52 protein-coding genes are annotated in these 41884 nt (G+C 59.8%); 43 read left to right on the plus strand and 9 right to left on the minus strand.

What is annotated here, in order from left to right; genetic code table 11:
- Positions 1-222: 222 nt before the first annotated feature.
- Positions 223-930, minus strand: a complete 708-nt coding sequence (locus D1646_RS13815) for a response regulator transcription factor (protein ID WP_160637019.1) — start codon at positions 928-930, stop codon at positions 223-225.
- A complete protein-coding gene (locus tag D1646_RS13820) occupies positions 927-2090 on the minus strand; it encodes a DUF4118 domain-containing protein (protein ID WP_160637020.1) in 1164 nt (387 codons plus the stop codon). Before D1646_RS13820 ends, D1646_RS13815 begins: the two co-directional genes overlap by 4 nt.
- 235 nt (positions 2091-2325) lie before the next feature.
- On the opposite strand from D1646_RS13820, the gene pyrE reads away from it, so the two are divergent.
- The 4 genes from pyrE (at position 2326) to uvrB (ending at position 6337) form a co-directional block, all read left to right on the plus strand.
- Complete coding sequence (pyrE, locus tag D1646_RS13825; protein ID WP_160637021.1) at positions 2326-2997, plus strand: orotate phosphoribosyltransferase; 672 nt, start codon at positions 2326-2328, stop codon at positions 2995-2997.
- A gap of 13 nt (positions 2998-3010) precedes the next feature.
- Positions 3011-3484, plus strand: a complete 474-nt coding sequence (locus D1646_RS13830; RefSeq protein WP_160637022.1) for a hypothetical protein — start codon at positions 3011-3013, stop codon at positions 3482-3484.
- A gap of 29 nt (positions 3485-3513) precedes the next feature.
- Positions 3514-4242, plus strand: coding sequence for a JAB domain-containing protein (locus tag D1646_RS13835; protein WP_243154179.1), 729 nt, complete (start codon positions 3514-3516; stop codon positions 4240-4242).
- Between the two features lie 124 nt (positions 4243-4366).
- On the plus strand, positions 4367-6337 hold the full coding sequence (gene uvrB / locus D1646_RS13840; protein WP_160637023.1) for an excinuclease ABC subunit UvrB: 1971 nt from the start codon (positions 4367-4369) through the stop codon (positions 6335-6337).
- On the opposite strand, the gene D1646_RS13845 is transcribed toward uvrB, so the two are convergent.
- Positions 6315-6584 carry a hypothetical protein gene (locus D1646_RS13845; protein WP_160637024.1) on the minus strand — a complete coding sequence of 90 codons (270 nt, stop codon included), beginning with the start codon at positions 6582-6584 and terminating at the stop codon, positions 6315-6317. The genes uvrB and D1646_RS13845 overlap by 23 nt on opposite strands.
- Before the next feature lie 49 nt (positions 6585-6633).
- Between D1646_RS13845 and D1646_RS13850 the strand changes: the two genes are divergently transcribed.
- From D1646_RS13850 to ybaK, 4 genes are read left to right on the plus strand one after another with little or no spacing between them, the layout of a single operon-like run.
- Positions 6634-6864: a helix-turn-helix transcriptional regulator gene (locus D1646_RS13850; RefSeq protein WP_160637025.1), complete on the plus strand. Its 231-nt coding sequence runs from the start codon at positions 6634-6636 to the stop codon at positions 6862-6864.
- A gap of 27 nt (positions 6865-6891) precedes the next feature.
- Complete coding sequence (locus D1646_RS13855) at positions 6892-7134, plus strand: helix-turn-helix transcriptional regulator (protein ID WP_160637026.1); 243 nt, start codon at positions 6892-6894, stop codon at positions 7132-7134.
- Positions 7135-7175: 41 nt separating this feature from the next.
- Entirely contained in the window at positions 7176-7502 is a 327-nt protein-coding gene (locus D1646_RS13860; RefSeq protein ID WP_160637027.1) for a hypothetical protein, read from the plus strand.
- Positions 7503-7517: 15 nt separating this feature from the next.
- Positions 7518-7997 carry a Cys-tRNA(Pro) deacylase gene (gene ybaK, locus D1646_RS13865; protein WP_160637028.1) on the plus strand — a complete coding sequence of 160 codons (480 nt, stop codon included), beginning with the start codon at positions 7518-7520 and terminating at the stop codon, positions 7995-7997.
- On the opposite strand, the gene D1646_RS13870 is transcribed toward ybaK, so the two are convergent.
- On the minus strand, positions 7925-8152 hold the full coding sequence (locus D1646_RS13870) for a hypothetical protein (RefSeq protein ID WP_160637029.1): 228 nt from the start codon (positions 8150-8152) through the stop codon (positions 7925-7927). The genes ybaK and D1646_RS13870 overlap by 73 nt on opposite strands.
- A gap of 84 nt (positions 8153-8236) precedes the next feature.
- Between D1646_RS13870 and D1646_RS13875 the strand changes: the two genes are divergently transcribed.
- The 5 genes from D1646_RS13875 (at position 8237) to uvrA (ending at position 13552) form a co-directional block, all read left to right on the plus strand.
- Entirely contained in the window at positions 8237-8470 is a 234-nt protein-coding gene (locus tag D1646_RS13875) for a helix-turn-helix transcriptional regulator (protein WP_243154180.1), read from the plus strand.
- Complete coding sequence (locus tag D1646_RS13880) at positions 8467-9012, plus strand: N-acetyltransferase (RefSeq protein WP_160637030.1); 546 nt, start codon at positions 8467-8469, stop codon at positions 9010-9012. Before D1646_RS13875 ends, D1646_RS13880 begins: the two co-directional genes overlap by 4 nt.
- Before the next feature lie 11 nt (positions 9013-9023).
- Entirely contained in the window at positions 9024-9800 is a 777-nt protein-coding gene (locus tag D1646_RS13885) for a DUF3788 family protein (RefSeq protein WP_160637031.1), read from the plus strand.
- Between the two features lie 51 nt (positions 9801-9851).
- The gene (locus D1646_RS13890) at positions 9852-10640 is read left to right on the plus strand and encodes a hypothetical protein (RefSeq protein WP_160637032.1); all 789 of its coding nucleotides are present in this window, start codon (positions 9852-9854) and stop codon (positions 10638-10640) included.
- A gap of 86 nt (positions 10641-10726) precedes the next feature.
- The gene (gene uvrA, locus D1646_RS13895; protein WP_160637033.1) at positions 10727-13552 is read left to right on the plus strand and encodes an excinuclease ABC subunit UvrA; all 2826 of its coding nucleotides are present in this window, start codon (positions 10727-10729) and stop codon (positions 13550-13552) included.
- A gap of 4 nt (positions 13553-13556) precedes the next feature.
- On the opposite strand, the gene D1646_RS13900 is transcribed toward uvrA, so the two are convergent.
- Both D1646_RS13900 and D1646_RS13905 read right to left on the minus strand, forming a co-directional pair.
- On the minus strand, positions 13557-13901 hold the full coding sequence (locus tag D1646_RS13900) for a HepT-like ribonuclease domain-containing protein (protein WP_160637034.1): 345 nt from the start codon (positions 13899-13901) through the stop codon (positions 13557-13559).
- Positions 13891-14190, minus strand: a complete 300-nt coding sequence (locus tag D1646_RS13905; protein ID WP_160637035.1) for a nucleotidyltransferase domain-containing protein — start codon at positions 14188-14190, stop codon at positions 13891-13893. Before D1646_RS13905 ends, D1646_RS13900 begins: the two co-directional genes overlap by 11 nt.
- Positions 14191-14270: 80 nt before the next feature.
- Here D1646_RS13905 and D1646_RS13910 point away from each other — a divergent pair, with 80 nt between their 5' ends.
- From D1646_RS13910 to D1646_RS13920, 3 genes are read left to right on the plus strand one after another with little or no spacing between them, the layout of a single operon-like run.
- Positions 14271-14768 carry a small multi-drug export protein gene (locus D1646_RS13910; RefSeq protein ID WP_160637036.1) on the plus strand — a complete coding sequence of 166 codons (498 nt, stop codon included), beginning with the start codon at positions 14271-14273 and terminating at the stop codon, positions 14766-14768.
- Between the two features lie 59 nt (positions 14769-14827).
- The gene (locus D1646_RS13915; RefSeq protein WP_160637037.1) at positions 14828-15157 is read left to right on the plus strand and encodes a hypothetical protein; all 330 of its coding nucleotides are present in this window, start codon (positions 14828-14830) and stop codon (positions 15155-15157) included.
- Positions 15158-15191: 34 nt separating this feature from the next.
- The gene (locus tag D1646_RS13920; RefSeq protein WP_160637038.1) at positions 15192-17390 is read left to right on the plus strand and encodes an ATP-dependent RecD-like DNA helicase; all 2199 of its coding nucleotides are present in this window, start codon (positions 15192-15194) and stop codon (positions 17388-17390) included.
- Positions 17391-17420: 30 nt separating this feature from the next.
- Here the strand turns inward: D1646_RS13920 and D1646_RS13925 are convergent, their stop codons facing one another.
- Both D1646_RS13925 and D1646_RS13930 read right to left on the minus strand, forming a co-directional pair.
- A complete protein-coding gene (locus D1646_RS13925) occupies positions 17421-18011 on the minus strand; it encodes a hypothetical protein (RefSeq protein WP_160637039.1) in 591 nt (196 codons plus the stop codon).
- A 4-nt stretch (positions 18012-18015) separates the two neighbouring features.
- Positions 18016-18675 carry an HAD family phosphatase gene (locus D1646_RS13930; RefSeq protein ID WP_160637040.1) on the minus strand — a complete coding sequence of 220 codons (660 nt, stop codon included), beginning with the start codon at positions 18673-18675 and terminating at the stop codon, positions 18016-18018.
- 106 nt (positions 18676-18781) lie between these two features.
- Here D1646_RS13930 and D1646_RS13935 point away from each other — a divergent pair, with 106 nt between their 5' ends.
- Together D1646_RS13935 and D1646_RS13940 are read left to right on the plus strand one after the other, a co-directional pair.
- Positions 18782-19180 (plus strand): cytidine deaminase, encoded by a 399-nt coding sequence (locus D1646_RS13935; protein ID WP_160637041.1) that lies wholly within the window; start codon positions 18782-18784, stop codon positions 19178-19180.
- A 74-nt stretch (positions 19181-19254) separates the two neighbouring features.
- On the plus strand, positions 19255-19467 hold the full coding sequence (locus tag D1646_RS13940) for a DUF378 domain-containing protein (protein WP_160637042.1): 213 nt from the start codon (positions 19255-19257) through the stop codon (positions 19465-19467).
- Between the two features lie 56 nt (positions 19468-19523).
- Here the strand turns inward: D1646_RS13940 and D1646_RS13945 are convergent, their stop codons facing one another.
- A complete protein-coding gene (locus tag D1646_RS13945) occupies positions 19524-20144 on the minus strand; it encodes a PilZ domain-containing protein (protein WP_160637043.1) in 621 nt (206 codons plus the stop codon).
- A gap of 267 nt (positions 20145-20411) precedes the next feature.
- Here D1646_RS13945 and D1646_RS13950 point away from each other — a divergent pair, with 267 nt between their 5' ends.
- The 25 genes from D1646_RS13950 to D1646_RS14070 all read left to right on the plus strand — a co-directional run.
- The gene (locus D1646_RS13950; RefSeq protein ID WP_160637044.1) at positions 20412-20708 is read left to right on the plus strand and encodes a flagellar biosynthesis anti-sigma factor FlgM; all 297 of its coding nucleotides are present in this window, start codon (positions 20412-20414) and stop codon (positions 20706-20708) included.
- Complete coding sequence (gene flgN / locus D1646_RS13955) at positions 20709-21158, plus strand: flagellar export chaperone FlgN (protein ID WP_160637045.1); 450 nt, start codon at positions 20709-20711, stop codon at positions 21156-21158.
- A 29-nt stretch (positions 21159-21187) separates the two neighbouring features.
- On the plus strand, positions 21188-23491 hold the full coding sequence (locus D1646_RS13960; RefSeq protein WP_160637069.1) for a flagellar basal body rod C-terminal domain-containing protein: 2304 nt from the start codon (positions 21188-21190) through the stop codon (positions 23489-23491).
- 16 nt (positions 23492-23507) lie between these two features.
- Positions 23508-24989, plus strand: coding sequence for a hypothetical protein (locus D1646_RS13965; protein WP_160637046.1), 1482 nt, complete (start codon positions 23508-23510; stop codon positions 24987-24989).
- 117 nt (positions 24990-25106) lie between these two features.
- Positions 25107-25715: a DUF6470 family protein gene (locus D1646_RS13970; RefSeq protein WP_160637047.1), complete on the plus strand. Its 609-nt coding sequence runs from the start codon at positions 25107-25109 to the stop codon at positions 25713-25715.
- A gap of 23 nt (positions 25716-25738) precedes the next feature.
- Positions 25739-26194, plus strand: a complete 456-nt coding sequence (fliW, locus tag D1646_RS13975) for a flagellar assembly protein FliW (protein ID WP_160637048.1) — start codon at positions 25739-25741, stop codon at positions 26192-26194.
- A complete protein-coding gene (locus tag D1646_RS13980; protein ID WP_160637049.1) occupies positions 26188-26415 on the plus strand; it encodes a carbon storage regulator in 228 nt (75 codons plus the stop codon). Before fliW ends, D1646_RS13980 begins: the two co-directional genes overlap by 7 nt.
- Positions 26416-26842: 427 nt before the next feature.
- The gene (locus D1646_RS13985; protein ID WP_160637050.1) at positions 26843-27235 is read left to right on the plus strand and encodes a flagellar biosynthesis protein FlgB; all 393 of its coding nucleotides are present in this window, start codon (positions 26843-26845) and stop codon (positions 27233-27235) included.
- 64 nt (positions 27236-27299) lie between these two features.
- On the plus strand, positions 27300-27764 hold the full coding sequence (gene flgC, locus D1646_RS13990; protein WP_160637051.1) for a flagellar basal body rod protein FlgC: 465 nt from the start codon (positions 27300-27302) through the stop codon (positions 27762-27764).
- Between the two features lie 125 nt (positions 27765-27889).
- Positions 27890-28198 carry a flagellar hook-basal body complex protein FliE gene (locus D1646_RS13995; RefSeq protein WP_160637052.1) on the plus strand — a complete coding sequence of 103 codons (309 nt, stop codon included), beginning with the start codon at positions 27890-27892 and terminating at the stop codon, positions 28196-28198.
- Positions 28199-28243: 45 nt separating this feature from the next.
- Positions 28244-29887: a flagellar M-ring protein FliF C-terminal domain-containing protein gene (locus D1646_RS14000; RefSeq protein ID WP_160637053.1), complete on the plus strand. Its 1644-nt coding sequence runs from the start codon at positions 28244-28246 to the stop codon at positions 29885-29887.
- Positions 29880-30896: a flagellar motor switch protein FliG gene (gene fliG, locus D1646_RS14005; RefSeq protein WP_201754688.1), complete on the plus strand. Its 1017-nt coding sequence runs from the start codon at positions 29880-29882 to the stop codon at positions 30894-30896. Before D1646_RS14000 ends, fliG begins: the two co-directional genes overlap by 8 nt.
- Complete coding sequence (locus D1646_RS14010) at positions 30889-31752, plus strand: FliH/SctL family protein (RefSeq protein WP_160637055.1); 864 nt, start codon at positions 30889-30891, stop codon at positions 31750-31752. The genes fliG and D1646_RS14010 overlap by 8 nt, the downstream gene beginning before the upstream one ends.
- 18 nt (positions 31753-31770) lie before the next feature.
- Positions 31771-33072: a flagellar protein export ATPase FliI gene (gene fliI / locus D1646_RS14015; protein WP_160637056.1), complete on the plus strand. Its 1302-nt coding sequence runs from the start codon at positions 31771-31773 to the stop codon at positions 33070-33072.
- Positions 33073-33097: 25 nt separating this feature from the next.
- Positions 33098-33547: a flagellar export protein FliJ gene (fliJ, locus tag D1646_RS14020; protein ID WP_160637057.1), complete on the plus strand. Its 450-nt coding sequence runs from the start codon at positions 33098-33100 to the stop codon at positions 33545-33547.
- Positions 33548-33607: 60 nt separating this feature from the next.
- Positions 33608-34126: a hypothetical protein gene (locus tag D1646_RS14025; RefSeq protein WP_160637058.1), complete on the plus strand. Its 519-nt coding sequence runs from the start codon at positions 33608-33610 to the stop codon at positions 34124-34126.
- Positions 34127-34139: 13 nt separating this feature from the next.
- Positions 34140-35351, plus strand: coding sequence for a flagellar hook-length control protein FliK (locus D1646_RS14030; protein ID WP_160637059.1), 1212 nt, complete (start codon positions 34140-34142; stop codon positions 35349-35351).
- 21 nt (positions 35352-35372) lie between these two features.
- A complete protein-coding gene (locus D1646_RS14035) occupies positions 35373-36062 on the plus strand; it encodes a flagellar hook capping FlgD N-terminal domain-containing protein (protein WP_160637060.1) in 690 nt (229 codons plus the stop codon).
- A 70-nt stretch (positions 36063-36132) separates the two neighbouring features.
- The gene (locus D1646_RS14040; protein ID WP_160637061.1) at positions 36133-36522 is read left to right on the plus strand and encodes a flagellar biosynthesis protein; all 390 of its coding nucleotides are present in this window, start codon (positions 36133-36135) and stop codon (positions 36520-36522) included.
- Between the two features lie 87 nt (positions 36523-36609).
- Complete coding sequence (locus D1646_RS14045) at positions 36610-37947, plus strand: flagellar hook-basal body complex protein (RefSeq protein WP_160637062.1); 1338 nt, start codon at positions 36610-36612, stop codon at positions 37945-37947.
- Between the two features lie 96 nt (positions 37948-38043).
- A complete protein-coding gene (locus tag D1646_RS14050) occupies positions 38044-38259 on the plus strand; it encodes a flagellar FlbD family protein (RefSeq protein WP_160637063.1) in 216 nt (71 codons plus the stop codon).
- A 139-nt stretch (positions 38260-38398) separates the two neighbouring features.
- Positions 38399-39217, plus strand: coding sequence for a motility protein A (locus D1646_RS14055; RefSeq protein ID WP_160637064.1), 819 nt, complete (start codon positions 38399-38401; stop codon positions 39215-39217).
- A 30-nt stretch (positions 39218-39247) separates the two neighbouring features.
- The gene (locus tag D1646_RS14060) at positions 39248-40051 is read left to right on the plus strand and encodes a flagellar motor protein MotB (RefSeq protein ID WP_160637065.1); all 804 of its coding nucleotides are present in this window, start codon (positions 39248-39250) and stop codon (positions 40049-40051) included.
- A gap of 48 nt (positions 40052-40099) precedes the next feature.
- Positions 40100-41089 (plus strand): FliM/FliN family flagellar motor switch protein, encoded by a 990-nt coding sequence (locus D1646_RS14065; protein ID WP_160637066.1) that lies wholly within the window; start codon positions 40100-40102, stop codon positions 41087-41089.
- A gap of 20 nt (positions 41090-41109) precedes the next feature.
- The coding region (locus D1646_RS14070) for a chemotaxis protein CheC (RefSeq protein ID WP_201754690.1) at positions 41110-41884 on the plus strand (775 nt) is incomplete at its 3' end.

The following is a 41884-nucleotide window of genomic DNA, read 5'->3' on the forward strand; positions in this document are numbered from 1 at the left end:
CAAGCGGCGCATCCGCTTGCCCCCTTTGGCAAAGGGGGTGAGCGAAGCGAAGGCGGGGGATTGTCTTAGGGAATCTGCTTCTATTTGAGTTTTTAATGTAGAAGCAGTGCCAGCAAGTCAATCCCCCCAGCTTTGCCGGGCCATAAAGCGGCAGGCTAGGGTCGTCCCATCCTACAAAAGATACTTTACGAATTAAAGAACCGAATTTTTTCCAGAAGCTGCCTAGTCGTCCAGCATCCGGTAGCCAATGCCCAGCTCGGTGTGGATGTACTTGGGCTCGGAGGGGTTTTCCTTCAGCTTCCGGCGGATATTGGCCATATTGACCCGGAGGATCTGGTTGCTGCCGCTGCCGCCATAGGGGCCCCAGATATGCTCCAGAATAAAGTCGTAGGTGAGCACCTTTCCCGCATGGATGGCCAGCAGCTCAATAATTTTAAACTCGTTCTGGGTGAAGTGGATTTCTTCGTCCTTCAGGAAAATCTGGTGGCGGGAGAGGTCGATGGTCAGGTCCTTGATCTGATAGATATCCCGCTGGATGCCCTGGCTCAGCTTCATCCGTTCCGCGCGGCGCAGGGCGGAGCGGATACGGGCCAGCAGCTCGGACACGCCGAAGGGTTTTACCACATAGTCGTCGGCCCCCATGTCCAGGGCCCGCACCTTCTCCGACTCCCGGTCCCGGGCGGAAATAATGATAACCGGGATCTCCCGGGGCAGATCCCGGAGCTGGGCAAGGATCTCCAGCCCGTCCATGTCGGGCAGCCCCAGGTCCAGCAGCACCAAGTCCGGGCCGTGGGAGAAAAACAGGGACAGGCCCTCTTTGCCGGTGAAGGCGGGGATGGTCCGGTAGTCGTTGGCGGCCAGGGCCCGGCTGATAAAGTTGCTGATGGCCCGGTCGTCCTCGATCATCAAGATAGTCTGTTTCTCGTTCATGGTGTTCCTCCTTCTGCGGGCAGGCCGAAGCGGAAGACGGCGCCTCCGCCGGGGCGGTTGCCGGCGGTGAAGCAGCCGCCGTGGGCCTTGATAATGCTCTGGCAGACGGACAGGCCGATGCCCATGCCCCGGGTCGCGTCCCCTGACAGGGGCATGGCCTGACCGGCCTGGATGGCCCGGAGCACCTCCTGACTCAGCCCCCGGCCTCGGTCGGCCACCTCAACCATCGCCCAGTCGTCCTGGCGGTACAGGCGCAGGGTAATGTGTTCCCGGTCGCCAGAGTGGCGGATGGCGTTCTCCAGCAGATTGACAATGACCTGACGGATGAGCAGGGGGTCCATGGGCAGGTAGAGGATGTCCTCCGACAGGTCCAGCTCCACCGGGCAGTTGTGGAAGCGCCGCCGGGTTGCCAGCAAGGCGTCTCCGGCCACCTCCTCCAGCATCTCCTCCCGGGTATTCAAGGGGATGGTGCCGTCCTGAATGCGGGTCACCGACAAGAGGTTTTCCACCATGGCGATGAGGCTGTCGGCGTCCTGCTTGATGTCATAGAGCATGGACAGATTTTTCTCCGAAATCTCCGGGGTTGACAGCAGCACCGACGCCGCCCCGGAGATGGAGGTGAGGGGGGTGCGCAGGTCGTGGGAGACCGCCCGCAGGATGCTCTCCCGAATGGAGATGCGCTCAGATTGGAGCTGGATGGCCGCCTTCTCCGCGTTGAGCCTTGCGTTTTGCTCATACAGCGCCTTGGCCTGCTTCTCCCGGCGGACGGCCTCGATGGCCTGCTTCTTCACCCGGGCGGTGAGAGCGCACACCACGCAGGAGATGGCGATCATGGACAGCATGGCCACCGGGTAGCCGGTGCGGCTGAGGGAGAAGACGGCGTAGGGCTCCATAAAGTACACGTTGATGCTGAGGGCCCCGATGATGGAGGCGGCAATGCCGTAGGCGTATCCGGAGGTGAGCAGAGAGATGAGTACTACCGCCAGCACAAAGACCAGGGCGGAGTTGTTCTCACCGCCGGTGTGGGTGATGAGGGCCCGGCTGGCGAAGTAGGCGGCGCACAGAAACAGGGCGGTGACCCCCGGATTTCGGAGGATGGGGGGAATGCGGTGAAACTGGCCGTCCAGCCAGTGATATAACTGTGTGAGACGTGAGGACACGGCGCGCCCCTCCTCCTTCTGTTCTGTGGTGATTATACCAAAAAAGCGGAGAAAGGTAAAGGGCGGGCCGGAGGGTTGAAAAATCTTAACGCGGTCGAAATATGCCGGCGTTTTTTGTCTCCTTACCTGGCGGCAAACCCTTGTACAGCCCGGAAAAGCGTGGTATAATACTCAATCAGAAATGAGATCATCCCACCGGCGGAGCCGGACACACAGAGGAAAAGGAGTTTTTCACATGAACTATCAGGAGGAATTTATCACCTTCATGGTGCGCTCCGGTGTGCTTACCTTTGGGGACTTCACCACTAAGTCAGGGCGGAAGACCCCCTACTTTGTGAACACCGGCAACTACAAAACGGGGGCTCAGGCGGCCCGGCTGGGGGACTACTACGCCGCCTGCATTCAGGAGCATATGCCCGAGGGCATCGACTGCCTCTTCGGCCCGGCCTACAAGGGTATTCCCCTGGCCGTGTCCGCCGCCGCCTCGCTGTACCGCAGTTACGACCGGGACCTGCCCTACTGCTTCAACCGCAAGGAGGTCAAGGACCACGGCGAGGGGGGCTCCATGGTGGGCTACAAGCCCAAGGCGGGGGACCGGGTGGCCATTATTGAGGACGTGGTCACCGCCGGCACCGCCGTGCGGGAGTCCATCCAGCTGTTCCAGCAGGTGGCCCCGGTGGAGATGAAGGCCCTCTTCGTCTCGGTGGACCGGATGGAGCGGGGGACCCGCAGCTGCTCCACTCTGGATGAGCTGCGCCAGGACTACGGGATCCAGGTGTACCCCATCGTCACCGTGCGGGAGATCATCGAATTTCTCCACAACAATCCGGTGGACGGCAGGGTCCACATCGACGATGACATGAGGGCCCGGATGGAGGCCTATCTGGCCGAATACGGCGCGAGATAAGGAGGATTGCCCAATGTGCTTTGACCGGGTTGATTATTATTGCGACAAGGCGCGGAAGGTCTACTGCCAAACCGAGGCCAAGGAGGAGAGCGCCCTCACAGAGGACGACGAGTATGAGATCACCCGCCGGGCGGGCAACCACATTGGCTTTTTCCTCACCTGGATTGTTCGGAGAAGGTTCAACGGGGAGCTCCACCGGGAGATTCCCGAAATTTTGGAGGCGGTGAAAGCCGGCAGGCTGCTGGGGGTTGACTTTTTCCTGCGCTACTGCGACGGCAAGTTTTGGGATGAGGACCTGTGTCCAGAGATTCTGCCCTTTGTGGAGGACTACTACGGCGGCGGACAGTACTGGACGGACTACGTAGGGTGGGTCCTGGACGACCTGTGCGACCTGCCCCTGGAGTTTGTGGGCAGCTGGGAGGACTACCTCCAGTTTGAGCCTCTGCTGGACCGGGCCTATGGGACATTTTGCGGGACCCATTCATAAGGAAGGGCTGACATGGGAGGGGAGCAGCGATGGCAGAGAAAAAGATGGCCGTCCACACCGGGCACCGGGGCCGGGTGAAGCAGGAGTTTTTGGCCCGGGGAATTGAGGGCTGGCCCGACCACAAGGTTCTGGAGCTGCTGCTGTTTTACGCCAACCCCCGCGGGGATGTGAATCCGCTGGCCCACACGCTGATGGACCGGTTCGGCTCGCTGGACCGGGTCCTGGACGCCCTGCCCGGGGAACTGATGCAGGTGTCCGGCCTGGGGGAGCACTCCATAACCCTGCTGAAACTGGTCCCCGCCATTCTGGGTCGCTATCTGAGCCAGCGCGCCAACCCGGGGCAGACCATCCACACCACCGAGGAGGCGGGGGCGGTGCTGTCCGGGCACTTTGCCGGTGCGCGGAACGAGAAGGTATATCTCCTGTGTCTGGACGCCAAGCGGAAGCTGATTGGGGTGTGCTTCATCTCCGAGGGCAACGTACACAACTCCGATGTGACCATCCGGCGGGTTGCGGAGGAGTGCCTGGCGCTGAAGGCCAGCTACTGCTATTTGGCGCACAACCATGTGAGCAACGTGGCCCTGCCCTCCGAGGAGGATATCAATAGCACCGACGTGGTGAGGAGCGCCCTGGAGCCCCTCCAGGTGCAGCTGGTGGACCACCTGATCTTCTCGGACGATGATATGGTGTCCGTTGAGGAGTCCCGGGCCCGGGGCTGGACGAGGGGCTTCCAGATGATCTCCCCCGGCTTCTGGTAAATAAAGAAAATGATTCTTCCCACCCCGTTTTGAGGTGGGAAGAATAAGTTGTAGAAAATTTGCGTTTTCCCTTGATATAGAACATTAGTTCTGCTATAATAGAGGCGGCAGAGAGGTGAAGGATATGCCTAAATTTGAAGTGGTATCAGAATATACCCCCAGCGGCGACCAGCCCGAGGCCATTGAGGCGCTGTCCAACGGCATCGAGATGGGGCTGGATGAACAGACCCTGCTGGGGGTCACCGGCTCCGGAAAGACCTTCACCATGGCTAAGATCATTGAGAAGGTCCAGCGGCCAACCCTGGTGCTGGCCCACAACAAGACGCTGGCTGCCCAGCTGTGCGCCGAGTTCAAGGAGTTTTTCCCAAACAACGCGGTGGAGTACTTCGTCAGCTACTACGACTACTACCAGCCCGAGGCCTATATTCCCCACACCGACACCTTCATTGAGAAGGATTCCTCCGTCAACGAGGAGATCGACCGGCTGCGGCTGTCCGCCACCGCGTCGCTGCTGGAGCGGCGGGATGTGATTGTGGTGTCCTCCGTGTCCTGCATCTACGGCCTGGGCGAGCCGGAGGACTACGGCAAGATGATGGTCTCCCTGCGTGTGGGGGCCGCGCTGGAGCGGGACGAGCTGTTGAAAAAGCTGGTGGCCATCCGCTACGAGCGCAACGACATCGCTTTCGAGCGCAATATGTTCCGGGTCCGGGGGGACACGGTGGAGGTGTGGCCCGCCTACTGGAAGGACACCGCCATCCGGGTTGAGTTCTTCGGGGACGAGATTGACCGCATTTCCGAGATCAACGTGGTCACCGGCGCCCCCATCCGGCGGCTGAACAACATCCCCATCTGGCCCGCGACCCACTATGTGACCCCCAAGGACAAGATGGACGCCGCCATTCAGGAGATCTACAAGGAGATGGAGGAGCGGGTTGCCTTCTTTGAAAGGGAAAACAAGCTGATTGAGGCCCAGCGCATCAAGCAGCGCACCCTCTACGACATTGAGATGATGCAGGAGTTGGGCTACTGCTCCGGCATTGAGAACTACTCCCGAGTCATTGAGGGCCGCCCGGTGGGGTCCCCCCCTCACACGCTCATGGACTACTTCCCAAAGGATTTTGTGCTGTTCATCGACGAGAGCCACGTCACCCTGCCCCAGGTGCGGGCCATGTACAACGGCGACCGGGCCCGAAAGACGACCCTGATCGAGTACGGCTTCCGCCTGCCCTGTGCCTTTGACAACCGGCCCCTGAAATTTGAGGAGTTTGAGAAGCGGGTCAACCAGATCGTCTATGTCTCCGCGACCCCGGGGGAGTACGAGCGGACCCGTTCGGGGCAGATTGTGGAGCAGGTCATCCGGCCCACCGGACTGCTGGACCCGGTGATTGAGGTCCGGCCGGTGGAGGGGCAGATTGACGACCTCATCGGGGAGATCAACACCCGCACCGCCCGGGACGAGCGGGTCCTGGTGACAACCCTCACCAAGCGGATGGCAGAGGATTTGACCACCTACCTCCAGGGGGCGGGCATCAAGGTGCGGTATATGCACCATGATATCGACGCCATGGAGCGCATGGAGATTATCCGGGACCTGCGCCTGGGTACCTTCCACGTGCTGGTGGGCATCAACCTGCTGAGAGAGGGCCTGGACCTGCCCGAGGTCTCCCTGGTGGCCATTCTGGACGCGGACAAGGAGGGCTTCCTGCGCTCTGAGACCTCCCTGGTCCAGACCATCGGCCGGGCTGCCCGGAACGCGGAGGGCATGGTGGTCATGTACGCCGACACCATAACCCCCTCCATGCGCCGGGCCATCGACGAGACGGAGCGCCGCCGGGAGAAGCAGGACGCCTTTAACAGGGCCCACGGCATCGTGCCCAAGACGGTGATTAAATCGGTGCGCAATCTGCTGGACTTGGACACCCAGGACGACGCCAACACCGCCGAGCGCCGGGGCGAGGTCCAGGGCCTGACCAAGCAGCAGAAGGCGGAGCGCATCGCCAGGCTGGAGAAGGAAATGCGAGAGGCCGCCAAAATGCTGGAGTTCGAGCTGGCCGCCGCCCTGCGGGACCAGATTATAGAGCTTCGAGGGAAATGAACCCGTCAGGCGGGATATCCAGCGCCAGAGACAGACCCGCCTGAACGCCATAGGCAAAGGACTGCGCCCCCCAGGAATGTTTCATGCTGTTCAGCAGGTCGAAGGACAGCAGGCGTTCATGGGTTGGCAGAGTCTTGGAAAACGCCAGCCATTCCGCCTTTTGGAGTTGGTAGGGCAGGGAAAAGGCTTCCTCATTAAATCGGGGCGCGGCGTAGTGGTCATAGAGCCATTGATAAAAATCGTTCATAAATATATCCTCCTTTAGCGCAATTTGGTGATGTGTCAAGAGGTGCAGGATGGAATTATTAAAAATGATGGGAGAAAGATTGAAGACCCTGCGTGAAGAGGAGCATTTGACGCAAAAAGATATGGCGGAGCTGCTGAATTGCACGCCCAGCCATTATCAAAAGATCGAATATGGAAAGGTAAATATTTCTGTTTCGATGCTGGCTCTGCTGTCAGATCATTTTCACGTCTCCACCGATTATATCCTGGGACGGGCGGAGAATCAGGACATCAACCGTTGATGCAGGACAATTTGGTGGCATATTAGTATGAAGAGTAAATTTGATAAATTAGAAGTATTTGCTGCACGTCTTCGGGAATTGCGGCAAGAAAAAAATTTGACCCAGAGGCAGATGGGAGACCTTATGGGAATCACAGAACGAAATTATCAGCGCTGGGAAAAGGGAGAGGTCAATGCGTCAGGGACCGCGTTGATTTTTCTGGGCGATTATTTTGGCGTCTCCGCTGATTATCTTCTAGGCCGGACAGAGAACCGGGAGATCAACCGCTGAAACATCGTCTTGGCTGAATATGCAGACAAAGGAGAGATTACATGGGTGGTCTTATTGTTGTTGTCATGCTGCCAATGCTGCTGCCGCTGGCCCTTTTGTACCTTCTCAGGGTTGCGCTGCCCCTGATTCTGCCTATTCTGCTGGTCTGGAATGTGCTGGTCCTGGGGGTGCTGGTTGTGGTCCGCTGGCTGTGGAAGCGCACCGGCACCATGGACCGGGAATATCTCAGCGCCCAGCCCGACTGGAAACGGATTTTGTTTACCGTGGTGAAGTACGGCCTGCTCCTGTTCATCCTCTGGGAGGTCCTGCTGGTGCTCCTGTGCGGGGCCTGGATGTTCTGGGGGCATGAACTGCTGTTTGGGATATAAAATAAGGGGAATCATATGGCAAAAGAGGAAAAAACCAACGTAATGCGGGTCCTGGAGCAGCACAGCATCCCCTACACCCCCCACACCTACGACCCGGGGGCGGGACTGGACGGGATCAGTGTGGCGAAGCAGCTGGGGCAGGACCCGGCCTGTGTGTTCAAGACTCTGGTGGCCCGGGGGGCGTCAAAGGGGATCTACGTCTTTGATATCCCGGTTGCGGAGACCCTGGACCTGAAAAAGGCGGCTAGGGCGGTGGGGGAAAAATCCATCGCCATGGTGCCCCAAAAGGAGCTGCTGCCCCTGACGGGCTATGTCCACGGCGGCTGCTCCCCGGTGGGGATGAAAAAGCAGTACCCCACCGTGTTTGACGAGACGGCGGAGCTGTTCGACACCATTATGGTCTCCGCGGGGAAAATCGGCTTTCAGGTGGAGCTCTCCCCCGCCGCCCTGCTGGAGCTGGTGGGGGCGTCCACGGCGGATTTGACATCGGGATAGGTGTCCATTTCCTGGAACTGACTTAATTCCCGGCCCAGGGACAGACCGAAATCAACCCCCATGGCGAAGGCTTGCAGAGCCTCCTCTTTCCGGCTTTCAGGGATAGTGTAGTCGCTTTTCAGGATTTGATAGAGAAAATAGATGGTGTTATCCATATTTATAGACCTCCGGCATATGTGATTTAATCTCCATGAATTATTATAACATGAGATAAAAGTTCCGTCAATAGGAGAATTAGAATGATGGAAATTAAGATGCCCCTTTTGAGTCAGCGATTAAAATTGCTGCGGAGCGAAAAAAATGTGACTCAGCAGAATATGGCTGAACTGTTGGGGAAGACCAGCCGTCATTATCAGGATATCGAATCTGGAAAGATCAATATTCCGAGCCTGACCCTAATCAAGTTAGCAGACTATTTTGGAGTTAGTCTTGATTATTTGGTGGGCCGCAGTGAGGACAGGAGGATGTTATGAGCTTGATGAACTGGCCCAGTCCCGCAAGCCTCCCCGATACCATCCGCCCTGTCCGGGAGGAGGACTTCCCTGCCGTCTATGAGCTGGTGAAGACCGCCTTTCAGACCGCCCGGGTATCCGACGGCACAGAGCAGGACTTTGTGGAGCAGCTGCGCCGCCGGGAGGGCTTTTCCCTGGAGCTGGCGGCGGAGCGGGAGGGGGCGCTCACCGGGCATGTGATGCTCACCGAGACAGAAGTCCCCTGTCCTCCCGGGCAGGACCCCAAGGAATGGAAATTCCTCATGCTGGCCCCCCTGTCGGTGCGGCTGGAGGACCGGGGCCGGGGACTGGGCGGGGCCCTCATAGGGGCGGCGGTCCAGCGGACAGAGGCCAACGCCATCTTTCTGGTGGGCGACCCGGGCTACTACGGTCGGTACGGCTTTGAGAACGCGGTGGAGTTTGGCTTCACCAACGCCAGCGGTGTGCCCGACCAGTACCTGCTGGTCCTGCCCCTGGAGTCAACCCTGCGGGACCGGGCTCGGGGTCCGGTAAATTTGCACTAGGAGGAAGTGACATGGCAAGCAATCCTGATTTTGTGGCCTACATCTGCGAACAGCTGGAGGGCCTGGGGGCGGTGCGCTCCCGGAAGATGTTCGGGGAGTACATGGTCTACCTCAACGACAAGCCGGTGCTGATGATCTGTGACGACCGGCCCATGGTGAAGATGCTGCCCTGCTTGGAAACGCTGCTCCAGGGCCGTCCCACCCAGCCGCCCTACGAGGGGGCCAAGGACCACTACCTGCTGGACCCCGACGACCGGGAGACTTTGCGGGAGGCGGCCCGGCTGGCGGAGGAGGTGACCCCTCTGCCCAAGAAGCGGGCCCCGAAGAAGAAGGCCCCGGCGGAGGGTCCGGTACCTTGGGATGTGGCCTGGCCCCAGCAGACCAAGCCGGAGCTGGAGGATATGGACCGCTGGGTTAACAGCCCGCTGTTTCCCGCCCTCCGGAGCTGGCTGGCGGACACCTACCAGGCGGAGCCCTCGGTGGAGTTCAGCAAGTGCGCCCTGGACAAGGGCTGGAATGTCAAATATAAAAAGGGGAGCAAGTCCCTGTGTGTCCTCTATATCCGCTCCGGGGGGTTCGCCGCCATGGTGACCCTGGGGGCTAAGCAGATGGCCGAGCTGGAGGTCCTCCTGCCCACCTTTTCCGACTCCTTCCGCGAGAGGTTTGAAAAGACCCCGCTGTTCAACGGCGGCAAGTGGCTGACCCTGGACGTGAAGGAGCCCCGGCAGCTGGAGGAGGTCCAGCGGCTGATTCTGATGAAGGCGAAGCCGGTGAAAAAAGAGGCTTGAATGAGGCTGTAGAGGCGGCCAGCGATTGTCCAGCGGGAGGCGAACATAACAATGGCGTTTATATTCTGGACTTTTCTGCTGCTCCCCGCAATGGCGCTGGGCCTGTTGCTGGAGGCGATTTTTACACCCATTCTCGGTCCGCTTGAGCCGGTGATTCGGTGGCTGTCCCAGCCGGCGGTGTTTTATACGATTGTCAAGCTGATTCTGGGCTTCAACATACTGGTGCTGCTCGCCTTTCTGGCCATCCGGCGTCGGATGAAGCGGGCGGGCAGGCTGGCGTGGCCCTATATCGACAGCTTTCGAGGCTGGAAGCACCTGGGGCTGATCGCGGTGAAGCTGGTCCTGTATCTGGGCCCTCTCTGGGAGGCGGGGGTGATCGCCGTCTGCGCCCTTCTCCTGGTCATCCAGCCCGTCCACGAGCCTGCCCCCGTTATGCCGCGGCATCCGGAGTTTGACGGCAGCTGGACCGTCACGGAATGCGCGGCGGTGACCCCCTTTTGTCCCCTGACCCAGGAGGAGCTGGACGCCTGCGTGGGGACCGTCATCACCTATGACACCAGCTACTTTGAAAAGAATGGTACCACATACCGGGAATACAACGGTCTGACCGTATGGGACACCTATTATCCTGCTGAGGCCATGGACTACACAACCCTCACAGCGGAGGAGTTTGAGGAACTGTTTGAGCTCTCCGCCGCCGATTTGGGCTACGAAAGCTACGCCCTGTCCTACAGCGTCCTGACCCTGGCGGAAGGCGCGGAGCCGGTGCTGGGGCAGGAGATTGTGGGCTGGTGGCTGTACTGGCAGGGGGCCTTTTTCCTGGCAGAACCGGTGGAATAGGTCTTGACAATAAAAATTCATTCCATTATCCTAAAGAAAAACCATGACTTCCCGCCCCTGGCGGAGCAAAAAGGAGAAGCGGCACCATGCACACACACATTACCGTCAAGGGCGCACGGGTCAACAACCTGAAGAATATTGACGTAAAAATCCCCCGGGACAAGCTGGTGGTGCTCACCGGCCTGTCAGGCTCCGGGAAGTCCTCCCTGGCCTTTGACACCATCTATGCCGAGGGCCAGCGGCGGTATGTGGAGTCTCTGTCCTCCTACGCCCGAATGTTCCTGGGCCAGATGGAGAAGCCCGACGTGGACTACATCGACGGCCTGTCCCCGGCCATCTCCATCGACCAGAAGACCACCAGCAAAAATCCCCGCTCCACCGTGGGCACGGTGACCGAGATTTACGACTACTTGCGCCTGCTGTGGGCCCGGGTGGGGACCCCTCACTGCCCCATCTGCGGCAAGGAGATCAAGCAGCAGACCATTGACCAGATCATCGACCAGGTGCTGGCCCTGCCCGAGGCGACCCGCATTCAGGTTATGGCCCCCATCATCCGGGGGAAGAAGGGGGAGCACGCCAAGATCTTTGAGGACGCCCGGAAGTCGGGCTATGTGCGGGTGCGGGCGGACGGCTCTCTCTACGACCTGAGCGAGGAGATCAAGCTGGACAAGAACAAAAAACACCACATCGAGATCGTGGTGGACCGGCTGGTCATCCGGGACGACATAACCCGCCGGCTTACCGACAGCGTGGAGATCGCCTCCAACCTGGCGGGGGGGCTGGTGATTATCAATGTGGCGGGGGAGGACCGGGACATTATGTTCTCCCAGAACTACGCCTGCGAGGACTGCGGCGTGTCCATTGAGGAGCTCTCCCCCCGGATGTTCTCCTTCAACAATCCCTTCGGCGCCTGCCCCACCTGCACCGGCCTGGGCTCCCAGATGAAGCTGGACCCGGAACTGGTCATCCCCAATCAAAACCTGTCCATTGTGGAGGGGGCCATCACCGCCTCCGGGTGGAACAACATCAAGTCGGACGGAATCGCCCGAATGTACTTTGACGCCCTGGCGAAGAAGTACAAGTTCAAGCTGAATACCCCGGTGAAGGACCTGCCCAAGGAGATTATGGACGTCATTCTCTACGGCACCAACGGGGAGAAGCTGACCCTCCACTACGACCAGCCCCGGGGCAAGGGGACCCTGTACCAGCCCTTTGAGGGCATCGTCAACAATCTGGAGCGCCGCTATCGGGAGACCCAGTCCGACGCCGTGAAGCGGGAGCTGGAGGAGTGTATGTCCCAGTGCCCCTGCCCCACCTGCCAGGGGCGGCGGCTGAAAAAGGAGTCGCTGGCGGTGACGGTGGGGGGGCTGGATATTGACAGCTTCTGCCGCAAGAGCGTCACCGAGGCCCTGGACTTTGCGGAAAAGCTGGTCCTCAACGAGACCCAGGCCATGATCGCAGCCCAGATCCTGAAGGAGATCCGCAGCCGCTTGGGCTTTCTCCAGTCGGTGGGGCTGCAATACCTGACCCTCTCCCGGGAGGCGGGGACCCTCTCCGGCGGCGAGAGCCAGCGCATCCGCCTGGCAACCCAGATCGGCTCCTCTCTGATGGGGGTGCTGTATATTTTGGACGAGCCCTCCATCGGCCTGCACCAGCGGGACAACGACAAGCTGCTCCAGACCCTGAAGGAGCTGCGGGACCTGGGCAACACCCTGCTGGTGGTGGAGCACGATGAGGATACCATGCGCGCCGCCGACTACATCATCGATGTGGGCCCCGGCGCGGGGGTCAACGGGGGGACGATTGTGGCCGCCGGGACCCCGGAGGAGGTCATGGACAACCCCGCCTCCATCACCGGGGACTACCTCACCGGGCGCAAAAAAATCCCCGTCCCCGTGGAGAGAAAGAAGGGGAGCGGGCGCTATTTAAAGGTATACGGCGCGGCGGAGCACAACCTGCGCCATGTGGATGTGGAGATTCCCTTGGGTACCTTCACCTGCGTCACCGGGGTTTCGGGGAGCGGAAAGTCCTCCCTGGTCAACGAAATCCTGTACAAAAAGCTGGGGGCCGACCTGAACCGCACCAAGACCCGGGCGGGAAAGCACGACCGGATTGAGGGGGAGGAGTTTCTGGACAAGGTCATCAACATCGACCAGTCCCCCATCGGCAGGACCCCTCGATCCAACCCCGCCACCTACACCAATCTGTTCAACGACATCCGGGAGCTGTTCGCCTCAACCCCCGACGCCAAGAGCCGGGGCTACGGTCCAGGGCGGTTCTCCTTCAACACCCGGGGGGGCCGGTGCGAGGCCTGTACCGGCGACGGCCTGCTGAAAATCGAGATGCACTTCCTCCCCGATATCTACGTCCCCTGCGAGGTGTGCAAGGGCAAGCGGTACAACCGGGAGACCCTGGAGGTACGGTACAAGGGCAAGAACATCTACGAGGTGCTGGAGATGACGGTGGACGAGGCTCTGCCCTTCTTCGAGAACCTGCCCAAAATCTACAACCGCCTGAAAACCCTGGAAGAGGTGGGCCTGGGCTACGTGAAGCTGGGCCAGCCCTCCACCGAGCTGTCCGGCGGCGAGGCCCAGCGGGTCAAGCTGGCCACCGAGCTCAGCAAGCGCTCCACCGGCAAGACCATCTATATCCTGGACGAGCCCACCACCGGCCTCCACTCCGCCGACGTGCATAAGCTCATTGAGGTGCTCCAGCGGCTGGTGGAGGGGGGCAACACCGTGGTGGTCATCGAGCACAACCTGGACGTCATTAAAACCGCCGACTATATCATCGACCTGGGCCCCGAGGGGGGCGACGGCGGCGGCCAGGTCGTCTGCACCGGGACGCCCGAGGAGGTGGCCGCCTGCGCGGGGTCCTATACGGGACAGTACCTGAAGAAGATGCTGGAATGAGGGATTACCGCTCAGCCGAGAGGATTTCTTCGATTTTTGCCCTCAGGACAGGAATATCCCGCTCCACAGTATCTCGGACAACTCCCATATCAATACCGGTATAGTCGTGGATGATTAAGTTTCGCATTCCTTTGATCTGCTTCCAAGGGATGTCCGGGTGCTGTGCTTGCAGTTCGGCGGAGATGCGACCGGACAATTCGCCGATTTGGGCCAGGCTGAAGGCTGTTAGGATCACGGGATTGGAAAAGGGACCGGGTTCATATTCGGAACGGACCGCCTGATAGTCTATCTCCGATTTGCGGGCCCACTTGACCATTTTTTCCAGAAGGATACGGTCCTTACCGGTCATAAACAATCACCCCTGTTTTCTGTATCTCCCGCTCTGCCGCCTGGCCGGGGAGGATATCCTTTTTCTCAAAAAGCTCTACCGGGATGGAGAAGGCCTCCTGAAGAGCCTCGTAAACGCCCCAAAAGGCAAAATTGTGGGTACAGCCATCCATATCCACCACCAGGTCCAGGTCGCTCTCCTCTCTGGGACAGCCCTTGGCGTAGGAGCCGAACAGGATTGCTTGTCTGACCGGGGTGGCTGCCAACTGGCGGGCCAAAATCGACTTGATATCGGAAATGGAATAAATCATACTAGCCACTCCTTTCTGCTTGTGTTATATTATACCATAGAACGCACATATATCAACGAAAAAATAGCTAGGAGACTTCCATGGAACTCTTTCAATATCTCACCAGCGCTACACAGGGAAAAATGCTGCTGACCATGCTGGTGTCCATGATTCCTGTGATCGAGCTGCGGGGCGGGCTGCCCTTCGGGGTAGCGCTGGGGCTGCCCTACTGGCTGGCCTTTCCGGCGGCGGTGGCGGGCAACCTGCTCCCCGCCCCCTTTATCATCGTCTACATCCGCCGTATCTTTGAGCTGATGCGGAAATATTTCCCCAGGCTCAACGGTCTGGTGGACCGGCTGGAGAAGAAGGCCCATCTCAAGGGTAAGAAGGTGCAGAAGTACCAGTATCTGGGGCTGTGGCTCTTTGTGGCCATTCCGCTGCCCGGGACGGGGGCATGGACCGGCTCACTGGCCGCCGCATTTTTGGGGATGCGGCTGAAAAAGGCCATGCCCGCCGTGGTGCTGGGGGTACTTACTGCGGGCTTCATCATGCTGGGGCTGACCCATGTGGGGGTCAATCTGTTTTCGGGGACGGTCTGAGGGCCGGCGGTACACCGAAGAGGCAGATTGTGCATAGAATACCCCGGAGGTGGTTCTCTGTGGGTGTGTTGGATATCCTGCTGGCCCTGGTCAGCGGACTGGGGCTGGCCTTTGTGCTGTGGTGGCTGTTTGGACTGCTGCTGCGTCCGCTGCCGGCCCGGGCGGCCAGGGTCGTGCTGACCGGGCGGGGCGAGGGAGAAAATCTGGAGCAGCTGGTGCGCTCCTTCGTCTGGCTGCGGGGACTGGGGCTGCTGCGGTGCCCCATAGTCATTGCCGACGCGGGGCTGACCCCGGCGGGCTGGGAGCTGGCCCTGCGCCTCACCGCCCGGTGGCCGGAGGTGATCCTGTGGCCGGCATCCGATTTGGGCGACTACATTTCCCGGGTGTGACGGACGCCGGGACGACGAAAGGAGGCGGAAGCCCATGTCAGAACAGGAACTGGAGCTGCTGGAGGGCTCTGTCTCCGCCGTCATCTACCAGAACGAGGAGAACGGCTATACCATTTTGAAGCTGGACATCCACGGGGAGGAGGTCACAGTGGTGGGGGCGATAGCGGGGGCCGCGCCGGGGGAATTTTTGTCCGTCCGAGGGCGCTGGACCCGCCACCCCACCTATGGTCCCCAGATGAAGGCGGAAATTGTGGAGCGCCGCCTGCCCCAGGGGCTGAAGGAGGTCTTCCACTATCTGGCCTCCGGGGCGGTGAAGGGGGTTGGCAAGGCCACGGCCCGGCAGATTGTGGAGGAATTTGGGGAGGATGCCCTCGCCGTCATAGAGGAGGATCCGGATCAGCTGACGAAAATCAAGGGCATAACCCAGCGGCGGGCCAGGAAGATCGGCGAGGCCTTCCGCCAGCAGATGGGCGTCCGGCGGCTGATGGAGTTCCTCACCGGGCACCAGCTGCCCCTGGAGCTGGCCGCCCCGCTGCGCCAGGCCTACGGCGACGTAGCGCTGGAGGTGGTGAAAGCCAACCCCTACCTGCTGGTGAATGAGGAGTTTGAGGTGGAGTTCTCCCAGGCGGACCAGCTGGCCCTGTCCCTTGGAGTTGGGCGGGAGGACCCCCTGCGGCTGGAGGCGGGCCTCCTCTTTGAGCTGTCCCACAATCTGAACAACGGCCACACCTTTCTCCCCCGGCGCAAGCTGCTGGAGGCCACCAGCGTACTGCTGGAGGTGTCCGGCGAGCTGCTGGAGGAGAGCCTTGAGGCCCTGCTCCGGCGGGGGGAGGCGGAGAGTGAGACGGTGGCGGGCCAGGACGCGGTATATCTGCCCGCGCTGTACGACGCGGAGAGCTACATTGCCCAGCGGATTTTGGAGATGAGTCAGGCGGAGCTGGCGCCGCCCCAGGGGCTGGACAAGCTGATTGGCCGCATTCAGCGGGAACAGCACATCTCCTACGCCCCCCAGCAGCGCCAGGCGGTGGAGCTGGCCGCCAGCCGTCAGGTGATGCTCCTCACCGGCGGACCGGGCACCGGAAAGACCACCTGTCTGCGGGGGGTACTGGCCCTCTTTGAGATGATGGGGCTGGAGACCGCCCTGGCCGCTCCCACGGGCCGGGCCGCCAAGCGGCTGGGGGAGCTGTGCTCCACCGAGGCCTCCACCATCCACCGCCTGCTGGAGGCGGGCTTTGACCTCCACTCGGGCAAGCTGGTATTTACCAAAAATTCCTATGAGCCGCTGAAGGCGGAGGCCGTGATTGTGGACGAAACCTCCATGGTGGACGTGCCCCTGATGGCCGCCCTGCTGGACGCCCTGGAGGGGGACTGCCGCCTGGTGCTGGTGGGCGACCCGGACCAGCTGCCCTCAGTGGGGCCGGGGTCCCTGTTTGCCGACCTGATCCGCAGCGGTACGGTGCCCACCGTCCGGCTCACCGAGATCTTCCGCCAGGCGGCCCAGAGCGCCATTGTCCGCAACGCCCACCTGATTAACCGGGGGGAGGTGCCCGACCTGCGGCTTAACCAGGGGGATTTCTTCTGCCTGGCCCGGCGGGACCCCCAGGCGGTGCTGGACACGGTGGTAGACCTGTGCCGCCGCCGTCTGCCTGAGCGGATGGGTATCCCCACCGACCAGATCCAGGTGCTCTCCCCCACACGCCGCCGGGGGACCGGGACCCGGGCGCTGAACCAGGTGCTCCAGGCGGCGCTGAATCCCCCGTTGGAGGGGAAGGGGGAGCGGCGCTTCGGCGACTGGGTCTTCCGGGCGGGGGACAGGGTGATGCAGGTGCGCAACAACTACGACATCCTCTGGCGGGAGGAGGGGGGCTCCGACTCGGGCATGGGGATGTTCAACGGAGATGTAGGGGTTATCCGCTTCATTGACAAGGAGTCCATTACGGTGGACTTCGACGGCAAGGTGGTGGAGTACTCCCCGGATATGCTGGGGGAGCTGGAACCCGCCTTTGCGGTCACCGTACATAAGGCCCAGGGCAGCGAGTACCGGGCGGTGATTCTGGCGGCGCTGGAGGGGGCCCCCATGCTGATGACCCGGGGGGTTCTGTATACCGCCGTGACCCGGGCCCGGGAGCTGTTCATCGTGGTAGGCGACCCCAACGCCGTGGCCGGGATGGTGGCCAATAACCGGCAGACCAGACGGTACTCCGGCCTGCGGGCTAGACTGACGATGGAATAAAGAGAGACTTCCCTGGAGGGAAGTCTCTCTTTACATCTGAACACAGTCTGTGATGACGGTCCCCTCCGGCGTCAGGAAGAGGCACAGTTTATATTGGGTTCCGAGATAAAAGGGCTGCTCGTCGGAAAACTGACCCACAAACCGGCAGCCCGGGGGGATGTGTTCCGGCTCGCACCAGCCGCCCAGCTTGCTGAATGGGACCCCGGAGTCCCACCAGAGATCAAAGTCCTGTTCCAGGTCGTAGTCCTCCCGCTCCAATACCTCCTGGAAGCGGATGTCGCCGCCGGAGTAGCCGTGAAAACGGACGCCCCACTGTTCCACGTCCGGATAGCCGGGAAAGGGCAGTCCGATGTGCTCTGTATTTTCTGCCGCCCCGGGGGGGACCCGGACAATGACGATGTCAGAGAGGCCCTCGCCGTCCTGAAACAGCTGATAGCCCTGAATGCAGAGGGTGTTGGGGATATCCAGCATCCTGCCGTCGCAGTAGAGCTGGAAGAGAAAGGTCAGGTCGGCCCCGTCCAGCTGCGGCCACCGCTCCGGGAGATGGGTGGGGAGCCCGCCGCACCGGTTCAGTCCCCCTGTGTACTCTTTGGGAAAGGTCATGTGGTAAGAGACAGGCATGGCGTCAGCCCTCCAGCCAGCCCGGCAGGGCCGGGTCCTCCCAGCCAGTGAGGTAGCAGTCGGCAACCCCTCTGAGGGCCTCCTGGTCGGCGGCGGAGGAGGTGTCATAGATGGCGGCCACCTGGAAGCCGGCGCTCTTGGCGGTGCGGGCGGCGAAGATCACGTCCTCGAAGACCATGGTGTTCTCCGGCGTCCCGCCCAGGCGGCGGGCGGCTTCCAGGTAGACATCGGGCCGGTCCTTGCCCGCCCCCACCTCCTCGGCGGAGAGGAGGAACTGGAAGAAGTCCCGGACCCCCAGCCGGCGCAGGCAGATATCCAGCAGCTCCGGGGAGGTGGAGGAGGCCACGCACATCTTCACCCCGGCGGCGGCCAGCCGCTCCAGCACCGTCCGGGCCCCGGGCTTCAGGGGGATGTCAGTGCGATAGTGGGCCTCCATCAGGGCATTGATCTCCCTGGCCACCTGTTCCGGCGTTTTGGACAGCCGGTAGTGCTCCACAAAGATGGCGGCGGAGTCCAGCACGGTGAGGTGGGCGGTGCTCTCCATCACCTGGGGGGAGTAGACATAGCCCAGGCCGGTGATGTACTCCTCCGCCAGCTGGTTCCAGACGCCCATGGAGTCGGTGAGGGTCCCGTCCATATCAAAAATTGCAAAATTTTTTTTCATAGTTATCCCGTCCTTGCCTGTTCAGGTAAGATGAATTATAATAGAAAGGAAGAGGGGGCGCAAGCCCTTTTCTAAAAATGACATATAATATAAGGAGGCGGAAGACATGACCGACCAGGAACTGGTGCAAAAGGCCATTGAGATGCAGAACTTTTCCTACGTACCCTACTCCCACTTCCCCGTGGGGGCGGCGATCCTCTGCGAGGACGGCCGGGTGTTCACCGGCTGCAACGTGGAGAACGCGGCTTACGGCTCCACCATCTGCGCCGAGCGCACCGCGATTTTGAAGGCTGTGAGCGAGGGCCGCCGGGAGGGCTGGACCGCCATTGCCATTGCCGGCCGTGGGGAGGACTACTGTTGGCCCTGCGGCGCCTGCCGGCAGATGCTCTACGAGTTTGCGCCGGGGCTGAGGGTCCTGGCCGCCCGAGGGGACGGAGGGTATCAGGAGGCCTCCCTGTCTGAGCTGCTTCCCTGCGCCTTTGGGCCAAAATCGCTGGAAAAATGAAAAAATTCCCGGAATAGCCCGGAAGAATGGGCACAAACTACCTCTGGAGCCCAGTATGAAGGAGGTGGTCTGACATGGTGATGGACAAAATCGCTCTGACGCTGCTGATTATCGGCGGTCTGAATTGGGGCAGCGTGGGCCTGTTTCAATTCGATCTGGTGGCCTTCGCCTGCGGCGGTTCCGGCAGTATGATCAGCCGGGTGATATACACGTTGGTGGGTCTGTCCGCGGTGTGGTGCGTCACGCTGTTGTTCCGGGACCGGGACCCTGTGGAAGAACGGCGCTGACCGGCGCGGTCATATAGCAAAAACCCGGGGCAGACGCTCCGGGTTTTTTGATGGAACTAATAGATGCGCCGGGCCTCCTTAAACACGAAGCTGCGCAGCTGGAGCTCATACATGGGGGCCAGGTCCACAAAGCGGCAGCCGTAGCCCTTGACGGGGCGGCTGTACCGGTCGTAACGGATCTCCTCCCGCAGCACCTCGGCGGTGAGGGGGATGGTGCCTCCGGCGTCGTGGAAGTAGAAGAACACCTGGTCTCCGGGCTTCAGCTTCAGGTCGGTGACCATGTAAATGCCGCCGGCGCTGAGATTATGTATGGTAGCGGGGGCCTCCAGGGTGCGGTCGGGGGCCTCGAAGGTGACGGTGACCTTGGCGGTGAGAGAAATTTTGATATCCTCCCGCCGCTGCTCCTGGGACAGCTTATCCAGCACCTGGCAGCGGTAGGAACAGTGCTGCCGGTCGTCGGTGACCAGGGGGGCGGAGAGGGTACACCGGCAGGTGACCAGTCCCTGCATCGGGTCGTAGAACACGATTTGGACCGGACTGGCAGAGCTGGCCTTAAAGTCCCGGGGCAGAGTGACCAGCAGACTGTCCATGGGCCCCATGCTCACGGCGGCGATAACGGCCTGGTTTTTGTTCTTGTCAAAGACCTCCGCCTTTCTGCAATGGGAAAATTCGGTCATTGGGTTTCCACCTCCTTTCTCGTACATGGATTGCCTCCCCGCGGGGGCGGGGAGGCGGGTTGTGCCAATATTATAAAGGATATCCGCCTGGGATGCAATGGGATTTTATAAAATTCTCCCGCAACAGCGGCCCCGCCGGGGCGGGAATGAAAAAATTTCTTCCTCTATATTATGTTTTGAACCCAACAGACCGATAAAAGTATTGCAGAATGATTTACCATGTCTGGATATAGAATGCTCCCCGGAGGAGCGCCAGGAGGTCACATTATGTTGATTAGAAGGGCTGAGCGCCTTACATCTACCCCCATTACCGCCACCGGAGCGGTTCACAGCTCAGGGACGCGGCGTGTCCAGAGTACGGAGGGGCATTACGATCAGATCACCTTCTCCGCGCCTGCGGGGCAGGGATTTCGAGAGATGGCCGCCAGTCTGTCTCAGCAGGTGCGCACCTTTAACACCACGGGCAAGATTCAGGACCTGCACTGCCAGGTCGCTGCCGGGGAGTACCGCCCCGACGCCCGGGAGACGGCGGCCCGGATACTGCTGATGACGGAGGGTGAGTAAATGACACAGTGGCAGGACTATTTAAAGCTGCTCAGAGGACTGAGCAAGACCCTCCAGGAGCTGGCTCAGGTGGAGCGGGAAAAAAACGCCGCCGCCTCCACCGGCAACCTGCGGGGGGTTGAGGAGTGCATGAAGCGGGAGCAGGTGCTCAGCCTGTCTCTGCGGGGCTGCGACCAGAAGCGGGATAAGCTGCTTGCTCAGCTGGGGCTGACGGGGGTCGGCCTGCGGGACCTGGAGCGGCACAGCCCGGAGGAGCACCGGCTGGAGACCAAGGCGGTGGCGGAGGAGCTGCGCCAGCAGTATGAGATCTTCCAGACTGCCAGCAAGCTGGCCCGGCACACCCTGGAGGCCAACCTGCGGGCCATCGAGCGGACCCAGGCCGTCCAGGCCGGCGACCGGGCCGAGGCCGAGGAACTGCGCAGGGCCCACCAGACTGATTTTAAGGCCTAAGGCCGTGAGATAAAGAAGGAGAACGTATTATGGCAGTCATTGGAACCTTTGGCTCATTTACCGCCGCCCGCCTGGGCATCTACGCCTCTCAGGCCAGCCTGAACGTGACGGGCAACAACATCGCCAACATCAACACCACCGGCTACACCCGGCAGCGGGCGGACCTGGTCTCCCTCCACTCGGCGGGCAGCGCCCGGTACGCCAGCGACTACAACCTGGATATCGGCTACGGCGTGCTGGTGGACCAGGTGTCCCAGCTGCGGGACCCCTATCTGGATATCCTCTACCGGGATGAGCAGGCCAACGTGGGCTTCTACGAGGCCACGGTGAAGGGCCTTCAGCAGATTTCCCAGGTGCTGGACGAGGTGGGCAAGGGCACCGGCAAGTTTGGCGTGCTCCACGGGCAGTTCGAGGACTTCCTGGCCCAGCTCCAGGGATACAACAACCGGGTCAATGACGAGGACTACGACACCACCGTCCGGGGCTCCGCCGAGAGCATTGTCAATATCTTCAACACCTACGCCAAAAAGCTGGCCACGGTGAAGGAGAACATGACCAACGACCTGAAAAACGATATCACTCAGGTGAACACCATCCTCACCGAGATCCGGGACCTGAACGCCCAGATCCGCAACGCCAACATCTTCGGCCACAACGCCCTGGAGCTGAAGGACCAGCGCAATGTGCTCATCGACAAGCTGTCCTCCTACATGGAGATCGAGGTGCAGTACAGCTATGAGCCCATTGACGAGTTCTCCCAGGTGGAAAAGCTGTCCATAACCCTGGCCAATTCGGGCAATCCCCCCAAGTATCTGGTCAACGGCATCTACGGCACCCAGATCGATATGCCGGAGGAAATTCCTTCCCGGAATCCGGACTATGACCCAAGCCTGCCTACCAGCAATATGTATATCAGCCGGAACAGTGACCTGAGCGTTGATCCGCCCAAAATCGTTTACACCACGCTGGAGCGTGAGGCCATGCGGGACGCGAACGGTAATATTGCCACCAATGATGCTAACGGGCTGGCAGTCCTTCAAGCAAACGCAGCCGCCGGAGTCACTATTCCGGATATCAGCGCCGACTATTATGACCCCGGGCTGGCCACCACCGGGCAGTATTTGATCCACGATGCGGATGGGAACGTGATTGGCCGAACCAATGACCCGGATGACACCTGGAATGGAGGCAGTACACTGATCGACAACGCCCAAAAGGGGTCTGACGCCAACCGCCTGTGGATGCGGCTGCAGCCCCTGGTGGATGAGCGGGGCCGGTACATCAAGGACGAGTATGGCCGGGATATCGACGAGATTGTGGAACTGGGGGACAACGACCTGTACGGCTCCCTCCAGGCCAAGCGGGAGCTGATTACCGAGGAGGGCGAGTTTGCCAGCGAGGATGACTTGAAGTTTGACCCCAACGCCAACGTCAAGCGGGGTATTACCTACTTCCAGCGCTCTCTGGATGCCCTGGCCCGGAAGTTTGCCGAGAGCTTCAACGACGCTAATACGGTAAATGGCGAGCAGGTCTTCCTGGGCTACGAGACCGAGACCGGCAGGGACGGCATCAAGCGCTATAAGATGGATGACACCTGCGACCTGGTGAATGTCCCGGCAGGCAGTGATGCTGAGAAGGTGGCACAAGCAATTGCCGCAGAGCTGAATATCTCAGATGCCAATGCTAAGGACTATCTGGTGCGCAAGGACGGCCTGGATGAGCTGTCCGCTGGACTGCGGCAGCAGCTGCTGGATGTGCAGAGCGAGCACCTGGGCAAAAAGGGCCACGGCACCGCCGTTATGGGCGGCGGCGTTCTGTTCAGCGTCAGCGGCGACAGCGACGACGTCAAGGACGCCGACGGGAAGGGCATCACAGCGGCCAACATCTCCATTGCCAAGAGTTGGTCCACCGGCGGAACCCGCCTGCTGCCCACCAAAAATTACGACCCCACTGAAAACACCACTGCCGATGACAACATCTACCATATGATTGGGATGATGTATGAGGAGATGAACTATAAGCCGGAGGACATCGCCGATATCGTGGGCCCGACCGCCAGCGACGGCACCACCTATTTCTCCGGCTCCTTCCAGCAGCGCCTGTCCGAGATGAACAACACCCTGGCTACCAAGCAGCAGACCGCCACCACCAATTACACCGCCTTTGAAATCAGCGCCCTGAGCTGGGACAATCAGCGCCAGAGCGTGTCCGGGGTGGACCTGAACGAAGAGGCCACCAGTATGATGATGTTCCAAAAGTCCTACGCCGCCGCCTGCCAGCTGCTGACCACCCTGGATTCCATGCTGGATAAGCTGATTAACGGCACCATCTGATAAGGAGGCAACACAGATGAGCTTTCGCATTACCAGCAATATGATGAGGAATACCTATCAGTATAACCTGATGAATTCCACCAACAACCTGAATAACTCCATGGAGAAGGTGCAGACCCAGCGCAACTTCAACAGCTACGCCGAGGACCCTGCCTCCGCCACTCTGGCTTTCCGCCTGCGCCGGGAGTACTTCCAGACCAGCAGCCAGATTGCCAACAGCAAGGACGTGTACAGCAAGTTCAACACCGGCTGGAACAACATCCAGGGGATGCTCAAGGACCTGATCAACCCCATGGATAAGGTGTCCATCATCCGGGGCGACAGCGACACCTCCGGCGAGAGCCGCACCGCCCTGGCCCAGATCCTCCGGGAGAGCTCCGAGTCTATGATCCAGGGCTTCAACCAGCAGCTGGGCGGCCACTTCATCTTCGCCGGGAACGACGGTCTGAACGCTCCCTTCACCTGGAAGGACGGCAACCTGTACTACCGGGGCATTGACGTCAACTCCGGCGGCATGAAGCCCCCCACCGCGCCGGAACCCACGTGGATTGAGGATGTGCGTACTGCCGCAGAGGCCGCCGGCACCTGGACCAACCATGACGAGGACTGGTACAACTACTATACCCATCAGACAGATAAGATCCCCCCCTCTGCTGAGCCCACCTGGCTGACCGATGAGGCAAGTAAGGATGGCCAGATCACAGATGAGGAGCAGGCCTGGATCGACTACTACCGCCATGAGACTACGGAGCCCCCCACGGCGGAGAAGCCCAAGTGGGCCGACAGCGCGCCGGATAAGTACGGCATTCCGGAGGATATGCCCCAGTTCAGCGATGATGAGATGGAGACCAAGTGGATCGCCTATTATACCGACCAGGCCAATTACGCCAAGCTGAAGGAAATGTCTGAGGAGGAGATGTACATCGACCTGGGCATGGGCGCGGCGGAGAAGGGGGCCAACAATCCCCTGCGGGGCACCTATTTCAACAGCGCCCTGTCCGGCCTGAATTTCCTGGACTACGGCGTTGACGAGGACGGCGACCCCAAGAACTTTGCTGTGCTCCTGAATGAGCTGGCGGATGTTTTCGACAACTGGAACGAGAACGGCCAGAAGTACGTCCCCGATGAATATCTGGAGCTGACCGGGGAGGAACTGAAGCAGCTGATGGAGGACAAACCGGAGGTGGCCGAGGAGATCAACGCCTATAACGACGCCGCCCGGGAGAAGGCCTTCCGCCTGATGGATAAGCTGAAGGAGGCCCAGGAGACCCTGACTGCGGCCAACGTGGAGCTGGACGCCCGGAGCTCCTTCCTCCAGACCAACCTGAGCCAGCTGCAGACCCAGGCTACCGACCTGAACACCCAGATCCTGGATGTGGAGCAGGTCGACATGGCCGCCGCCATTACCGAGATGTCCTGGGACCAGTACTGCTACAGCGCCGCGCTGAAGATTGGCAATCAGCTGCTCAGCCAGTCCTTGATCGACTATATGAACTGAGCGTTTCAAGTCTTATGGGCGGTCCTTTTCAGGCCCGCCCATGGGGCTTATCCCGCGTTTTTTGTGTGTATGAAGGTAAGGATGCCTTAATATACTAGAAGGGAGTGCGTATCACACATGAAGCCGCTGATCGAAATCACCACTGTACCCATTCAGATCGAGATGAAGACTACCAACGCAAAGCTGGAGTATGCCCGCGGCACCGCCGAGATGGAGATCACGCGGGATTCAGGCGACCTTCAGATTAAAAGCCGCCCCATTAAGGTGAATATTGATACCTTTGAGGCCCGTAACTCTCTGTCGCCCACCCTGGCCCGCTATCTGGAGCAGAACGCCCAGAAGGGCCACCAGGCCGCCTATGAGGCCACCGCCACCTATGCCCGCCAGGGCCAGCTGCTGCTGAAGACCCAGGTGGGCGAGGAGCTGGTGACCCAGTTTGCCGAGGACGCCATGATGAAGGACGTCAAGACCAACGTGGGTCTGGACTTTATCCCCAAGGTGGGGGCGGAGATCACCTGGGACCCAGGGGAGCTGAATATTCGCTATGACATGGAAAAACTGGCCATCGACTGGAATATCGGCGGGGGCAGCTTCGAGTTTACCCCCGGAGATATTGAGTTTACCGTAACCCAACGGCCTGATGTGGTGATTAAGTATCTGGGCGGCCCCATCTATGTGCCTCCCTCTGCTGACCCCAACTATGAGGCGATGGACGTGTGGGCGTAACGGCCTGATATTTAGGAGGGACTATGCGTCTGAAGACAAAATACTTTGGCGAGATCGAGTGCAGCGAGGAGGATAAGCTGTTCTTTCCCAAGGGCCTGTTCGGCTTTGAGGAGGAGAAGGAGTTTTTCCTGCTCCCCTTCGAGGGCAGCGGCGGCTCCCTCCTCTGCTTCCAGAGCGCTGCAACCCCCGGACTGGCCTTTGTGGCGATGAATCCCTTCTCTCTGAAGCCGGACTACTCCCCGGTGCTCACCAAGGGGGAGCTGGCGGACATGGGGGTGGAGCGCAGCGAGGATCTGTGCTTCTACGCTCTGTGCGTGGTGCGCAGTCCGGTGGCGGAGAGCACCGTCAACCTGCGCTGCCCTGTGGCCATCAACGACCACACCCACCGGGCCATGCAGGTCATCCTGGAGGACGGGAGCTGTCATATGCACCACCTTCTTTCAGAGTTCGGCCAGAAAGAGGGGGACGGTCCATGCTGATCTTACAGCGCAAGGAGGGGGAATCCCTGCTGCTGGGGGAGAACATTGAGATCACAGTCCTGGCGGTGGAGGCCGGGCGGGTCCGTCTGGCCATTCAGGCTCCCCGGGACGTTACCATCCTGCGCAGTGAGCTGCGGGTCGCCGCCGAGGTGAACCGGGAGGCGGCGGACGAGGAGGTCTCCCCCCTGGAGCTGCTGGATGTGCTGAGAGAAAAAAAGTAAAGCCGGAAATAGGCCTGATATGGCGGAATATCAGGCCTGTTTCCGTGTTTGCCTCAGAAATCCGGCACTTTGGCGGGGAAAATGTGTGGAATTTGGACGGGGAAACAGACAGTTTACTGAAATTACCATTGCAATTGGAAAGGATTTGCGCTATCCTAAATTAGCGTAGCTGGACTGTATGCTTGACCCTGAGGGAAAACCGGAGAGAGCAGATTCCATAAAATTTGGAGCAAAATTCCGAGAGAATATATTTGCACAAAGGCTTGCAATGACTGGAAAAATGCGTTATAATGAACTTAATTTGATTTCAAGGGGATGAGTGTGAAATCATTGTAAAGACGGTGAACATCGCCCTTGCTTTTTCAGATGAGCTGTGCTATAATGATTCACGTTCGTTTTAGAGCGATTATTAAGGGAGGAAATCTCCATGTCCATGTTGTATACCAATTCCCTGATGATGCTGGAGCGGGCCATGAACTATCAGTGGACCAAATTCAACGCCATCTCGGACAATATTGTCAATGCCGAGACTCCCAACTACAAGGCGAAGTATGTCACCTTTGAGGAGGCGCTGGACAGCAGTATCCGTTCGGCGCAGAAGAGCCCCAGCCGGAAGATCTCCTCTGTGCGCTCCGCCATCGACCGGGCTCAGCCCATTGTTCACGTGGCCGAGAACGAGAGTATGCGTATGGATGAGAACGGCGTCAACGTGGCCGAGCAGGAGACAGAGGCCACCCGTACTGTCTATCAGATGCAGTACACCATGGATGCCATCAACAGCAACCTCTCTCTGATGCGCACCCTGATCCGGGGCCAGTAAGGATTCCGGCCTGTAAGCTTTGGCGGATACGTTCTGCCTTAAAACGTTCGTGGAGGGGATACATATGGCCTTCGTAAGTACCATTGATGTGATCGGTTCCGGTTTCACTGCCCAGCAGCAGCGGCTGGACATTGTCTCTGAAAATATTGTCAACATGAACACCACCCGAACTGAAAACGGAGAGGGTCCTTACCGCAGGAAAGTGGTGGTGTTCCAGGCGGATAACGGTACCGGGCGGTTCCAGGATGTGCTGGCCCGGACCCGCTACGGCTGGGGCGGACGGCTTGCCCGAGAGTCGGTGGCCGGGGTTCGAGTGGCAGAGGTGGCGGAGGACCCCTCTGACTTTAAGCTGAAATATGACCCGGACGACCCCGATGCCAACGAGGACGGTTATGTGGAGCTGCCCAACGTGGACCTGGTGAAGGAAATTACCGATGGTATGGCTGCCAGCCAGGCCTACTCCGCCAATGTTACAGCCTTTAATTTGCTGAAGAGTGTGATCGCCAAAGGACTGGAGATCGGAAAGTAAGGCCAATCTAGGTCAGGCTAGCTCTTGTCTGGCGGGTAGGATGCCCCAGGACAGGGCGGGTCTGGCCTGGATTTGCGTTTTGGGATATGAAATACATGGGCTTTTGGCCCGTTCAGGAGGAATTTATGGTGGAATTTACACCCATTCGCCCCATCGAGCGCCTTTGGGATACTGCGGAAACTCAGACCGCTCAGTCTGTGAACGATCCCGCCGGCTCTATGTTCGCCAACATTTTCCGGCAGGCCATCCAGAATGTGCGGGATACTAACGCCGAGCAGGTCAACCTGGAGTATCAGCTGGCCACCGGTCAGATCGACAATCCCGCCCTGCTGACCACCGCCATCAGCAAGGCGACCACCGCCGCCGAGCTGCTGATGCAGATGCGCAACCAGGCGCTGGACGCCTACAACGAGCTGATGCGCATTTCCCTGTAAACAGCGCACAGCCGCTGTTAAGATAACTGGCCGGAGGGATCCAAGGTGCAGACAAAACTGAAGGACCTTTGGGAAAAAATCAAAGGTTTTTTTGCAAAACTGAACAAGAAGACCCGTATTCTTCTGGGCGTCTGCGCAGCGGTCATCCTGGTGGTGATTATCGCAGCGGCAATTTTGCTCAACCGGAAGGAATACGCAGTACTCCAGGGCGGACTGAACGCCAGCGAGATCAGCACCGTAGTCAGCTTTCTGGACGCCAACGGCGTGACAGACTACCAGGTGCAGGGGGATAAGGTACTGGTGCCCAAGGGGAGAGAGACCCAGCTGCAAATTCAGTTGGCCACCTCGGGCAACCTGAATTCCGGCTTCCTCTATGAGTACTACAGTGATAAGATCGGCGCCATCAGCACCAGCGACGAGCGGGACAAGGCGTTTCTGATTGCGAAAGAGGAGCGTCTGGCCGCCACCATCCGCCAGCTGGAGGAGGTCCAGGACGCCACAGTGCAGATCACGCCGGGGACCGAGCGGGTCTATGTGCTGGACCCCCAGGCCACTCCCGCCGAGGCCTATGTCACCGTGACGCCGGTGAGCCGAAATGCCCTGAGCAGCGGCACAGTGAGCGTAATCCGGGACCTGGTGAAGCACAGCGTTCAGGGCCTGGAGATCGAACACGTAGGGATCGGCGATACTTATGGAAACTCGTATTCTGACAGCAGCAGCTCCAGCACCGACAGCGTGAACGATGCCAGCACATTAAAAATGCAGTATGAGGAGCAGTTGAGCAACCGTATCCGGATGCAGGTGCGGGAAGCAATCGAGAATATTTATGGTAAAGATAATGTGGATGTGACGGTGAACTGCAACATCGACGTCAACCGCAAAGTGGTGGACTCCACCACCTACCACCAGCCCGATGGCTCAGTGGAGGGGGGCGGCCTCATCGGCAAGGACGAGTGGCTGTGGGAGATCATCCGGGACGGCACCGATCCGGTGGGCGGCACCGTGGGCACCACCACCAACTCTGACATCCCCTACCAGGCGGAGCTCCAACCCGAGCTCAACGGCGACGAGAACTATACCAATGGCTCCGGAAGCCGCCTGCACCAGATCGACACCATCACTGAGCAGACCGAGGTGCTGGCCTTTAACATCAGCGATATCCGGGTTGCGGTCACCATCAATCAGAACTGCCCCAATGCCAGCTCCCTGAGCACCGAGGCGCTGCGCTCCCATGTGGCCACCGCCTCGGGCATCGGCGGCGAGAATCCGGAGAACTACGTGTCGGTGGTCATCGCGCCCTTCAACGTGGAGACGCCGCCCAGTGTGCTTGGTCCCATTGGTATCCTGTCCGGTGTGCCCGATTGGGTGCTCTTTGCCGCCATCGGCGGAATGATCCTGTTTATTATCCTGTTGATTATCATCCTCATCCTGCGCGGCCGGGCCAAGAAGAGACGTCAGGCCCAGGAGGAAGCGCTGGCAGAGGAGATGCAGGCGGCCGAGGCCCTGGCTGCCGCGGAAGCTGCTGCGGCAGCGGCGGCCATCCCCGAGGGCGGAGCCGATATTATGGAGGTCAACACCGAGAAGAGTATGGAGCTGCGTAAGACTGTCCGGCAGTTCGTCCAGAACAATCCGGAGGTCGCCGCTCAGATGGTGAAGGCCTGGCTGAGAGGAGACGATGACAATGGCTGAGACCGCGAAAGTTCAACTCACATATCCCCAGAAGGCCGCCGCTGTGATCGTCTCCCTGGGCGCGGATAAGGCGTCCAACCTGTACCAGTACATGGAGCCGGAGGACGTGGAGACCCTCACCCTGGAGGTGGCCCGGCTGGGTATGCTCAACTCCGAGCAGACCGAAGAGGTGCTCACCGAGTTTTACCAGAACTGCATGACCAGCAAGGCGGTGACCGAGGGCGGCCTGGAGTACGCCCGTGCGGTGCTGGAGAAGGCCTTCGGCAACCAGACCGCTATGGCCCTGCTGGAGAAGGTGACCAAGTCCCTGAAGACCCGGGAGTTCGCCTTCCTCAACAAGGCGGACGTCAAATCCCTCTTCTCCGCGCTGCAAAACGAGCGTCCTCAGACCATGGCTCTGGTGCTGTCCTATGTGGACCCGGACAAGGCGGCAGGCGTTATCGAGCAGCTGGAGCCCCATCGCCAGATCAAGGTGGTGGAGGCCATTGCCACCATGGAGAGCGCCTCCCCCACCGCTATCAAGACCATCGAGGCGGAGATGGAGCGCAAGTTCTCCAGCATCATCACCCAGTCCAATGTCAAGGTTGGCGGCATAGACTATGTGGCAGGCATTATGAACAACCTGGACCGGTCCAGCGAGAAGTCCATCTTCGACGGACTGGCCGAGCACAATGCCGAGCTGGCCGATGAGATCCGCAAGCGGATGTTCGTGTTCGAGGATATCATTACCATGGACGACCGCTCTGTGCAGCGCTTCGTCCGGGACTGCGACCCCAGAGACCTGGTGCTGGCTCTGAAGACGGCCAACGCCGACGTGTCCAACAAGCTGTTTACCAATATGTCCGCCCGTATGGCAGAGAGTATCCGGGACGACCTGGAGGTCACCACCAACGTACGTATGAAGGACGTGGAGGATGCCCAGCAGCGCATTGTAGGCGTGATCCGCGACCTGGAGGAACGAAACGAAATCGTGATTTTGAAGGGCGGAAAGGACGATATCATTGCGTAATATCCTAAAATCCTTCCTGGAGCCCAAGGCCGAGACCTACATACTGCCCGACACCGATGATATCTTTATGGGGGGCGAGGAGGAATTCCGCCCCTTGGATGCGGAGGAAGTAGACGCGGAATCCCTGGATATTACGGTGGGCGGGGAAGAGGAAGAGGAGGCTGAGCAGGAGCCGGAGGAACTCCAGGAACCCAAGCAGGAGACTCCCGTTCACTATGCCCAGCTCCAGGCGGAACTGATTTTGAACCAGGCCCGGGAGGAGGCGGAACAGCTTCTGGCCCAGGCCCGGGAGCAGGCCCTCCAGGAGCAGGAGGAGATCCGCGCCGGCGCCCGGGATGAGGGCTACCGGGAGGGCTACGCCCAGGGGATTGCCAAGGCGATGGACGACTCCATCCGGGACCGGGAGGCCACCGCCGCCCGCCTGGAGCAGCAGGTGCAGGATTTTTTGGAGAAGGCCTCCCTGGCCAGAGAGGAGATGATCCTCCAGAGCCGGGATGAGCTGCTGGAGCTGTGCCTGTCGGTGGCCGAGAAGGTGGTGCGGGTCAGCCTCCGGAGCAGCAGCGAGGTGATCGTCCGCATGATCCAGACCGCCACCGAGCGGATGAAACGGCAGGAGTGGGTACACATCTATATCTCCGGCTGTGACGCCCGGCAGGTCGCCAAAATATCCCCCGCCCTCACCAGTACCCTGGGGGCCCTGTCCCAGCATATTAAAGTGGTCCCCATGGGGGACGACGAGGGGGGCACCTGTATTGTGGAGACTCCGGAGGAGATTGTGGACGCCAGCGTGTCCACTCAGATGTCCAACATCCGGGATGTTCTCTACGACCAGATGGGCAGCTACTGGCCTCAATAAGAATAAGGAGACTTGGACGTGTTTCGAGAGCTGATCCCCGCGGTGCGCTCCGCCGAGACGGTGGGCCGGACCGGAAAAATCGAAAATATCGTGGGTATGTCCATCGAAGCCTCCGGCGGCCGGGCCGCAATCGGCGATATCTGCCGTATTTATTCCAACGAATCCGGTGGTCAGATCCCCGCCGAGGTGGTGGGCTTCAAAAATGACCACATTCTCTTAATGCCCTATGCCAACATGAGCGGCATTTCAGCGGGCAACTTTGTCCGCAATACCGGCAAGCGGCTCACCCTGCCGGTGGGACCCTTTCTGCGGGGGCGGGTGATCAACGCACTGGGCCAGCCCATTGATGGGAAAGAGGCCTTTCCCCGGGGCGACACCTTCTCTGTGGACAGCACTTATATCAACCCCATGGCCCGTCCTCCCATTCGGGAGCGGATGGAGTTTGGCGTCAAGGCCATTGACAGCCTGCTCACCATCGGCAAGGGCCAGCGTATTGGCATTTTTGCCGGTTCCGGCGTAGGCAAATCGACCCTCATGGGCATGATCGCCAAGAACGTGAAAGCGGACATTAACGTGATCGCCCTGGTGGGGGAGCGCGGCCGCGAGGTTCTGGAGTTCATGCAGAAGGACCTGGGAGAGGAGGGTATGCGCCGCTCCGTGCTGGTGGTTGCTACCAGCGACCAGCCCGCCATGCTGCGGATGAAGTGCCCCAGCGTGGCCACCAGCATTGCCGAGTATTTCTCAGGGCAGGGCTACGACGTGCTGCTGATGATGGACTCCCTGACCCGTTTCGCAATGGCCCAGCGTGAAATTGGCCTGGCCATTGGCGAGCCCCCCATTGCCAGAGGGTACACCCCCTCCATGTACGCCGAGATGCCCAAGCTGCTGGAGCGCAGCGGAAATTTTGAAAAGGGTTCTATTACCGGCGTTTACACCGTATTGGTAGAGGGCGACGATACCAACGAGCCCATCGCCGACACCGTCCGGGGCATTTTGGACGGACACATCGTCCTCTCCCGCGCCCTGGCCAACTCCAATCACTTCCCCGCCATCGACGTGGGCGCCAGCATTTCCCGTTTGATGGTGGAGATCGTCTCCCCGGAGCACCGCCAGCTGGCGGGACAGCTGCGGGATATTATGGGTGTTTATGAGAAAAACGCCGACCTGGTGTCCATCGGAGCCTATAAAGCGGGCACCAATCCCAAGCTGGACCACGCCCTGTCCAAGATGGACGCCATCAACCAGTTTTTGATGCAGGGCACAGACGAGGCTTTCTCCTACGACGAGAGCCTGAACCAGCTGCGGCGCATTCTCCGCTGACACCATGTAAGGAGCAGATAGACAGATGAAAAAATTCCGCTTCTCTCTGGAGACCGTTTTAGACTACAAGCAGCAGGCCCTGGACGCCCTTCGGGCGGAGCACGGCGCGATTCTGGCAAAGGTCCGGGCCCAGGAGGCCGTGATCGAGGGACTGGAGGAGGAGCACCGCCAAACCGACGAGGAGTTCACCCGGCGCAAGCTGGAGGGGCTCACTGTGTTGGACGCGATGAATTACGAGCAGTACCTCCGCTCTCTGGAGCGCCAGATCCATGAGGAGTACCACAAGCTGGCCCGGCTGCGCCGCCAGGAGGAGCAGAAGCGGGCTCAGGTGGTGGAGGCCCGAAAGGAGACGGCCACCATCGAGAAGCTGAAGGAGCACAAGCTGGAGGACTACCGCAAGGCGGAACAGAAGGACGAGGAGCAGCGCATTGAGGAGTTTGTCTCCACGACCCGCGCAATGGCAGCGGGACTGTAACAGGTGAGTTACACCGCAAGGTGTTTCTCTATATAAGGTCACAGGAAGGAGGTGATTGCAATGAGCACGCCGCTTTCATTCTGTGACATCAGCGCACGGTTCGGGCAGACGCCCGCCCCCCAGAAGACTCTGGAGGAGCAGACCGGCTGGAATTCCAAGAACATTTTCCTGAGCTATCTGGAGCAGGTGCGCCGCCTCAAGGCGGAGGAGGAGGCCCACGCCGAAGAGGACGCTCTTATGGCTATGATTGACGCCATGAACGAGGCGCGGGAGGACCATTCCTCCAGTGAGGAGTGGGTCGCCGCCCGCTCGCTGGCCAAGGCCGGACCCGCTGTCTACAACTCGGAGAAGTTCGGGAAGGTGCGCAAGGCCTTTGACGGAGCGGTGGACATTTCCGTAATGCCCGCCATCCAGGTCCTGTTGGCCAGCCTGAGTGCGCCGGGCCTCATCAGAGAGGTGGACGACATCCAGGAGGAGCAAGAGGAACAGCTGGAGCGTATTCAGGAGAAGGAGTCCTTGGAAGTCACAGAGAAGCGCGATCCCAGCAAGACCCTTGACCCCGGCCAGATCGACGAATAGGAGGTGAATGACGATGAATGTAACAGACCAGTGGATGCTGGAGCGGATGCAGCAGGCGGCGGCCAGTATGGCGGCTTCTGTGCCTCAGCTCAGCCAGAACACCGAGAAGACCGAGAAGGGCGACAGCTTCAAGGACCTGATGGACAAAGCCAAGGACCAGAAGGTGGAGGCACCCAAGAAGACCGAGGCCCCTGACAAGCCGGAGCCCACCAAGAAGGTGCAGCAGACGGAGAAGGTGGACACCCGCAAGGTGGAGGTGACCAAAAACCCCGACGGCACCGAGACCAAAACGGTACCGCTGACCGAGACGGAGGCGGCGGCCATTGCGGCGGGCTACGCGTTCCTGTTCCCCCCCGACGAGGACGGTACAGTGAGCCTGGGGATCTACGTGGGAGAGAACGCCCCGCTGAACAACCCGCTGACCAGGGAGATTCTGATGGACCACGGCATGGGCGGCGACAAGGTGTACGCTTTCCAGGCCGCTCTGGTGGAGGACACCGGAGAGTGGACCATCGAGACCACGCCGGAGCTGGTGGAGGCTCTGGAGCGCTTCCTGGAGGCGGCCAACGACCCCCGTTCTGCGGAGGACATTCTGGGCGAGCTGAACTTCGATCAGGATGGTACTTCCTTTGAGCTGAAAGCGGAGATCAAGGTCCAGACCCCGGAGACGGAGCCTGCCGACGACCAGGAGGAGGACACCGGCCTGGATGCCCAGGACCTGAGCGCCAGCCAGCCTCTGTTCAAGGACGTGAAGGCGGCCCCTGTGAAGGTGGGCGAAAACTTCGAGCTGGACACCCAGCAGGCCGACATGGACGACCAGCTGGCCGAGACCATCCGTCTTGCCGCTCAGCAGGGCCTGAAACAGATCGAGATCAAGCTCAGCCCGGAGAACCTGGGTGCGCTGACCATTAAGCTGACCCAGAGCGCCGACGGGAGTCTGCAAGTGATCCTCCACGCGGCCAACAACAAGGCGGCCAATCTGCTGACCCAGCATCTGGATACCCTGAACGCGGCCCTCCAGGGCTACAGCCAGGAAAGTCAGGTCCAGGTCCAGGTCCAGCGGAACGAGGACAGCCAGCAGGCCCAGCAGCAGCAGGCCGACCCCGACGGCCACAACTCGCAGCAGCAGCAACAACAGCAGCAGCGCCAGCAGGAGGAGAGCCACAGCCAGGACTTTGTACAGCGCCTGCGCCTGGGACTGTTCGGCCTGGAAGAGACGCTGTAAATCAGCAGGAGGTGAACCCAAATGGCAGATTCTGTGATCCCCACTGGGATCGACACAGCCAGCCGCTACGGCAACTACACGACCGACTTTGACCCCAACATTAACCGCTGGGAACTGCTGGAGCAGCTGAAGAAGGAGGAGGCGGCCAAGGACAAAGGCAGTCTTTCCTTCACCGACATGCTCAGCCTGATGGTGGCCCAGTTCCAGTACCAGTCCATCGACAACCAGGCGGACACCACCGACATGATGAACCAGCTGGTTCAGATGAGCTCCATGCAGGCCATGACCGAGATGACCACCCAGATGAAGGAGCTGGTCCTGGCCAACGTGATGAGCTACTCCGCTTCTCTGGTGGGCCAGACCGTCACCATCGGCGTTTACGATGAGGAGGGCAAGCTCCACGAGTTTGAGGGCGTGGTAGAGGGCACCGGCATCTACAACGGCGAGCAGGTCATTTTTGTGGACGGCAAGAGCTATTCCCTGAGCAGCATTATGGCCGTGGGCAAGCTGCCGCCCAGAGTGGAGGACCCCGAGAATCCCGACGAAGGTGAGGACAAGGACGACAACGTTGACCAGGTTCCCGGCGACGGTGAGGACAAGGACGACAACGTGGACCAGGTCCCCGGCGACGGTGAGGACAAGGACGACAATGTGGATCAGGTCCCCGACGACAAGGTGGACGGAGGAAACACGGAGAACGAAGTGGGCTGAGCGGAAAACATTCAGAAGGGAATCTGATCAATGAGCGGACAGGAGGTCCGTGAAGAAAGAAGGAAGCATTATGGCAGAACGCATCAATTCCATACAGGGCGTATCCCCGGTGGAACGCGTCCAACGGGTCAGCCGGGCCGGCGGCACGGCGGCAGGACAGTTTGGCGCTCTGCTGCAAAAGGAGATCAAGGTCGCGGCGGAACCCGCCATATCCTTCTCCAAACACGCCCAGAACCGGGCGGCAGAGCGGGGGATCCAGGTGGACGACGCCCTGATGGGCCAGCTGGCCGACTCAGTAGAGCGGGCCCAAGCCAAGGGAGCCACCAACATCCTGGCCTTTGACGCTACCCGGGCTTTCATCATCAATGTCCCCCACGGGCGGGTGATTACCACCATGTCCCAGGAGGAGATGGAGGAAAATATCTTCACCAATATTGACGGCGCTGTGCTGCTGAAATAAGCAAAGGCAGGACCTTTATGGATGCTTTGCTCCCCTGCCCGACTGACAGGGGGGCGGCAGCGCCACAGAAAGGATGATCCTAAGACTATGACCGGAGCAATGTATGCCGCCATCGGCGGCCTCAAGACCCACATGAGCAACCTGAACGTCATCGGCAACAATATCGCCAACGTGAACACCTATGGCTATAAGGCCGGACGTATGACCTTCAAGGAGTCGATGTACACCACCAGCCGTACCGGCAGCAACGGCGGCGCTACGTCGGGCGGCAACAACCCCTCCCAGATCGGCTACGGCTGTTCCATCGGGTCCATCGACCTGAATATGTCCCCCTCCACCTACGCCCCCACGGGCTACCCGCTGGATACCTATATCGACGGCGAGGGCTTCTATATGTTCGGCGATAAGGACGGGAACATTTTGAGCACCAAGGATGCCACCGCCCTGGAGCTGAGCCGGGTGGGCGACTTCTGGATTGACCCCGACGGCTATATCTGCAACCGCGACGGCAAGTGTCTCTACGGCTTTGCCCGGGTGCAGAATCCGAACTATATCGCCAAACCGACGGATAAAGACAAGGAGGATGCGGAGGCAAGCGGCATTGATATTACCAGCAAGACCATTATCAGCTCTCAGCTGGTGCCGCTTCGTGTTCCTCTGTCTGCCGCCAAGCCCACTGCGGACAACAAAGGCTTGATTCCTGGTAACGGTAAGCCGGGCGATCCGGATTATAAGGCGGATCAGTACCTCTGGAACGAGGGCGACCCTGTCTACCCCTATCTGGTTGAGGAAAAGTCGGCTGATGGCAAGACCTACTACACAAATGAGTATGCACCGGTTGACTATACTGGCAAGGTTGCGGCCGCTGAAGTGCCTGCGACAGGTTCGATGGGCCTGGGCAAGACCAACATGGTGGTTGGCCAGAACACTGACGAGCTGCGCGCCTCCGATGAGCTCCATGTCCAGCTGAAAGAGGTCAGCGTGCAGAAGAATGGCGCCATCCAGGGTATCGCCGCCAACGGCGACACGGTGATTATCGGCTATATCGCCATTGCCAACTGCGACAGCCCCGACGGCGTGACCCACATCGACGGCCCCTACTACAAGGCCATGGGCGGCGCGGGCGCTCTGCGCGTATCCGCTCTGAACGGTGTGCTGGAGGGCAAGTATATGGGCAATCAAAGCATGGATATCTTGGGCGCAGCTGCTGGCAACCCGGATACGGATCCCGTCATTGACCCCATGGACTATATTGTGAACGAGAAAGCGGTGGAGCTTCGCAGCAGCGGTCTGGAGTCCTCCAGCACCGACATTGCCCAGGAGTTCACCGACATGATCAAGACCCAGCGCGGATATCAGGCCAACACCCGCATCATCACCGTCACCGACTCCATGCTGGAGGAGCTTGTGAACATGAAGCGGTAAGCGGACCCCAGCAATCTAGTGCGTTGTTGACCGGCCACCCCCTTGGGAAAGCGCCCTGGGGGGATGGCCGGGGAAGGAAGGAAAGGAAGGTTTATCATGATTCAACTGACAAAGCGTAATGGAGAGCGTTTTCTGGTGAACCATCAGCAAATCCAATGTATTGAGATGATCCCCGAGTCAAAAATTGTCATGATGAACCGGGACTATTTTATTGTGAAGGAATCTCCGGAGCAGATCATCCGCCGGATCACGGAGTATAACGCCAAGGTCCAGGACGTGCATCGGGCGCTGACCATCGAGGACCGGCGCTGAACGGGACAGGGGCGTGTTTGACAGGCGTCAGACGCTTGCCGGAGGGACTTTCTGCGGCAAAAGCAGAGCCGGACGGCTATCAAATGCGCCCTGAGACAGAAAAAATACCCCATGCGGGGAGAGGAGCGGACATACAGCAATGAATATTACCTATATCATTGGTACCATAGGTGCATTCGTGGTCATGGTCATCGGTATGATCCTGGACCTGAGCGCACTGAGCACGCCCGGCGGTCAGCTGATCAACTTTGGCAAGGTTATGAACTTCGTTGACCCGTCCAGTATTTTCATTGTGGTGGGTTGTACCGTGTTTGTGTTGGTGGCCAGCTTCCCTCCCAGCGCTCTGGCCGCCATCCCCAAGCACTTCGCGGTTATGATGAACAGCAAGAAGTATGACCCCATGAACTTTATCGATCAGCTGGTGGAGCTGGCCCAGGTGGCCCGTAAAAACGGCCTGCTGGCGCTGGAGGAAAAGGGCAATCAGCAGGAGGACCCCTTCTTCAAGCAGTGCATCATGCTCATCGTGGACAACAACGACGCCGACCAGGCCAAAGAGATCATGATGAATGACATCGAGCAGTCCGCCGCCCGGCATGAGGACGCCGCCGCTATGTATGATAAGGCGGGCGCTGTGGCCCCGGCCTTCGGCATGGTGGGTACGCTGGTAGGTCTAATCAATATGCTGAAGGCGATGGACGTCTCCAGCGGCGGCGGCGACCTGGGTCCCTCTATGTCCACCGCTCTGGTCACGACCCTCTATGGCTGCGTGCTGGCCCATATGATTTTTGGCCCCATCGCCAACCAGCTCCGCAAGCGGGACGAGGAGGAGACCCTGTGTAAGCTGATCATCGTGGAGGGCATTATGTCCATCCAGTCCGGCGCAAACCCCAAGTTCCTGCGGGAGAAGCTGCTTACCTTTATGGCCCAGAAGCAGCGCGACGGCGAGGGCAAGAAGTAAGCGCACGAGTCAAAGAACTGAGGTGAAACTATGGCAAGCATTAAAAAGAAGAGCTCCGGCGGAGGCGGCGGCTCCAACTGGATGGATACATACGGCGACATGGTCACCCTGCTGCTGTGCTTCTTCGTCCTGCTCTACTCCATGTCCACCATCGACACCGAGAAGTGGAAGTGGATTGTCAATCAGCTTAACCCCAGTACCATTGAACAGGAACAGCCCGGTCCCACCCCCAGTGATACAAGCAACAAGGGGGGCGAAGAGCTGCCTACCACCACCGATATGGAGGTGGCGATGGATGAGCTGTATGATTTCCTGGTGAACTATGCCCAGAACAACCCGGAGAACTCCGTTTCGGTGAGCCAGGGAGACGGCTATGTGTTCATTTCCTTTGACGATACCGTCTTCTTCGACGGCAACAGCTCCTATATCCGGGAGGAGGGCAAGGTCATTCTGGACAGCATTATCCCCGCGCTGGATAAGGTGACCCCCTTTGTGGATGAGCTGAAGGTGCTGGGCCACACGGCGCAGCAGTATGCCTACGAACCCAACCCCATCCCCAACGACCGCCGCCTGGCCTCCGAGCGGGCCACCGAGGTGACCATCTACCTCCAGCAGAATCTCGCTGATCTGGAGCCCGGCCGTCTGGTGGTTACAAGCTACGGTCAGTGGCGTCCGGTGGCCTCCAACGAGACCAACGAGAGCCGGGCCAAGAACCGCCGTGTGGAGCTGATTATTACAGGTCGTGAGCTGGAGGATAAGCTGCAAGACAATGTGGCACAGTACTTTACCATGTATGAAACCGCTACCGGCCAGCCGGTGGGCGGCGCCGAATAATGAACTCCCCCGCGCGGGACGACCTGGTTATCAAATGAGGGAAGCAATATGGCTGAAGTCTTATCGCAAAGTCAGATAGACGCCCTGCTGAACGCGGCCAGAAGTGGAGAATTGGACGTAGACAAGCCGGCGGAAAAATCTGCGGAGCAAAAATATCGTAAATACGACTTTTACAGTCCGCGGAAGTTCACCAAGGACAGGCTGAAAATGCTCAACAGTATTTTCGAGAGCTACGCCCGGGTGATCAATTCCCGGATCAACGCTCTGCTCCACGCCACCTGCGAGATCGAGGTGGACAGCGTGGAGGAGCAGCGGTACTACGAGTTTTCCAACGCCTTGACGGAGAGCGACGTGGTTGCCCTGGCCAAGATCGATTTGGAGAAGCTCCAGGGGGACGACCCGATCCTGGTCCATCTGGACACGCCGGTGGTGCTGTCTATGCTGGACCGGCTCATGGGCGGAGAGGGAGACCCGGACCCAACCCTGGTCAATGACTACAACATGACTGATCTGGAGCTGGATATGTACGAGGACCTGATTAAGGACCTGGTCCCCATCATGGGCAGCAGTTGGGAGAACTACATTACCATCCGCTTTGAGTATACCCGCACTGAGGTGAATCCAACCCTGGTCCAGCTCATCGGATATGACGAGACGGTGGTTATCGTGGGCCTGAACATCAAATTTCCAAACTGTACAGGCCGCATCAGCTTGTGTCTCCCCGGTGAGATGCTGACGAATGTGTTCAGCGAGATCAGCAAGAACACAACGCGCCGCACTACCGGAGAGGACAAGTCCGAGGAGATTTTTGATACGCTGCGTGAGTCCGAGCTGGAGATTGTGGCTGAGCTGGCGCGGACCCGCATCCTGCTTAGCGATTTGTATCACCTGAATGTAGGTGACGTGGTGGATATTAAGCGGCCCAAGGACTCCCCTGTGTTCCTGAATATCGGCGGGCGCAGGTGGTTTGACGGCCGCATGGGCACCAGCAACAAGCAGGTTGCCGTGAAAATTGGAGAGACCTACATTAAAATGTAGGCTAAAAGGAGCGAATCTGGATGGAAGATATTATTTTTAGCCCGATGGAAATAGACGCCATCGGGGAGATCATGAACATCAGCCTGGGCTCCTCTGCCACTGCGGCCTCCAATATGCTGGACCACCGCGTGGACATCACGACGCCGCGAGTCAGTGTCGTCAATGCAGAGGAGTTCAGCCTGGGTAAGGTTGAACCGGCGGTGGGCGTAGAGATCAAATACGTCTGCGGCCTGGAGGGCAGCAACATTATGCTGCTCAAGCGCAGCGATGTGAAGGCCATTGTGGACATCCTCCTGTGTACCGAGACCCCAGATGAGGAATTTGAGCTCAACGATCTGTCCATCAGCGCTGTGTGTGAGCTGATGAACCAGATGATGGGCTCCTCCGCCACAGCTCTGTCCGACTTCCTGGGCCGAATGGTCAATATCACGACCCCCGAGTCCTTCGAAATGACGGACCTGGATAAGGTGAAGGAGGAGCATTTCCCCGTCACCAAGGGCCCCGTGGTGGTGGTGCGGTTTAACCTGACCATCGAGGGGGTCTTGGACAGCGAGTTTATGAACGTCATGTCGGTGGAGTTGGGCAAGGAACTGATTGCCGGCTTTGGATTGGACTTGAATGGGGACTCGACCGCAGCTCCCGCCCCGGCTCCGGCGCCAGCCCCCGCCCCGGCTCCTGCCCCTGCGGCTCCCGGCGCGGCCCTGAGCCAGGAGGAGATCGAACGCCTGATGGCAGGCGGAGCTCCTGCGGCAGCCCCGGCCCCGGCTCCCGCCCCCGCTGCACCGGCGGCGCCGC

It is taken from the genome of Pseudoflavonifractor sp. 60, from assembly GCF_009911645.1.
GTDB lineage: Bacteria > Bacillota > Clostridia > Oscillospirales > Oscillospiraceae > Lawsonibacter.

Excerpts from the sequence above, each read along its gene's own strand:
- D1646_RS13815 (WP_160637019.1), bottom strand. The coding sequence starts at position 930 with ATGAACGAGAAACAGACTATCTTGATGATCGAGGACGACCGGGCCATC.
- pyrE (WP_160637021.1), top strand. The coding sequence starts at position 2,326 with ATGAACTATCAGGAGGAATTTATCACCTTCATGGTGCGCTCCGGTGTG.
- D1646_RS13830 (WP_160637022.1), top strand. The coding sequence starts at position 3,011 with ATGTGCTTTGACCGGGTTGATTATTATTGCGACAAGGCGCGGAAGGTC.
- D1646_RS13835 (WP_243154179.1), top strand. The coding sequence starts at position 3,514 with ATGGCAGAGAAAAAGATGGCCGTCCACACCGGGCACCGGGGCCGGGTG.
- uvrB (WP_160637023.1), top strand. The coding sequence starts at position 4,367 with ATGCCTAAATTTGAAGTGGTATCAGAATATACCCCCAGCGGCGACCAG.
- D1646_RS13845 (WP_160637024.1), bottom strand. The coding sequence starts at position 6,584 with ATGAACGATTTTTATCAATGGCTCTATGACCACTACGCCGCGCCCCGA.
- D1646_RS13850 (WP_160637025.1), top strand. The coding sequence starts at position 6,634 with ATGGAATTATTAAAAATGATGGGAGAAAGATTGAAGACCCTGCGTGAA.
- D1646_RS13855 (WP_160637026.1), top strand. The coding sequence starts at position 6,892 with ATGAAGAGTAAATTTGATAAATTAGAAGTATTTGCTGCACGTCTTCGG.
- D1646_RS13860 (WP_160637027.1), top strand. The coding sequence starts at position 7,176 with ATGGGTGGTCTTATTGTTGTTGTCATGCTGCCAATGCTGCTGCCGCTG.
- ybaK (WP_160637028.1), top strand. The coding sequence starts at position 7,518 with ATGGCAAAAGAGGAAAAAACCAACGTAATGCGGGTCCTGGAGCAGCAC.
- D1646_RS13870 (WP_160637029.1), bottom strand. The coding sequence starts at position 8,152 with ATGGATAACACCATCTATTTTCTCTATCAAATCCTGAAAAGCGACTAC.
- D1646_RS13875 (WP_243154180.1), top strand. The coding sequence starts at position 8,237 with ATGATGGAAATTAAGATGCCCCTTTTGAGTCAGCGATTAAAATTGCTG.
- D1646_RS13880 (WP_160637030.1), top strand. The coding sequence starts at position 8,467 with ATGAGCTTGATGAACTGGCCCAGTCCCGCAAGCCTCCCCGATACCATC.
- D1646_RS13885 (WP_160637031.1), top strand. The coding sequence starts at position 9,024 with ATGGCAAGCAATCCTGATTTTGTGGCCTACATCTGCGAACAGCTGGAG.
- D1646_RS13890 (WP_160637032.1), top strand. The coding sequence starts at position 9,852 with ATGGCGTTTATATTCTGGACTTTTCTGCTGCTCCCCGCAATGGCGCTG.
- uvrA (WP_160637033.1), top strand. The coding sequence starts at position 10,727 with ATGCACACACACATTACCGTCAAGGGCGCACGGGTCAACAACCTGAAG.
- D1646_RS13900 (WP_160637034.1), bottom strand. The coding sequence starts at position 13,901 with ATGACCGGTAAGGACCGTATCCTTCTGGAAAAAATGGTCAAGTGGGCC.
- D1646_RS13905 (WP_160637035.1), bottom strand. The coding sequence starts at position 14,190 with ATGATTTATTCCATTTCCGATATCAAGTCGATTTTGGCCCGCCAGTTG.
- D1646_RS13910 (WP_160637036.1), top strand. The coding sequence starts at position 14,271 with ATGGAACTCTTTCAATATCTCACCAGCGCTACACAGGGAAAAATGCTG.
- D1646_RS13920 (WP_160637038.1), top strand. The coding sequence starts at position 15,192 with ATGTCAGAACAGGAACTGGAGCTGCTGGAGGGCTCTGTCTCCGCCGTC.
- D1646_RS13925 (WP_160637039.1), bottom strand. The coding sequence starts at position 18,011 with ATGCCTGTCTCTTACCACATGACCTTTCCCAAAGAGTACACAGGGGGA.
- D1646_RS13930 (WP_160637040.1), bottom strand. The coding sequence starts at position 18,675 with ATGAAAAAAAATTTTGCAATTTTTGATATGGACGGGACCCTCACCGAC.
- D1646_RS13935 (WP_160637041.1), top strand. The coding sequence starts at position 18,782 with ATGACCGACCAGGAACTGGTGCAAAAGGCCATTGAGATGCAGAACTTT.
- D1646_RS13940 (WP_160637042.1), top strand. The coding sequence starts at position 19,255 with ATGGTGATGGACAAAATCGCTCTGACGCTGCTGATTATCGGCGGTCTG.
- D1646_RS13945 (WP_160637043.1), bottom strand. The coding sequence starts at position 20,144 with ATGACCGAATTTTCCCATTGCAGAAAGGCGGAGGTCTTTGACAAGAAC.
- D1646_RS13950 (WP_160637044.1), top strand. The coding sequence starts at position 20,412 with ATGTTGATTAGAAGGGCTGAGCGCCTTACATCTACCCCCATTACCGCC.
- flgN (WP_160637045.1), top strand. The coding sequence starts at position 20,709 with ATGACACAGTGGCAGGACTATTTAAAGCTGCTCAGAGGACTGAGCAAG.
- D1646_RS13960 (WP_160637069.1), top strand. The coding sequence starts at position 21,188 with ATGGCAGTCATTGGAACCTTTGGCTCATTTACCGCCGCCCGCCTGGGC.
- D1646_RS13965 (WP_160637046.1), top strand. The coding sequence starts at position 23,508 with ATGAGCTTTCGCATTACCAGCAATATGATGAGGAATACCTATCAGTAT.
- D1646_RS13970 (WP_160637047.1), top strand. The coding sequence starts at position 25,107 with ATGAAGCCGCTGATCGAAATCACCACTGTACCCATTCAGATCGAGATG.
- fliW (WP_160637048.1), top strand. The coding sequence starts at position 25,739 with ATGCGTCTGAAGACAAAATACTTTGGCGAGATCGAGTGCAGCGAGGAG.
- D1646_RS13980 (WP_160637049.1), top strand. The coding sequence starts at position 26,188 with ATGCTGATCTTACAGCGCAAGGAGGGGGAATCCCTGCTGCTGGGGGAG.
- D1646_RS13985 (WP_160637050.1), top strand. The coding sequence starts at position 26,843 with ATGTCCATGTTGTATACCAATTCCCTGATGATGCTGGAGCGGGCCATG.
- flgC (WP_160637051.1), top strand. The coding sequence starts at position 27,300 with ATGGCCTTCGTAAGTACCATTGATGTGATCGGTTCCGGTTTCACTGCC.
- D1646_RS13995 (WP_160637052.1), top strand. The coding sequence starts at position 27,890 with ATGGTGGAATTTACACCCATTCGCCCCATCGAGCGCCTTTGGGATACT.
- fliG (WP_201754688.1), top strand. The coding sequence starts at position 29,880 with ATGGCTGAGACCGCGAAAGTTCAACTCACATATCCCCAGAAGGCCGCC.
- fliJ (WP_160637057.1), top strand. The coding sequence starts at position 33,098 with ATGAAAAAATTCCGCTTCTCTCTGGAGACCGTTTTAGACTACAAGCAG.
- D1646_RS14025 (WP_160637058.1), top strand. The coding sequence starts at position 33,608 with ATGAGCACGCCGCTTTCATTCTGTGACATCAGCGCACGGTTCGGGCAG.
- D1646_RS14030 (WP_160637059.1), top strand. The coding sequence starts at position 34,140 with ATGAATGTAACAGACCAGTGGATGCTGGAGCGGATGCAGCAGGCGGCG.
- D1646_RS14035 (WP_160637060.1), top strand. The coding sequence starts at position 35,373 with ATGGCAGATTCTGTGATCCCCACTGGGATCGACACAGCCAGCCGCTAC.
- D1646_RS14040 (WP_160637061.1), top strand. The coding sequence starts at position 36,133 with ATGGCAGAACGCATCAATTCCATACAGGGCGTATCCCCGGTGGAACGC.
- D1646_RS14045 (WP_160637062.1), top strand. The coding sequence starts at position 36,610 with ATGACCGGAGCAATGTATGCCGCCATCGGCGGCCTCAAGACCCACATG.
- D1646_RS14050 (WP_160637063.1), top strand. The coding sequence starts at position 38,044 with ATGATTCAACTGACAAAGCGTAATGGAGAGCGTTTTCTGGTGAACCAT.
- D1646_RS14055 (WP_160637064.1), top strand. The coding sequence starts at position 38,399 with ATGAATATTACCTATATCATTGGTACCATAGGTGCATTCGTGGTCATG.
- D1646_RS14060 (WP_160637065.1), top strand. The coding sequence starts at position 39,248 with ATGGCAAGCATTAAAAAGAAGAGCTCCGGCGGAGGCGGCGGCTCCAAC.
- D1646_RS14065 (WP_160637066.1), top strand. The coding sequence starts at position 40,100 with ATGGCTGAAGTCTTATCGCAAAGTCAGATAGACGCCCTGCTGAACGCG.